Annotated in this window: 44 protein-coding genes (2 of these 44 cut by a window edge); 24 read left to right on the top strand and 20 right to left on the bottom strand. The window is 70.0% G+C overall.

Annotated elements, in window-relative coordinates:
* From ybeY to CW359_RS22470, 7 genes are all read left to right on the top strand, one after another.
* Nucleotides 1-255, top strand: the 3' portion of a protein-coding gene (gene ybeY, locus CW359_RS22500) for an rRNA maturation RNase YbeY (protein WP_105971870.1). 243 nt of this gene lie to the left of the window's left edge; the window shows 255 of its 498 coding nt (coding positions 244-498); its start codon lies beyond the left edge, outside the window; its stop codon occupies nucleotides 253-255.
* Nucleotides 252-1,574 carry a hemolysin family protein gene (locus tag CW359_RS22495; RefSeq protein ID WP_105971869.1) on the top strand — a complete coding sequence of 441 codons (1,323 nt, stop codon included), beginning with the start codon at nucleotides 252-254 and terminating at the stop codon, nucleotides 1,572-1,574. The genes ybeY and CW359_RS22495 overlap by 4 nt, the downstream gene beginning before the upstream one ends.
* On the top strand, nucleotides 1,571-1,930 hold the full coding sequence (locus CW359_RS22490; RefSeq protein ID WP_105971868.1) for an MmcQ/YjbR family DNA-binding protein: 360 nt from the start codon (nucleotides 1,571-1,573) through the stop codon (nucleotides 1,928-1,930). Before CW359_RS22495 ends, CW359_RS22490 begins: the two co-directional genes overlap by 4 nt.
* A gap of 253 nt (nucleotides 1,931-2,183) precedes the next feature.
* Nucleotides 2,184-2,543 (top strand): cytidine deaminase, encoded by a 360-nt coding sequence (locus tag CW359_RS22485; protein ID WP_105971867.1) that lies wholly within the window; start codon nucleotides 2,184-2,186, stop codon nucleotides 2,541-2,543.
* Between the two features lie 277 nt (nucleotides 2,544-2,820).
* Nucleotides 2,821-3,318: a hypothetical protein gene (locus CW359_RS22480; RefSeq protein ID WP_105971866.1), complete on the top strand. Its 498-nt coding sequence runs from the start codon at nucleotides 2,821-2,823 to the stop codon at nucleotides 3,316-3,318.
* Nucleotides 3,319-3,599: 281 nt separating this feature from the next.
* Nucleotides 3,600-4,928, top strand: coding sequence for a WxL domain-containing protein (locus CW359_RS22475; protein WP_105971898.1), 1,329 nt, complete (start codon nucleotides 3,600-3,602; stop codon nucleotides 4,926-4,928).
* Nucleotides 4,929-5,032: 104 nt separating this feature from the next.
* A complete protein-coding gene (locus CW359_RS22470; protein ID WP_198655335.1) occupies nucleotides 5,033-6,109 on the top strand; it encodes a WxL protein peptidoglycan domain-containing protein in 1,077 nt (358 codons plus the stop codon).
* A 26-nt stretch (nucleotides 6,110-6,135) separates the two neighbouring features.
* Here CW359_RS22470 and CW359_RS22465 read toward each other — a convergent pair whose 3' ends face one another.
* Nucleotides 6,136-6,474 carry a P-II family nitrogen regulator gene (locus CW359_RS22465; protein WP_105971864.1) on the bottom strand — a complete coding sequence of 113 codons (339 nt, stop codon included), beginning with the start codon at nucleotides 6,472-6,474 and terminating at the stop codon, nucleotides 6,136-6,138.
* Between the two features lie 201 nt (nucleotides 6,475-6,675).
* On the opposite strand from CW359_RS22465, the gene era reads away from it, so the two are divergent.
* Nucleotides 6,676-7,659: a GTPase Era gene (gene era / locus CW359_RS22460; RefSeq protein WP_198655334.1), complete on the top strand. Its 984-nt coding sequence runs from the start codon at nucleotides 6,676-6,678 to the stop codon at nucleotides 7,657-7,659.
* 474 nt (nucleotides 7,660-8,133) lie between these two features.
* On the opposite strand, the gene CW359_RS22450 is transcribed toward era, so the two are convergent.
* Nucleotides 8,134-9,051, bottom strand: coding sequence for a helix-turn-helix transcriptional regulator (locus tag CW359_RS22450; RefSeq protein WP_105971896.1), 918 nt, complete (start codon nucleotides 9,049-9,051; stop codon nucleotides 8,134-8,136).
* A gap of 141 nt (nucleotides 9,052-9,192) precedes the next feature.
* Here CW359_RS22450 and CW359_RS22445 point away from each other — a divergent pair, with 141 nt between their 5' ends.
* Nucleotides 9,193-10,059: an NAD-dependent epimerase/dehydratase family protein gene (locus CW359_RS22445; protein WP_105971895.1), complete on the top strand. Its 867-nt coding sequence runs from the start codon at nucleotides 9,193-9,195 to the stop codon at nucleotides 10,057-10,059.
* A 58-nt stretch (nucleotides 10,060-10,117) separates the two neighbouring features.
* On the opposite strand, the gene CW359_RS22440 is transcribed toward CW359_RS22445, so the two are convergent.
* The 4 genes from CW359_RS22440 to CW359_RS22425 form a co-directional block, all read right to left on the bottom strand.
* Nucleotides 10,118-11,428: an MFS transporter gene (locus tag CW359_RS22440; RefSeq protein WP_232838531.1), complete on the bottom strand. Its 1,311-nt coding sequence runs from the start codon at nucleotides 11,426-11,428 to the stop codon at nucleotides 10,118-10,120.
* The gene (locus tag CW359_RS22435) at nucleotides 11,425-12,762 is read right to left on the bottom strand and encodes a GH1 family beta-glucosidase (protein ID WP_408647507.1); all 1,338 of its coding nucleotides are present in this window, start codon (nucleotides 12,760-12,762) and stop codon (nucleotides 11,425-11,427) included. The genes CW359_RS22440 and CW359_RS22435 overlap by 4 nt, the downstream gene beginning before the upstream one ends.
* Before the next feature lie 88 nt (nucleotides 12,763-12,850).
* Nucleotides 12,851-13,117, bottom strand: a complete 267-nt coding sequence (locus CW359_RS22430) for a protealysin inhibitor emfourin (RefSeq protein ID WP_105971862.1) — start codon at nucleotides 13,115-13,117, stop codon at nucleotides 12,851-12,853.
* 33 nt (nucleotides 13,118-13,150) lie between these two features.
* Complete coding sequence (locus tag CW359_RS22425; RefSeq protein WP_105971861.1) at nucleotides 13,151-14,215, bottom strand: M4 family metallopeptidase; 1,065 nt, start codon at nucleotides 14,213-14,215, stop codon at nucleotides 13,151-13,153.
* Between the two features lie 337 nt (nucleotides 14,216-14,552).
* Here CW359_RS22425 and leuA point away from each other — a divergent pair, with 337 nt between their 5' ends.
* The gene (leuA, locus tag CW359_RS22420; protein WP_105971860.1) at nucleotides 14,553-16,292 is read left to right on the top strand and encodes a 2-isopropylmalate synthase; all 1,740 of its coding nucleotides are present in this window, start codon (nucleotides 14,553-14,555) and stop codon (nucleotides 16,290-16,292) included.
* A gap of 222 nt (nucleotides 16,293-16,514) precedes the next feature.
* A complete protein-coding gene (locus CW359_RS22415) occupies nucleotides 16,515-17,237 on the top strand; it encodes a tellurite resistance TerB family protein (protein ID WP_408647506.1) in 723 nt (240 codons plus the stop codon).
* A 37-nt stretch (nucleotides 17,238-17,274) separates the two neighbouring features.
* Here the strand turns inward: CW359_RS22415 and CW359_RS22410 are convergent, their stop codons facing one another.
* Nucleotides 17,275-17,451: a hypothetical protein gene (locus CW359_RS22410; RefSeq protein WP_105971858.1), complete on the bottom strand. Its 177-nt coding sequence runs from the start codon at nucleotides 17,449-17,451 to the stop codon at nucleotides 17,275-17,277.
* 227 nt (nucleotides 17,452-17,678) lie between these two features.
* Between CW359_RS22410 and CW359_RS22405 the strand changes: the two genes are divergently transcribed.
* From CW359_RS22405 to CW359_RS22390, 4 genes are all read left to right on the top strand, one after another.
* Nucleotides 17,679-19,769 (top strand): MMPL family transporter, encoded by a 2,091-nt coding sequence (locus CW359_RS22405; protein ID WP_105971857.1) that lies wholly within the window; start codon nucleotides 17,679-17,681, stop codon nucleotides 19,767-19,769.
* 68 nt (nucleotides 19,770-19,837) lie between these two features.
* On the top strand, nucleotides 19,838-21,127 hold the full coding sequence (locus CW359_RS22400) for a sensor histidine kinase (RefSeq protein ID WP_408647505.1): 1,290 nt from the start codon (nucleotides 19,838-19,840) through the stop codon (nucleotides 21,125-21,127).
* On the top strand, nucleotides 21,124-21,798 hold the full coding sequence (locus tag CW359_RS22395) for a response regulator (protein ID WP_105971855.1): 675 nt from the start codon (nucleotides 21,124-21,126) through the stop codon (nucleotides 21,796-21,798). The genes CW359_RS22400 and CW359_RS22395 overlap by 4 nt, the downstream gene beginning before the upstream one ends.
* Nucleotides 21,799-21,963: 165 nt before the next feature.
* Nucleotides 21,964-23,193, top strand: coding sequence for a sialidase family protein (locus tag CW359_RS22390; protein WP_105971854.1), 1,230 nt, complete (start codon nucleotides 21,964-21,966; stop codon nucleotides 23,191-23,193).
* A gap of 41 nt (nucleotides 23,194-23,234) precedes the next feature.
* Here CW359_RS22390 and CW359_RS22385 read toward each other — a convergent pair whose 3' ends face one another.
* On the bottom strand, nucleotides 23,235-24,665 hold the full coding sequence (locus CW359_RS22385; protein WP_157968617.1) for an outer membrane protein assembly factor BamB family protein: 1,431 nt from the start codon (nucleotides 24,663-24,665) through the stop codon (nucleotides 23,235-23,237).
* 153 nt (nucleotides 24,666-24,818) lie between these two features.
* A complete protein-coding gene (locus CW359_RS22380) occupies nucleotides 24,819-28,385 on the bottom strand; it encodes an FG-GAP-like repeat-containing protein (RefSeq protein WP_105971852.1) in 3,567 nt (1,188 codons plus the stop codon).
* A gap of 348 nt (nucleotides 28,386-28,733) precedes the next feature.
* On the opposite strand from CW359_RS22380, the gene CW359_RS22375 reads away from it, so the two are divergent.
* The 3 genes from CW359_RS22375 to CW359_RS45385 all read left to right on the top strand — a co-directional run bounded on the left by CW359_RS22375 (nucleotide 28,734) and on the right by CW359_RS45385 (nucleotide 39,914).
* Nucleotides 28,734-36,974, top strand: a complete 8,241-nt coding sequence (locus CW359_RS22375) for a ricin-type beta-trefoil lectin domain protein (protein ID WP_157968616.1) — start codon at nucleotides 28,734-28,736, stop codon at nucleotides 36,972-36,974.
* Between the two features lie 1,089 nt (nucleotides 36,975-38,063).
* The gene (locus tag CW359_RS22365) at nucleotides 38,064-38,471 is read left to right on the top strand and encodes a DUF6896 domain-containing protein (RefSeq protein WP_105971849.1); all 408 of its coding nucleotides are present in this window, start codon (nucleotides 38,064-38,066) and stop codon (nucleotides 38,469-38,471) included.
* Nucleotides 38,472-39,452: 981 nt separating this feature from the next.
* The gene (locus CW359_RS45385; RefSeq protein ID WP_157968615.1) at nucleotides 39,453-39,914 is read left to right on the top strand and encodes a hypothetical protein; all 462 of its coding nucleotides are present in this window, start codon (nucleotides 39,453-39,455) and stop codon (nucleotides 39,912-39,914) included.
* A 59-nt stretch (nucleotides 39,915-39,973) separates the two neighbouring features.
* Here the strand turns inward: CW359_RS45385 and CW359_RS22350 are convergent, their stop codons facing one another.
* From CW359_RS22350 to CW359_RS22330, 5 genes are all read right to left on the bottom strand, one after another.
* Nucleotides 39,974-40,909 (bottom strand): dihydrodipicolinate synthase family protein, encoded by a 936-nt coding sequence (locus CW359_RS22350; RefSeq protein ID WP_105971847.1) that lies wholly within the window; start codon nucleotides 40,907-40,909, stop codon nucleotides 39,974-39,976.
* Nucleotides 40,909-42,027, bottom strand: a complete 1,119-nt coding sequence (locus tag CW359_RS22345) for an oligopeptide/dipeptide ABC transporter ATP-binding protein (RefSeq protein ID WP_198655333.1) — start codon at nucleotides 42,025-42,027, stop codon at nucleotides 40,909-40,911. The genes CW359_RS22350 and CW359_RS22345 overlap by 1 nt, the downstream gene beginning before the upstream one ends.
* Nucleotides 42,024-44,006 (bottom strand): dipeptide/oligopeptide/nickel ABC transporter permease/ATP-binding protein, encoded by a 1,983-nt coding sequence (locus tag CW359_RS22340; protein WP_105971892.1) that lies wholly within the window; start codon nucleotides 44,004-44,006, stop codon nucleotides 42,024-42,026. The genes CW359_RS22345 and CW359_RS22340 overlap by 4 nt, the downstream gene beginning before the upstream one ends.
* Nucleotides 44,007-44,070: 64 nt before the next feature.
* Nucleotides 44,071-45,030: an ABC transporter permease gene (locus CW359_RS22335; RefSeq protein ID WP_105971846.1), complete on the bottom strand. Its 960-nt coding sequence runs from the start codon at nucleotides 45,028-45,030 to the stop codon at nucleotides 44,071-44,073.
* Between the two features lie 50 nt (nucleotides 45,031-45,080).
* Complete coding sequence (locus CW359_RS22330) at nucleotides 45,081-46,739, bottom strand: ABC transporter substrate-binding protein (RefSeq protein ID WP_408647504.1); 1,659 nt, start codon at nucleotides 46,737-46,739, stop codon at nucleotides 45,081-45,083.
* Nucleotides 46,740-46,985: 246 nt separating this feature from the next.
* Here CW359_RS22330 and CW359_RS22325 point away from each other — a divergent pair, with 246 nt between their 5' ends.
* Nucleotides 46,986-47,717 carry a FadR/GntR family transcriptional regulator gene (locus CW359_RS22325; RefSeq protein WP_198655331.1) on the top strand — a complete coding sequence of 244 codons (732 nt, stop codon included), beginning with the start codon at nucleotides 46,986-46,988 and terminating at the stop codon, nucleotides 47,715-47,717.
* 105 nt (nucleotides 47,718-47,822) lie between these two features.
* Here CW359_RS22325 and CW359_RS22320 read toward each other — a convergent pair whose 3' ends face one another.
* Nucleotides 47,823-48,764, bottom strand: coding sequence for a hypothetical protein (locus CW359_RS22320; RefSeq protein WP_105971845.1), 942 nt, complete (start codon nucleotides 48,762-48,764; stop codon nucleotides 47,823-47,825).
* A gap of 47 nt (nucleotides 48,765-48,811) precedes the next feature.
* Nucleotides 48,812-49,387, bottom strand: a complete 576-nt coding sequence (locus tag CW359_RS22315) for a SigE family RNA polymerase sigma factor (RefSeq protein ID WP_232838529.1) — start codon at nucleotides 49,385-49,387, stop codon at nucleotides 48,812-48,814.
* Between the two features lie 79 nt (nucleotides 49,388-49,466).
* On the opposite strand from CW359_RS22315, the gene CW359_RS22310 reads away from it, so the two are divergent.
* On the top strand, nucleotides 49,467-49,934 hold the full coding sequence (locus CW359_RS22310; RefSeq protein WP_105971844.1) for a protein-tyrosine phosphatase family protein: 468 nt from the start codon (nucleotides 49,467-49,469) through the stop codon (nucleotides 49,932-49,934).
* Nucleotides 49,935-49,979: 45 nt separating this feature from the next.
* On the opposite strand, the gene CW359_RS22305 is transcribed toward CW359_RS22310, so the two are convergent.
* Nucleotides 49,980-50,504 carry a MarR family winged helix-turn-helix transcriptional regulator gene (locus tag CW359_RS22305; protein ID WP_105971889.1) on the bottom strand — a complete coding sequence of 175 codons (525 nt, stop codon included), beginning with the start codon at nucleotides 50,502-50,504 and terminating at the stop codon, nucleotides 49,980-49,982.
* 40 nt (nucleotides 50,505-50,544) lie between these two features.
* Between CW359_RS22305 and CW359_RS22300 the strand changes: the two genes are divergently transcribed.
* Nucleotides 50,545-51,495, top strand: a complete 951-nt coding sequence (locus tag CW359_RS22300; protein WP_232838528.1) for an EamA family transporter — start codon at nucleotides 50,545-50,547, stop codon at nucleotides 51,493-51,495.
* 51 nt (nucleotides 51,496-51,546) lie between these two features.
* On the top strand, nucleotides 51,547-52,551 hold the full coding sequence (locus CW359_RS22295; RefSeq protein WP_105971842.1) for an FAD-dependent oxidoreductase: 1,005 nt from the start codon (nucleotides 51,547-51,549) through the stop codon (nucleotides 52,549-52,551).
* On the opposite strand, the gene CW359_RS22290 is transcribed toward CW359_RS22295, so the two are convergent.
* The 3 genes from CW359_RS22290 to CW359_RS22275 all read right to left on the bottom strand — a co-directional run bounded on the left by CW359_RS22290 (nucleotide 52,541) and on the right by CW359_RS22275 (nucleotide 56,071).
* A complete protein-coding gene (locus CW359_RS22290; RefSeq protein ID WP_105971841.1) occupies nucleotides 52,541-53,764 on the bottom strand; it encodes a GNAT family N-acetyltransferase in 1,224 nt (407 codons plus the stop codon). The genes CW359_RS22295 and CW359_RS22290 overlap by 11 nt on opposite strands.
* 514 nt (nucleotides 53,765-54,278) lie before the next feature.
* Nucleotides 54,279-55,157: an ABC transporter permease subunit gene (locus tag CW359_RS22280; protein WP_232838527.1), complete on the bottom strand. Its 879-nt coding sequence runs from the start codon at nucleotides 55,155-55,157 to the stop codon at nucleotides 54,279-54,281.
* Nucleotides 55,154-56,071, bottom strand: coding sequence for an ABC transporter ATP-binding protein (locus tag CW359_RS22275; protein ID WP_105971839.1), 918 nt, complete (start codon nucleotides 56,069-56,071; stop codon nucleotides 55,154-55,156). Before CW359_RS22275 ends, CW359_RS22280 begins: the two co-directional genes overlap by 4 nt.
* 132 nt (nucleotides 56,072-56,203) lie before the next feature.
* On the opposite strand from CW359_RS22275, the gene CW359_RS22270 reads away from it, so the two are divergent.
* Together CW359_RS22270 and CW359_RS22265 are read left to right on the top strand one after the other, a co-directional pair.
* Nucleotides 56,204-57,427, top strand: a complete 1,224-nt coding sequence (locus CW359_RS22270) for a sensor histidine kinase (protein ID WP_198655330.1) — start codon at nucleotides 56,204-56,206, stop codon at nucleotides 57,425-57,427.
* Nucleotides 57,424-57,671: the 5' end (the start) of a response regulator gene (locus CW359_RS22265; RefSeq protein WP_269805608.1), read on the top strand. It continues 460 nt past the right edge of the window; 248 of the gene's 708 nt are visible here — the first part of the coding sequence; the start codon lies at nucleotides 57,424-57,426; its stop codon lies off the right edge, out of view. Before CW359_RS22270 ends, CW359_RS22265 begins: the two co-directional genes overlap by 4 nt.

The following is a 57,671-nucleotide window of genomic DNA, read 5'->3' as shown; positions in this document are numbered from 1 at the left end:
CCGCAGGGGCTGCTCGGTGACATCGTGCTCTGTCCCGAGGTCGCCGAGCGGCAGGGCAAGGAGGCCGAGACGCAGCACTCCATGGACGAGGAGCTCCAACTCCTCACCGTCCACGGCGTGCTGCACCTCCTCGGGTACGACCACGAGGAGGCGGACGAGAAGGCCGAGATGTTCGGCCTCCAGGCCGCCATCGTCGACGGCTGGCGCGGTGAGCGCGGGATGACCGGTCCGTCGCCCGCCCCGACCGTGTCATGAACCCCCAACTCGTCACCGGTGCCATAGCGCTGGTCGTCGTCGCCTGGCTCGCCGCCTGCGCGGAGGCGGGCCTCGCGCGCGTCTCCAGCTTCCGTGCCGAGGAGGCCGTACGGAGCGGTCGGCGCGGCAGTGCCAAGTTGGCCCAGGTCGCCGCCGATCCGACCCGCTATCTCAACGTGGCGCTCCTGGTGCGCGTGGCCTGCGAGATGGCCGCCGCCGCGCTCGTCACGTACGCCTGTCTGCGGGAGTTCGACAAGACCTGGCAGGCCCTCGCCGTCGCCATCGGTGTGATGGTGCTCGTGTCTTATGTCGCCGTCGGGGTCTCGCCGCGGACCATCGGGCGGCAGCATCCGCTCAACACGGCCACCGCGGCTGCGTACGTGCTCCTGCCGCTCGCCCGGATCATGGGGCCGATCCCTTCTCTCCTCATCCTCATCGGTAACGCCCTCACGCCCGGCAAGGGCTTCCGGCGTGGCCCGTTCGCCTCCGAGGCCGAGCTGCGCGCGCTGGTCGACCTCGCCGAGGCCGAGTCCCTCATCGAGGACGACGAGCGCCGCATGGTGCACTCCGTGTTCGAGCTGGGCGACACCCTCGTACGCGAGGTCATGGTCCCGCGGACCGACCTGGTCGTCATCGAGCGGTACAAGACCATCCGGCAGGCCCTCACCCTCGCCCTGCGCTCCGGGTTCTCGCGCATCCCGGTCACCGGGGAGAACGAGGACGACGTCGTCGGGATCGTGTATCTCAAGGACCTGGTCCGCAAGACGCACATCAGCCGGGACGCCGAGAGCGAGCTGGTGTCGACCGCGATGCGGCCCGCCGCCTTCGTGCCCGACACGAAGAACGCCGGTGATCTGCTCCGCGAGATGCAGCGCGACCGCAACCACGTCGCCGTCGTCATCGACGAGTACGGCGGCACGGCCGGGATCGTCACGATCGAGGACATCCTGGAGGAGATCGTCGGCGAGATCACCGACGAGTACGACCGCGAACTCCCGCCCGTGGAGCAGCTGGGCGACGAACGGCACCGCGTCACGGCCCGCCTCGACATCACCGACCTCGGCGAGCTGTACGGGCTTGAGGAGTACGACGACGAGGACGTGGAGACGGTCGGCGGGCTGCTCGCCAAGGCGCTCGGGCGGGTGCCCATCGCCGGTGCCTCGGCCGTTGTCGAACTGCCCGACGGGCGCGGGCTGCGGCTCACCGCGGAGGCCGCCGCCGGCCGTCGGAACAAGATCGTGACCGTGCTCGTCGAGCCCGCCGACCAGGCCGGGGCGCCGGAGGACGAGAAGGACGCGAAAGAGGGGGAGGGCGCGTGACTCCGCAGGAGCTGCGTGACTTCTGTCTGTCCTTCAACTCCGCCGTGGAGGACTTCCCGTTCAGTCCGGAGATCTCCGTCTTCAAGGTGCTGGGCAAGATGTTCGCCCTCTCCTGGATCGACAACCTGCCCCTGAAGGTGAACCTGAAGTGCGGGCCGGAGGACGCGATCCGGCTGCGGGCCGAGCACCCGGGGCTGATCATCCCCGGATATCACATGAACAAACGGCACTGGAACACCGTGACGGTCGACGGGGAGCTGGCCGATCGGCTCGTGCGCGAGCTGATCGAGGACTCGTACGACCTGGTGGTGGCCGGTCTGCCGCGCGCGGAGCGGTTGCGGCTCGACCGGCCCTGAAGCCTGCTCTGCTCCGGTCAGTACGGCAGGATGCGGCCCGAGGGGGTCCTGCGGTCGATGGGGAGGTCGCGGGGGGAAGGAGCGCTGGGCCGACGGGTGACGCGGATGCGGGTCTGGCGGTTCATTAACGCCTCCTCATGGCTCGCGGTTCCTGGGTCATGCCCTGATCGCCCGTGCCTGATACCTGTTCTTGTGTGACTTCCTTGTTGCATGAGCCCCCGGGACGGGACAAACCCCTAAGTATGCTCGTGGCATGACCGACAGCAACGCGCCCGGCCTCGACCCCGAGGACCGCAAGATCGTCACCCTCGCCCGCTCCGCCCGCGCCCGCAACGGCGTCCCCGAGGGGGCGGCCGTACGGGACGAGACCGGGCGTACGTATGTCGCGGGCACCGTCGCCCTCGACTCGCTGCGGCTGAGCGCGCTGCGGACCGCGGTGGCGATGGCGGTGGCGTCCGGGGCGCGGTCCCTGGAGGCGGCGGCGGTCGTGACGGACGCGGACGGTGTCCCGGCCGAGGACCTGGCGGCCGTACGGGACCTGGGCGGCCCGGCGACCCCCGTGCACGTGGCCGCGCCGGACGGAGTGGTGCGCTCGACGGTGGCCGCCGGCTGAGGCGAGCCGGGTGAAGTGAGCCGGGTGAAGTGAGCCGGGGTGGCCGAAAGAGGGTAGGTCTTCGGCCACTTTCGCTGTCCCGATGGAAGAACACGCAGAGCATCTCTTGCAATCGCGAGCAACCCACGCATCAATGGAACCCGTTCTTCCGACGGACCGTCAGATTCCACCGCGCGGCGCCCCGCACCCGCCCCGCGGCGACCGCACCCGCCCGTCGACCCCCCACATCGCAATTCCCCACATGGCAATTCCCGTACCAGGGAAGGGAATCCGATCGATGATCAGCAAGTCAGCACGCCCGTCTGCCCGCAGACGGTTCGGAATCGGTGCGGTACTGGTGGCGGGCTCGGTCGCCACCACCGGACTGGCGTTCGCGCCGGTCGCCGCGGCAGTAGCCCCCACCTCCGCGACGGTCACCTACAGTTGCGGTCTGTTCGGCGGCGGAGCGACCGTGCTCACCGCCACTCAGGACGGCACCTCGGCCACCATCACGGTCAGTTCGAGCATCACCGCGCCGCTCCCCCTCGCGGCCGACTCGATCGCCTCGACGCTGACCCTGGCGAACGCGAGCGGCGGGACCACCGCCTTCACCGGCACCAAGAACCCGGCCACGGCCACCGGTGCCACGGTCACCGTCGGCCCGCTGACCGGCACCGTCGCCTCCGGCGACAGCCTGGAAGCGGGCGGCGGCACTCTCAAGCTGGTGCTCTTCGGCATCACCGTGAACTGCACCCCGACCGGTAACCAGTCACCGGGACCGTTCGTCTACGAGTGACGGTCCGCCTCCCCGCACCGTTCCACCCGGCGGCCGGCGTCCTCCGCTTCGCGGCGGACGCCGGCCGTTCCCGACCGGGAACACACGGGCGCCCGACAGCGAACTGATTGGCCGTCACAGCGAACTGATGGACCGTCAGTTCACTTTCCACCGTTCGCCGTTATTTGGCGAGATTGCATTGACTTCTCGCTCAACCTGCTCATCAATGGCCCCCTGTCGGCGCAGACGAGCCGCTGCGCCCGCATCCCTCAGAGGGGGCAACCATGGCCAACATGGCAACCATGGGCACGACCGGCCGAAGACGACGCTGGGCCGCGCTGCTCGGGGCGACCGCACTCGCGGTCACCACGGGCGGTGCGCTGGCCGTCCCGGCCGGCGCGCTCAGCACGGCGTCCGCCGCCGTGGACTACGGCACGCACTGTGTGCCGCCGCCGATCGCGGGCATCCCGCCGATCGACGGCACCACCACCGGACAGATCACGGTGGACAACACCGCGCCCAAGGTCGGCGACACCGTCACCGTGACGTACACGGTGGTCAAGCCGGCCGCGAGCAACCCGACCGACCTGGCGCTGCCCGCCGACATCATGACGCCCACCGGAAAGGTCACCCTGGGCGGGGCACAGACCGGGGACATCACCGTCGCGGGGCCCAAGAAGAACGACCCCGTGCCCGGCAAGGGCGCGTTCCCGCCGTTCTCGATGACCGGCACCTTCACCGTCACCTCGCCCGGCGCGATCACCCTCTCGCCCGGCGACTACAACATCCACACCAGCTACATCCTTGAGCTGGACACCCCGTGCACACTCCTGACCCCGCCGGCGCCCGTCTCCGAGACGATCACGGCGACGGACGGGACCCAGACCAACACCCGTGCCATCACGCTGGGTTCGGCCTCCGGAGCACCCGGGGCCGGGGTCACCGTGAACGGCGCCAACTTCACCCCCGGCGCCACGGTCACCCTCGCGGGACGGTCCGGGGCCACCCAGACCGCCGACTCCGCGACGGTGACCGCCGACTCCGCGGGCGCCTTCAGCGGCACCCTCGCCGTCAACGACAAGACGACGACCGGGGTCGTGGCGTACGAGGGCAGTGCGTGGAGCGACACCAAGGGCTCCCCGCCCGCCGCCTACGTCGTCATCGACGACACGCCCATCCCCGACGGCAGCCAGAAGCTCACGACCACCGTCAAGGCGGGCACGCTGTCCATGACCCAGGCCGGGGACGCCGTCCAGCTGTCGGCGGTCGACTTCGGCAGCGGCGGGGCCTCCACCGGGGCTCTGCAGACGGTGACCGTCAAGGACTTCCGCGGCGGCCCCGCGGGCTGGTCTCTGACGGGCAAGGTCACCGACTTCACCGGTCCCGGCGCCAAGATCGAGGCGGGCAAGCTGAGTTGGACCCCGGCCTGCGCCACCAAGGCAGGCAGCCCCAGCACCTGCAAGGCCGGTTCCGCCGGTGCCGTGGGGACTTCGGGAGCCACCCTGGCCTCCGCACCCGACGGCACGCTCACCGGCGGTGAGTTCACCGTCGACGCCGGACTGTCGCTGAACGTACCGGCGTTCACCCCGCCGGGCACGTACTCGGGCGTACTCACTCTCACGCTCACCTGAACAACGTTCGCCTGAACGGCTGTTCGTCATCCGGTGGCCGGGCGCGCACCCGCCCGACCGTCCGGCCGTCCCGTCCGCGGGGGTCCGCACCCATGTCGCAAACGATGAGCCGTAGACCGTACGCCTTCCTCACCACCCTCGCACTCCTCCTGATGGCGGTGCTCGGCGCGTCACTCCTGACGCCCGTGCCCGCCCGCGCCGCCGACAACGGCAGCTGGTCGGTGTTCCCGACCGCCTCCGCGGTGGCGCAGCGCCCGTACTTCTACCTCTCCGCCGATCCCGGCACGGCAGTCGAGGACAAGGTCACCGTCGCCAACAAGACGGACCAGCCGCTCACCTTCCGGCTGTACGCCGCCGACGCCTACAACACCGCCCGCGACGGCGGGTTCGCGGTCCGCACCCTCGACGAGAAGCAGCGCGGGGTCGGCGCGTGGGCGCGGCCCGCGAAGTCCCGGGTCACCGTGCCGCCGCGCAAGTCGGTCACCGTACCCTTCACCCTCCGGGTCCCCGAAGGGGCCGAACCCGGCGACCACGTGGGCGCGTTGGTCGCCCTCGACGAACGGATCGCCGCGGGCGACGGCTCACTGGCCCTCGGGGTGCGGCGGGCGGTCGGCGCGCGGATCTACCTCCGGGTGAGCGGCCCGGCCGTCTCCGCCATCGCAGTCGAGAACGTCCGCATCACCCACGACCAGCCCCTCGTCCCGGGCCTCGGCGACAGCAGCGCGACGATCTCGTACACCCTCCACAACACCGGCAACGTCACCCTCGACCCCCGGGTGGAACTGCGCGCACAGGGCCTGTTCGGCCGTACGCTGCTGTCCCGCGACCTCACCGGCCTCCCCTCCGAACTGCTGCCGGGCCAACGGGTCAGCCTCACCGAGCCCTGGCACGGCGCCCCCCAACTCGACTGGGGCGACGTCACGTTGACGGCAACGGCCAAGGACACCCGGGAATCGGCGAGCGTGTCCTTCTTCGCCCTGCCGTGGCTGATGGCGGTGCTGCTGGGAGTGTTCGCCGCGGTGGGGACGGCACTCCTGATCAGGGCCCGCAGAAACGCGCCCCGAAAGGGGAGCGCCCCAAAGGGGCGCGGGGCGGTGTCCATAGGCGGCTCCGCCGCGGGGCGCGACCAGCCACAACGGCGCGAGAGCGAACCAATGACATCCAGTGGCACGTCCGGTTGAGCGCCAGGCTCAGAACGACGCGCGCTTCAGAGCGCGTCGGGCCCACGCTCACCCGTCCGCACCCGCACCACCGTGTCGACCGGCAGCGACCACACCTTGCCGTCGCCGATCTTGCCGGTGCGGGCCGCCCTGACGATCGCCTCGATCGCGGCCTCGGCCTCCCCGTCGTCCACGACGACCTCGATACGGACCTTGGGGACGAGGTCGACCTGGTACTCGGCGCCGCGGTACACCTCGGTGTGCCCGCGCTGACGGCCGTACCCACTGGCCTCGGTGACGGTCAGGCCGTGCACCCCGAGTTCCTGGAGCGCGGTCTTGACCTCGTCGAGGCGGTACGGCTTGACGATCGCGGTGATGAGCTTCATTCCTGGCTCTTGACCTTCTGCGCGGAGGGACGCTGTGCGGGAGGGGAAACGGCGGACGGGACCGGGGCTCCGTGGCCCGGGACGCCGTGATCGTATGCCCGTCCCGGCGTGTGCCGTAAGGCCGAGGCCGGGTGTGTTCCCGGGGCGTCCGGGGCCCGGTCGGGGGCTCGGCGTACGGCGGGTGTCCGTGGATCAGGGACAATGGGCCACATGAGCGTTCGTACCCCGTCATCCGAGCCGTCCGAGCCGTCCGTGCCGTCGAAGGCATCGGCCGCGCACCGCGCCGGCTTCGCCTGCTTCGTGGGCCGCCCGAATGCGGGCAAGTCCACCCTTACGAACGCTCTGGTCGGCCAGAAGGTGGCGATCACCGCCGACCAGCCGCAGACGACCCGGCACACGGTACGGGGGATCGTGCACCGCCCGGACGCGCAGCTGATCCTGGTGGACACCCCCGGCCTGCACAAGCCGCGCACGCTGCTGGGCGAACGCCTGAACGACGTGGTCCGCACGACCTGGGCCGAGGTCGACGTCATCGGTTTCTGCCTCCCGGCGAACGAGAAGCTCGGCCCCGGTGACCGTTTCATCGCGAAGGAACTGGCGGCGATCAAGAAGACGCCGAAGATCGCGATCGTGACGAAGACCGACCTGGTCGAGGGCAAGGCGCTGGCCGAGCAGCTCATCGCGATCGACCAGCTCGGGCGCGAGCTGGGCTTCGAGTGGGCGGAGATCGTGCCGGTGTCGGCGGTCGCCGACAAGCAGGTGGACCTGCTGGCCGACCTGCTTGTCCCGCTCCTCCCCGAGGGCCCGGCGCTCTACCCGGAGGGCGACCTCACGGACGAGCCCGAGCAGGTCATGATCGCGGAGCTGATCCGCGAGGCGGCCCTGGAGGGCGTACGCGACGAGCTGCCCCACTCGATCGCGGTCGTGGTCGAGGAGATGATCCCGCGCGAGGACCGCCCGGCGGACAAGCCCCTCCTCGACATCCACGCGTTCGTCTACATCGAGCGGCCCAGCCAGAAGGGCATCATCATCGGCCCGAAGGGGCAGCGGCTGAAGCAGGTCGGCATCAAGAGCAGGAAGCAGATCGAGGCGTTGCTCGGTACGCCGGTCTTCCTGGACCTGCATGTGAAGGTGGCGAAGGACTGGCAGCGGGACCCGAGGCAGCTGCGCAAGCTGGGCTTCTGAGCGGGCGTACGGCCCGCTGTCACAAACAGGGAGGCAGCCCTGTCCTTACTCCGGACAGTCCCTGTTTGGAGGAACGAACACATGACCACCGAGCACACGCACCTGCCCCCGGGCATCGAGATCATCACGACGCTGCCGGCGGCTGCCGCCCTGATCCCGGCGGGCGCCGAGGCGAGATCGGTCCGCATCACCCTGGCCCCGGGCGACCCCGGCGCACCACCTCACGGACGCGGAGTCCCAGCTGGTGGTGACGATGTTCGCGCCGCCCGGAGTTTGAGGACTTTCCTACCCACCCACCCGCCCGTTTACGGCATCTGTTCAGCACAGGTCCGGGTACCTCAACCTGCCCGGCGTTCGAGCACTTGAGGGCGTGCGCGTCCAGGTCTATTTTTCCCGCCCACCCGCCCGTTTACTGCCTCCTACCAGCCCGGGTCGGGGCCTCTCAGCCCGTCCGGCGTTTGAGGACGAGCGCGTTCAGCGCGATTGCGGGGGGTCTGGGGGCGCAGCCCCCAGAAGGATGGGAACGGGTAGGGGCGGCGGGGGCGAGGAAACCCCTGCAGTCACCCCCGCCACCCCCACCACCCCCAACAACCGCAGCCGCTCGTACGACCCCGTCCCCGGCCGGGCCGAGTGGACGATGAGCATGTGGTGGTCGTTCTGGTTCGTCAGGACCTCGCAGTCCAGTTCCAGGAGCCCGACCACCGGGTGCAGGAACCGCTTCGTCGCGCGGCGGCGCACCGCGACCTCATGGGCCGTCCACAGGGACGCGAACTCCTCGCTGGCGGACCGCAGTTCGGCCACCAGCGCCGCCGGTTCCGGGTCGTCGGGGCGGGCTGCCGTCACCGCCCGCAGGTTCGCCACGTGGGCGCGCGCGTGGTCGGGCACGTCCTCCGGGGGACAGATCTTCCGGGCCGCCGGGTCGAGGAAGAAGCGCCGGACCAGGTTGCGCTCGCGCGGTGGGCGGGCGGCGGCGTCGCCGGCCAGGGCGCTCGACATCGCGTTCTGGGCCAGAATCTCGCCGCAGTCGCTCACCACCATCGCCGGGGTGTCGTGCAGCCGGTCCAGGACCAGCAGCAGACCGGGGCTCACATGCCGGGAGGGGCTGCCGCGACGCGGCGGTTCCTCGCCCGCCAGGTGGAACAGGTGGTCCCGTTCGTCCTCCGTCAGGCGCAGTGAGCGGGCCAGTGCCGTCAGCATCTGGCGGGACGGGTGCGGGCCCCTGGCCTGTTCCAGGCGGGTGTAGTAGTCCACCGACATCCCCGTCAGCTGGGCCACCTCCTCGCGCCGCAGCCCCGGCGTACGGCGGCGCGCGCCCGCCACCAGGCCCACGTCGGACGGGCCGAGCCGGGCCCGGCCGCGGCGCAGGAAGTCGGCGAGTTCGGGACGGTTCACGTTCACCCCTCCAGGGTGCCGCCGTCCGCCCGGCTTATCCAGGGACCGCCGGTCCCCCGATCGACGGGTCTCTCCCGCACCCGGCGACCGCACCCGAGGGTGATGGCACCGAGCGACACCGGACCACCCGAGGAGAAGATCATGCTGACACTGGTGACAGGCACGACAGGACAGGTCGGCCGGCGCTTCCTGCCCAGGCTGCTCGCACAGAACCGCCCGGGGGAGCGGACCCGGATCCTGGTGCGCGACCAGGCCCGCGCCGAACCGTTCGCCGAGCTGGGCGCCGAGGTCGTCCTCGGGGACCTGCGGGACGCGGAGGCGCTCGGCAAGGCGGTCGCCGGAGTGGACGCGGTCGTGAACGTCGCCGCCTCCTTCCGCGGGGTCCCGGACGAGGACGCGTGGGCCGTCAACCGCGACGCGGCGGTGGAGCTGGGCCGGGCGGCGCTGGCGGCGGGCGTACGACGCTTCGTGCAGGTCAGCACGGGGCTGGTGTACGGCACCGGCCGGGGCCGCCCGCTGGTCGAGGAGGACGAGAGCCGGCCCGGCGGCGTGATGTGGGGCGCGTACACCGAGTCGAAGGCGGCGGCCGAACGCGAACTGCTCGCCCTGGGCGGCGAGGGCCAGGGCATGGACGTACGCGTCGCCCGTCTCCCCTTCGTCTACGGCGAGGGCGACCCGCACCTCGCCCAGTCCCTGATGTGGGCCGCGAACTGGGCGCCGGCCCAGCGGCTCCAGATGGCCCACCACGCGGACGTCGCCCAGGGCCTGCTGCGCCTCCTGCACGCGCCCGGAGTCGCGGGCCGCATGTACAACATCGCCGACGACGCCCCCGTCACGGCGCTCGAACTGCACCGCCTCAACGGGGTCGAGATGCCCGCCGAGGCCCACGACCGCACCGACCCCGACCCGTGGTTCGGGATCATGTCCACCGAACGGGTCCGCCGGGACCTGGGCTTCCGCCCGCTCCACCCCACGGTCTGGTCGGCCCGGGCCGCCGGAGCCCTGTGAGCGGGCCGCCCGGGCGACCCCTCTGATCAGTCCCGTCAGTTCCGTCAGTCCCGTCCGATCAGTCGACCCCCCTGATCCGCCGCACCAGCAACGCCCCCGCCAACCCGATCACCGCCGCCACCAGATACAGCATCCGGTAGCCGCCCAGGTAGGTGACGATCGGCGCGGCGAGGGCGGGTGCCGCGACCTGGGGCAGGGCGTTGGCCACGTTGATGACGCCCAGGTCCTTGCCCCGGTCCCCCGCCTTCGGCAGTACGTCCGTCATCAGGGCGAAGTCGACCGACGTGAACACCCCGAAGCCGATCCCGAGGAGCGCCGCCGCGACGATCGCCCCGGGCCAGGTCTGCCACCCGGCCAGCAGCGCCGTCGCCGCCGCCATCAGTACGCCCGACCAGATCACGAACGGTTTGCGCCGCCCCACCCGGTCCGACCAGGCCCCGCCGACGACGACCGTGGCGAGCAGCGTCACGCCGTTCACGGCGGTCAGGATCAGGACACCGCCCTCGGGGTCGGAGTAGTCCAGGCGGTCGCGCAGGTAGTAGAGCAGGTACAGCAGCACCAGCGCGTTGCTGAGATTGATCAGGAACCTGGTCAGCCAGGCCCACCCGAGGTCCGGATAGCGGCGCGGGCTCAGCCAGAACCCGGCGAGGAAGCTCCGCCACGACCACACCGGCCGGTCCGTGACCTCCAGTCGCAGATCCCGGTGCCGCAGCACGTACGGCAGCACACCCAGCAGCGTGAACGCCGCGCACGCCGCGTACCCGGCGCCCACACCTCCGGCCGCCGTCGCCAGCCCCGTACCGCCGACCACCCCCAGGATCTGCGCCGCGCCCAACCAGCCGCCCACGGCGCCGCGTTGGAGCCGTGGTACCCGGTCGGGCACGGCGGCCGTGATGGCGGCGAAGGCCGCGTTCAGCGTCAGCTGGACCAGGCACCATCCCGCCACCATCGTCCACAGCCCACCGGCCCCCGCGAGCAGCAGCAACGACACCGCCCCGCCCGCCGCCCCGGCCACGATCCACGGCGTACGGCGCCCCCACCGCGACGTCGTACGGTCCGACAGCGCGCCGAAGACCGGGTTCGCCGCCAGCGACACCAGGGCACCGGCCCCCGCCACCCATGCCAGCAGGGTCTCCTTCGACATTCCGGTGCCGGGCGCGAAGTCCTCGGCCTGGGAAGCGAGCAGGATCTGCAGCGGCCCGAACCACCCCACCCAGATAGCCCCGTTGGCGAGCGAGAGCGAGGCGGTCCACCCCCGCCCGACCCGCTCGACGGGCTCGGCGAGGGCGTGCGGGGAATCCGAAGAGCCCAGTGCGCCCGGGGAGTTCGGGGAATCCGGGGAGCCCGTCGAAGGGGAGGTCTCAGTCATCTCTGCGCTCGCAGCAGGTCCCGGAACCAGGCGTAGGACGCCTTGGGCGTCCGGGTGAGGGTCTCAGGGTTGTCGAAGTCCACGTGCACCAGCCCGAACCGCCGCGCATACCCCTCCGCCCACTCGAAGTTGTCCAGCAGCGACCACACGAAGTAGCCGCGTACGTCCACGCCCGCCTCCACCGCCCGGTGCAGCGCCCGGACATGGCCGTCCAGGTAGGCGATCCGCTCCTGGTCGTCGAGGCCCTCGTACGAGCAGCCGTTCTCGGTGATGACGACGGGCGGCAGCCGGTCGCCGTAACGGTCCCGGAAGGTGGTGAGCAGCTCCGTCAGACCCTCCGGTACGACGGGCCAGCCGAAGTCCGTCACCGGGACGCCCTCGATCTCCTGGACGGAGAAGGGGAGTTCGGCCGGGATCGTCAGTCCGCCGAACTCGATGTCGGCGCCCTGCGGCGCTCCCACCTTGGTCGGCGAGTAGTAGTTGACGCCGTAGAAGTCGAGCGGCTCCCCGATGATCTTGAGGTCCGACTCCACGTCACCAGGCATCAACTCGCCCAGGCCGTCCGGGTATTCGCCCAGCAGGATCGGGTCGGCGAACAGCCGGTTGAGGAGCAGGTCGTAGAACCCGGCCGCCTCCAGGTCCGCCGGTTCCTGTGTCGCCGGCCAGGTCGGACCGTGCGAGTTGGCGATCCCGATGTCCGTGGCACCGGCGGCGCGCAGGGCCCGTACCGCCAGGCCGTGGCCCAGGAGTTGGTGGTGGGCGGCGGGCAGGGCGTCGAACATCAGCTGCTTGCCCGGTGCGTGGGCGCCCAACGCGTGGCCGAACAGGGTGTGTTCGGCGGGCTCGTTGATCGTGATCCACTTCTTCACGCGGTCACCGAGGCGGTCCGCGACGACCGTGACGTACTCCGCGAAACGCGCGGCGGTGTCCCGCTCCAGCCAGCCGCCCTCCTCCTGAAAAGCGACCGGCAGATCCCAGTGGAAGAGGGTCGGGACGGGCCGTACGCCCGCCGCGAGCAGCTCGTCCACCAGCCGGTCGTAGAAGTCCAGGCCGCCGGGGGAGATCACCCGCGGCCAGGAGATCGAGAAGCGGTACGCGTCCACGCCGAGGCCGGCCAGCAGGGCCACGTCCTCGGGGTAGCGGTGGAAGTGGTCGCAGGCCACCGCCGCCGTGGAGCCGTCCTTCACGCGCCCGGGCTCGGCGGTGAAGGCGTCCCACACGGAGGCCTCGCGCTGGTCCACGGCCCCCTCGATCTGGTGCGCCGAGGTGGACACTCCCCACAGGAAGCCGGCCGGGAACTGGGGTATCGGGTTGGTCGCCATGCGCCGGATCATGGGTACCGGGGGTAAGGGGTGTCAACGGCCAAGAGTGAACAAGCGGTTTCACGCCATCCGACAGTGGCCCCGACACCCGTTACGCCCCTTACGCCCCCTCCTTCAACACCCTTGAGATCAGCTTGCGTTGCTCCTCGGTGAGCCGGGGGTCGGCGCAGTACACCGTCTTCCCGTCCACCGTGAGTTCGTAGCTGAAGCCGTCCGGCACCCCGGTCGGGCGGGCGCCCCGGCCGGCGGAGACCGCCCGCTCGGCCAGGGCGTGCCACTCGTGGGCGTCGGGGCGACCCGAGGTGTCCACCTGGGCACGCCGCTCGATGCCCGCGAACCCGCCTGTGCGTCGTACCTGAATACGCATGGCTCATTCCTAGTACGAAAGCGCCCGTGAGGCCTACCGGGTCGGGACCCCGACCTGCTCCCACGCCTTCAGTACGGCCTGGAGTTCCTCGCCGTCGTTGAAGCGGTCCCTGGCCGCCGCCACCGTCAGCCTGGCGAAGTCCGCGAAACTGGCCTGCGCGTACAGCTCGCCGCCGGTCAGCACGTCGTACCAGATCTGCCCGGCCTTCTCCCAGGCGCTGCCGCCGAGGGTGGTGGCCGCGAGGTAGAAGGCGTGGTTGGGGATGCCGCTGTTGATGTGGACGCCGCCGTTGTCGCGCCCGGTGCGGACATAGTCGTCCATCGTCGCGGGCTGCGGGTCCTTGCCGAGCACGTCGTCGTCGTACGCCGTGCCCGGGGCCTTCATCGAGCGCAGGGCGACGCCGGTGACGCGCGGAGCGAGCAGGCCCGCGCCGATCAGCCAGTCGGCCTGGTCGGCGGACTGGCCGAGGGAGTACTGCTTGATGAGCGAGCCGAAGACGTCCGACATGGACTCGTTGAGCGCGCCCGGCTGGCCGAAGTAGGTGAGGTTCGCGGTGTACTGCGTGACGCCGTGGGTCAGCTCGTGGCCGATGACGTCGATCGGGAGGGTGAAGTCGAGGAAGATCTCGCCGTCGCCGTCGCCGAACACCATCTGCTCGCCGTTCCAGAAGGCGTTGCCGTAGTCCTCGTCGAAGTGGACGGTCGCGTCCAGCGGCAGGCCCTCGCCGTTGATCGAGTTGCGGCCGTACACCTTCAGGAAGAGGTCGAAGGTGGCGCCGAGACCGGCGTAGGCGCGGTTCACGGTGGCGTCCTGGCCCGGGTCGGAGCCCTCGGAGCGGACGAGCGTGCCGGGCAGGCTCTGGCGGTGCTCGGCGTCGTAGATGGACCGCAGCGGTTTCTCGTCGGCCAGGGACGCGGCGACGGCGGGTGCGCCGAGGACGGTGGTCAGCCGGCGGTGGGTGCGCTGGTACGCGTCGTGCTCCAGGGTGCGGCGGGCGGGACCGGCGAGCACCGGGTCGTCGGCCTGGGCCACCTTGTCGAGGACGTGCGGCGGGATGATCGTGCAGAAGACGGGCTCAAAGCCCCCGTTGGTCGTCATGCCCGGCACCTTTGCACCGAGTCATACGGCTGTCACTACCCGCAACCATGATTGGTGAAATACCGGGATAAGGAGCCCATCGTTCAGCGACAGAGTGGTATGGCACACCTTTTTACCCCTTTTGTTCACCGGCTCCCGCATACTGGCAGTCCCGCATAGTGATACAGGCCCGCGCCCCCGGCGCGGCTCGGCTACAGTGCGGAGCACCATGCGTATCGGGCTGCTCCTCCTTAGCTGCCGCGGCGAGGGCCTGTAAGTCGAGGCCGACCCCCTCCCCGCGGAGTCTGGCGTTGCGCCGTCGGCCGTCCTTCAGGACACCACGAGGAGCCCACGCATCATGGCAACCAGCCACAGCCGCGCCAATCGCCAGCAGCCCAGTTCCATGCCGGTCCACAAGTACGGCGCGTACGAGCAGGTCGACATCCCCGACCGCACCTGGCCGGACAACCGGATCACCGTCGCCCCCCGCTGGCTCTCCACCGACCTGCGCGACGGCAACCAGTCCCTGATCGACCCGATGTCGCCCGAGCGCAAGCGCCGGATGTTCGACCAGCTGGTCAAGATGGGCTACAAGGAGATCGAGGTCGGCTTCCCGGCCTCGGGACAGACCGACTTCGACTTCGTGCGCTCCATCATCGAGGAGCCGGGGGTCATCCCCGACGACGTCACCATCTCCGTACTGACCCAGGCCCGCGAGGACCTGATCGAGCGGACCGTGGAGTCCCTGAAGGGCGCCAAGCGCGCCAACGTGCATCTGTACAACGCGACGGCGCCCGTCTTCCGCCGGGTCGTCTTCCGCGGCTCCAAGGACCAGATCAAGCAGATCGCCGTCGACGGCACGCGGCTGGTCATGGAGTACGCCGAGAAACTGCTGGGCCCGGAGACCGAGTTCGGGTACCAGTACTCGCCCGAGATCTTCACGGACACCGAGCTGGACTTCGCCCTGGAGGTCTGCGAGGCGGTCATGGACGTCTGGCAGCCCGCCCCGGGCCGCGAGATCATCCTCAACCTGCCCGCCACGGTGGAGCGTTCGACCCCGTCGACGCACGCGGACCGCTTCGAGTGGATGGGCCGCAACCTGACCCGCCGTGAGCACGTCGTCCTGTCCATCCACCCGCACAACGACCGCGGTACGGCCGTCGCCGCCGCCGAACTGGCCCTGATGGCGGGCGCCGACCGCGTCGAGGGCTGTCTGTTCGGCCAGGGCGAGCGCACCGGCAACGTCGACCTGGTCACCCTGGGCATGAACCTGTTCTCGCAGGGCGTCGACCCGCAGATCGACTTCTCCGACATCGACGAGATCCGCCGGGTCTGGGAGTACTGCAACCAGATGGAGGTCCACCCGCGCCACCCGTACGTGGGCGACCTGGTCTACACGTCCTTCTCCGGCTCCCACCAGGACGCCATCAAGAAGGGCTTCGACGCGATGGAGGCCGACGCCGCAGCCAAGGGCGTCACGGTCGACGACATCGAGTGGGCGGTCCCGTATCTGCCGATCGACCCGAAGGACGTCGGCCGCTCCTACGAGGCCGTCATCCGGGTCAACTCGCAGTCGGGCAAGGGCGGAATCGCGTACGTCCTGAAGAACGACCACAAGCTGGACCTGCCGCGCCGGATGCAGATCGAGTTCTCGAAGATCATCCAGGCGAAGACCGACGCCGAGGGCGGCGAGGTCACCGGGAAGGACATCTGGGCCGTCTTCCAGGACGAGTACCTGCCCAACCCCCAGAACCCCTGGGGCCGCATCCAGGTCAGCACCGGCCAGTCGACCACCGACAAGGACGGCGTGGACACCCTCACCGTCGAGGCCGAGGTGGACGGCGTCGAGACCACCCTGGTGGGCACGGGCAACGGCCCGATCTCGGCGTTCTTCCACGCGCTGCAGGGCCTGGACATCGACGCGCGGCTGCTGGACTACACCGAGCACACGATGAGCGAGGGCGCCTCCGCGCAGGCCGCCTCCTACATCGAGGTCGCCATCGGCGACAAGGTCCTGTGGGGCATCGGCATCGACGCCAACACGACCCGCGCCTCCCTGAAGGCGGTCGTCTCCGCCGTCAACCGCGCGGGCCGCTGACTCACCTGACCGGTTGGTTTACCGCCCCGTCCGCCCTTCGTGGCGGGCGGGGCGGCCGTCGTTTACCGGCCAAACCGGGGGCGGGCCCTGGGCAGGTCCGGTCCTGGGTACTGACTCCGCATCAACAATGTGGCTAACATCACGCCAGCGCGGCAGTGTTGCCGGTGGGGGTACCTCCCGCGCCCGCAACAGGCAGTGGGGGGTAGCTACCGGAGGTGCGACGTGCTCCCAGGACAGGGACGAGGCAGTCGAGACGGTCGTGGCGTACGCGTCGTGCGCAAGGGCCGGACAGCACGCGTCCTGGGCTCCCGCACGGTCTGGACCGGCGTCGGCGACGGCGAGTTCTTCTGCCCCGGCTGCGGCGGGGACCGCAACTACCAGCGCCTGACCGGCCGTCGCCGCTTCACCCTGCTCGGCGTACCGATCCTGCCGCGCGGCGAGACCGGCCCGGTCGTCGAATGCGCGGCCTGCCAGCGCCACTTCGGCACGGACGTTCTCGACCACCCCACCACGACCCGTTTCTCCGCGATGCTCCGCGACGCCGTCCACACGGTCGCCCTCGCGGTCCTCGCCGCCGGCGGCACGCACGCCAGGCACGCCCTGGAGACGGCGGTGACGGGCGTCCGCGCGGCCGGCTTCGACGACTGTACGGAGGACCAGCTGGCGGCCCTGGTGGAGGCCCTGGCCGCCGACACGGGCCGTCTCTTCGGCCCGCCGTGCGGCCCCGGCCTCGCCATAGAACTCCACGAGGCGCTGGACCCCCTGGCCCCGCACCTGGCCGCCCCCGGCCGCGAATCGATCCTGCTCCAGGGCGCCCGCATCGCCCTGGCCGACGGCCCCTACACCCCGGCCGAACGTGACGTGCTGGCCACGGTGGGGGCGGCGCTGACGATCTGCGGGGACGATGTGACACGGCTGCTGGCGGCGGCGCGTACGCCTTCCTGAGGGGCTGTAGGGGCTGTAGGGGCTGTAGGGGCTGACGTCAGCGCCTGCGGCTGCGGCCGGACCAGCCGCTCCCGACGCCCGCGACGTGCAGGGCCAGGACCAGCAGGCCGAGCAGCATGACGTTGGTCGAGGTGAAGACGTCGTTCGTCGACATCTCGGCGGCGTTGATCAGGAACGCGATGAAGAAAAGGACTGCGGCGCCTATGGCAAGCATGGAATTCGTTCCTCTCGAAGGGTGAACTCCGGGTGCCCCGCCTGCCCGTGCCTACTCCCCGGGGAGTAACACCGCCTCCGGGTCACCCCTGGTAGTACTCCCGAACTCGCCCTCCCGCGCGACGAATCGGCCCCCGGGCGACGGAATTCTGGTGAACGTCATCAAGAAGTGGCGTCAGCCAGAAGTCCGGACGAGGGGAGGGCCTCGACATGGGGGCCAAAGGGTCCATGGGGGCCGCAAGGACAGTGAAGGGTGCCGCCCGGCGCCGACGAGCCGTGCCCTGGCTCGTGCTCGGGCTGTGGGTCGGGGTGCTCGCGATCGTGGGGCCGTTCGCGGCGAAGCTCTCCGAGGTGCAGCACGACCGGATCACCGACTATCTGCCCGCCAACGCCGACTCGACCCAAGTCGCCCGGATCGAGGACCAGTTGCCCGGTGGCGAGACCACCCAGCTGGTCCTCGTCTACCACCGCGACGGCGGACTCACCCCCGCCGACCAGCGGACGGCCGCCGCACAGGTCGACCGGATCGCCGGCGAACACGTCCTGACGGCCGCCCCGCAGGGCGTACCGTCCGCCGACGGCACCACCCTGATGTACCCGGTGAGCAGCAACGAGCCCGGCACCGACGAGAAGAAGCGCGACGCCCTCGTCCACGACATACGCGAAGTCGTCGGCGCCGAGGGCGGGTTGACCGCCGAGGTCGGCGGCCCCGGAGCACTCGCCACCGACGCCTCCGAGGTCTACGACTCGCTCGGCGGACCCCTGCTCTACACCACCGTCGCGGTCGTCGCCGTCCTGTTGATCCTCATCTACCGCAGCCCGGTGCTGTGGCTGGTGCCGCTGATCGTCGCGGGCGTCGCCGACTTCCTGTCGATGGGCGTCGCCTACGGCCTCAACCAGGCCTTCGGGACCACGGTTTCGGGCCAGAGTTCGGGCATCATGACGATCCTCGTCTTCGGCGCGGGCACGGACTACGCCCTCCTCCTGGTCTCCCGCTACCGCGAGGAACTACGGAAGGTCGAGCGGCCGTACGACGCGATGCTCGCCGCCCTGCGCGGCTGCGGCCCCGCGGTCCTCGCCTCCTCCGGCACGGTCGCCGCCGGAGTGCTGTGCCTGCTCGCCGCCGACCTCAACTCCAGCCGCAGCATGGGCCCGTTGGGCACGGTCGGCGTGCTCTGCGCGCTGGTCGCGATGCTCACCCTGCTCCCCGCGATCCTCGTCCTCCTGGGCCGCCGGGTGTTCTGGCCGCTCGTCCCCGCGTACGGCAGCACGCCCAAGGTGCGCCGCCGCTCGCTGTTCGCCGCGATGGGGAGTTCGGCCGGGCGCAGGCCCCTGGTGGTCCTGGCGAGCGGGGCCGTACTGCTCGGCGGGCTCGCGCTGGGCGCGCTGAACCTGCCCGGACCGGTCAAGCAGGAGGACTCCTTCGTCGACCGGCCGGAGGCGGTGACCGCGATGCGGACCCTGGCCGAGGCCTACCCCGACCAGGGCACCCAGCCCATCAGCGTCATCACCCCGGCGGGCCGGGCGGACGCGACGCTCACCACGATCAGGGGCACGGACGGGATCGGCGACGCGCAGAAGGGACGTACGGGAGGCGGCTGGACCGAGATCACCGTCTTCGCGAAGGACGCGCCCCAGTCGGCCGCCGAGACCGCGACCATCGAGCGCCTGCGGGACGGGCTGACGGGCTCGTACGTCGGCGGGCCGAGCGCCCAGCAGCTCGACCTGGTCGACACCAACTCCCGTGACCAGTGGGTGGTCGTACCGCTCGTGCTGCTGTCCGTGCTGCTGATCCTCGTCGTGCTGCTGCGCTCGCTCGTCGCGCCGCTGATGCTGGTGGTCGCCGTGGTCGCGGTGTGGGGCGCCTCGCTCGGCCTCGGCGGACTGGTGTTCGGGCCGCTGTTCGGCTTCGCGGGCATCGATCCCGGGCTCGGGCTGCTGTCCTTCGTGTTCCTGGTCGCGCTGGGCGTCGACTACGGCATCTTCCTGATGCACCGGATGCGCGAGGAGGCGTTGAAGGGCGCCGAACCGGAGGCGGCGGCCCTCACCGCGCTGCGCACCACGGGCGGGGTCATCGCCTCCGCCGGGCTCGTCCTCGCGGCGACCTTCGCGGTGCTGACGAACATGGGGCTGGTGCCGATGGTCGAACTGGGGTTCGTGATCGCGGTCGGGGTGCTGCTGGACACCTTCCTCGTCCGTACGTATCTGGTGACGAGCGCGAGCGTGGCCCTGGGGAGGCGCGTGTGGTGGCCGGGGGCGCTGTCCCGGAAGCCGGACCCGGACGCCGCACGGCGGGAACGCCAGCCGGAACCCGTGTGAGAGCGGCAACAGGCAGACGTGGGCGCCCCTCCCTGCCGGAGGGGCGCCCGCTGTCGGAGGATGGGACCGTGCAGCCAACCACCGGAAGAGCCGCCCGTGTCGGGTGGGGCGAGCGGATCATGGCGGCGATCATCCGTGACCCGCGCACCGCCCCGCACGCGACCCGCAACGACGCGCTGCTGGCCCTGACGACCGCCGTCACCGGTACGGCCATGGCCCTGTTCATCGACGACGGCCGCCGCCCCGACGCGCTCGGCTGGGCGCTGCTGCTCGCCCTCCAGGTGCCGCTGGTGTGGCGCAGACGCCGCCCGATACCGGTCCTCGCGGCGGTGGTTGCGCTGGTCGTGCCGTACCACGCCCTGGACAACAACCACTCGGCGCCGATCCCGGCCACGTTCGTCGCCCTCTACACGGTCGCGGTCACCGGCCGGCCCCTGCGCACGCTGCTGACCGGCACGGCGGTCCTGGTCGTCTCCATGTCGGTGATGCTGCCCCTGGACACCGAACAGGCGATCGAAGTCCTGTACGTCTTCGGCTGGGTCGCCGCCGTCCTGTTCGTCGGCATCGACGTCCGCTTCTACCGCCAGTACGTGTCGGCCATCGTCGAGCGCGCCGAGCGGGCCGAACGCACGCGCGAGGAGGAGGCCCGCCGCCGGGTCGCCGAGGAACGCCTGCGGGTCGCCCGTGACCTGCACGACCTGCTGGCCCACACCATCACCCTCATCGGCGTCCAGACCTCGGTGGCCGCCCACGTCCTGGCCGCCGTCCCGGACCGTCTGGACCGGACGGCGGTCGCGAAGGCCCTGGACGACATCGCCGAGACCTGCCGCACGGCACGCGGCGAGCTGCGTACGACGCTGGAGGTGCTCCGGGAGGACCAGGGCGCGGGAGACGGCCGCGGCCCGCTGCCCGGCCTGGCCGGCCTGCCCGACCTCGCGGAGACCGCGCGGGCCTCGGGCGCCGAGGTGGAACTGACCGTCCGCGCCGACGAGGTCCCGCCCGCCGTGGGCGCGGCTGCCTACCGGATAGTCCAGGAGGCGCTCACGAACGCCGTACGGCACGGCGGACGGGATGATCTGACGGTACGGGTGCGGCTGGACGGGGGAGGGGGAGTGCTGCGGGTGGAGGTGGCCGACGACGGGGTGGGCGCGAGCGAGGGCACGGGCCACGGCTTCGGGCTGGTGGGGATGCGGGAACGGGCCCGGAGCGCGGGCGGCACGCTCGACGCCGGCCCGGGCGAGGACGGGGGATTCATGGTGAACGCGGTACTGCCGTTGCCGGTCGGCGGGCATGGGCATGGGCATGGGCATGGGGACGGAGACGGAGACGGAGACGGAGACGGGGAGGGCGCCCGATGAGCGCCGACATCCGGGTACTGCTCGCGGACGACCAGACGCTCGTACGGGCGGCGTTCGCGATGCTCGTGGAGTCGGCGCCGGGCATGGAGGTCGTAGGACAGGCGGGTACGGGCCGGCAGGCGGTGGAGCTGGCCCGCACCGCCCGCGCCGATCTGGTCGTCATGGACATCCGGATGCCCGACCTCGACGGCATCGAAGCGACCCGGCTGATCGCCGCCGACGAGGACCTGGCGGGCGTGAAGGTGCTGGTCCTGACGACGTACGACACCGACGAGCACGTCGTCGAGGCGCTGCGCGCGGGCGCGTCGGGCTTCCTGGTCAAGGACACCCGCCCGGCGGACCTCCTGGACGCGATCCGCACGGTGGCGGCAGGCGAGGCCCTGCTCTCGCCGGGCCCGACGGCGAGCCTGATAGCCCGCCTGCTGCGCACCGCCGAGGCCCCGGCCCCGACCGGCGGCCCCGAACACCTGTCGGAACGGGAGCGCGGGGTGCTGCGGCTGGTCGCCCGGGGCCTGAACAACACGGAGATCGCGGAGACCCTGGGCCTGAGCCCGCTGACCGCGAAGACCCACGTCAGCCGGATCATGGGGAAGCTGGGGGCACGGGACCGGGCGCAACTGGTGATCGTGGCGTACGAGTCGGGGCTGGTGACGCCGGGGGGAGCGGCGTAGCGGCCGGGCGGCAGGGGGAGTGGCCGGCGCGAAGGGGTGCGGTGGGCGGCCGGGTGAGTATGTTCCGTACGTGCTACGAGTGGTGACGATCCGTCAGCGGAGTTACTGTCGCATCGAGTTGCAAGGGCACACCCCCCACCCAGCCCCACTCCGCAAGGGAGAGCGATGACGCCCCTGAGCACCCTCGGCCGTACGCTGCTCGCCGCGACCACCGGCGCGGCCCTGATCACCGGCACCGGCCTCACCGCGACGCAGGCCCAGGCGGGCCCGCGTTCGTCCTGCACGTCGTCCGTCCCGTACGTGGCGGGCGAGGGCGGCTACGACACGTACCGCATCCCCGCCGCGGTCACGACCGGCAAGGGCACCCTGCTGGCCTTCGCCGAGGGCAGACACGACGGCGCGGGCGACACCGGTGACATCGATGTCGTCCTGCGCCGCTCCACGGACGGCGGCTGCACCTGGGGTCCGCTGTCGGTGGTGGCGGCCGGGGGCGGGGACACCCGGGGCAATCCGGCGCCGGTGGTGGACGCGCGGACGGGCCGGATCGTGCTGGTGACGTCGTACAACTCGGGCGCGGTGACGGAGGCGCAGATCATGCGGGGCGAGGCGACGGCGGAGCAGAGCCGCCGGGTCTTCGTCCAGACCAGCACGAGTGTGAGCGACGGCCGCCGCTTCACACCCCCGAGGGACATCACGGCCGAGACGAAACTCCCGGACTGGCGCTGGTACGCGACGGGCCCGGGCCACGCGGTGTACCTCACGAAGGGGCGGCACGCGGGCCGGATCGTCATCCCGGCCAACCACTCGACGGCCCCTCCGCCCGGCTCCTCGGACACCGGCCAGGAGTCCAAGTACTACGGCGGCCACGCGATCCACAGCGACGACGCGGGCCGCACCTGGCAACTGGGCTTCGTCGACGAGTCGTACGACGGCGTCGTGAACGCCAACGAGACGAGCGCGGCCCAACTCCCCGACGGGCGGCTGTACTTCTCCTCACGGGACCAGAACGGGACGGCGCCAGGGAACCGCCTGGACTCCTATTCGAGCGACGGCGGCGATTCCCTGGACCGCCCGTACACGGTCCAGCGGACCCTGAACGACGTCCCGGTCGTGCAGGGCAGTGTGCTGCAACTCCAGGGCGGATCGGGCGCGTTGCTGTTCTCGGGTCCCTCCGAGCCGACGGTGCGACGCTCGCTGGCGATCTGGCGGAGCGAGGACGCCGGGGAGACGTTCGGCAAGGTGCTGACGCTGTCGAACCGGCGGGCGGCGTACTCGGACCTGGTGCCGGTGGACCGGGACGTGGTGGGCGTGCTGTACGAGACGGGAGACGCGGGACCGTACGAGTCGATCGAGTTCAGGAGGCTGGAGGTCGGGGAGGTCGGGGAGGTCGGGTAGCCGGGCGTAGCCGGGGGGAGAGAAGGATGGGGCAGGCGGAGTCAGGAGTCCCCGCGCCGTAACGCGTAGAGCGTGGGCCCCTGTTGACTGCTCCGGCTGTCATCCTCCTTCTCTCCAGGGGGAGTCGGGAGCGCCGAGGCGGCGACGTAGAGGGTGCGGCCGTCGGGGCAGGCGATGGCGTTGCCGTTGGCGGGCAGGGGCTGCTGCCAGCGGGTGTCGCCGGAGGCGGGGTCCAGGAAGGTGAGGGTGCCCCGGTCGGTCTGCTTCGAGGCGCGGATGGGCACGCAGACCGTGCCGTCGGCGAGGACGGGCCCCTCCGAACTGACCCGGCTCCCCATGTCACGACTCCAGCGGCGGTCGCCGGTGGCGGCGTCGAAGACCTGGACGAGATACGAACCCGTCGTCTCCGGCGGCTCGTTGCCCCCGGCGAGGACCGTGTCGCCGGAGACACGGAAGGTTCGTACGATGTCGATGCCGGTGTCCGCCTGCCAGCGCACCCGGCCGGTCGCCACGTCGACGGCGAAGAGGGTGCTGCGGTACTTGTCGCCGTAACGCCGGACCGCCGCGTACACCGTGCCGCCCACCCGCCGGACGCTCAGCTCGGTGCCGACCGGCAACTTCCCCGCCCGCCGCAGGGAGTTGCCGGAGACGGCGTCGAGAGTGACGAACGCGTTGTGCTGTCGGTCGGCGCTGGCGCTGCTCGGCCCGGCGGTGAGATGGAGTTCGCGTCCGGCCAGGACGGGGGCGCCGAGGAAGCCCTCGGAAGGGGACTTCCAGCGCAGCGCGCCGGTGGCGAGGTCGAGCGCCCAGGCCATCGACCCCTCGGAGAACACCCCGCTGGTCAGATACACCAGGCCGTTGCCGGTCACGGCCGCCGACGGCCCCACGGTCCTCGCGGGCAACCGCGCACTCCACCTGATCCGCCCGGACCGGGTGTCGAGCGCGTGGATGACGGTGTCCGAGGCCACGACGGGGTCCCCGATCACCACGAGCATGACGTCCCCGGCAGGAGTCGGCGCGTACTCGGTCAGCCCGTCGACCTCGCGCTCCCAGAGGACGCGCCCCGAGCCCGCGTCGACACCGCTCACGACGGTCCGGCCACCGGTACGCACCCCGGTGACACAGACGACGCCGACGCCGAACGCCGGTCCGGTCTGGACGTCGAGGTCACCCAGCGCCTGCCACCGCTTGCCACCACGGCCCTGCTCCACGGCGGCCACACCACCGAAGCCGGCCAGATAGAGAACTCCGGCGCGCGAGGCGAGCACGGACGGCCGTACGTCGTCCAACGGCTCGGCCCAGACCTCCCGCCAGGGCCACTGCTCCGCACCACCGCCGAGGACCCGCCAGACCCCGACCCCACCGGCCACGGCGACAAGCCCCCCGGCCCCCAGCACGAGGAACCGCCGCCGCCCCCCGAACCCCCCGGCCGCCGCCACGTCACTCGCTGCCGCCCCGCCCGTCCCCGTCATCCCGCCAGCCGCCCCCGCCCTGCCCCGCCGCGCATGACCCGTTCCGGGGCAGCATTCTCGCGCGGCGGGGGGCTCCGGAAGAAGGACTTGGGCCAACCTGCTTGTCCTGCCGTCAGCCCAACTGCACGCCCGTCAGCCGAACTTAACGACACGTCAGCCCAACTGCACGACCGTGCTGTAGCCACTGACCCGGAGGGTGGTGGCACTGCCGAGGGCGGTGGCACCGCCGTGGTAGAGCAGCAGTGCACCGGCGGAGTTGGTGGCCCAGATGTCGGGGTTGCCGTCGCCGGTGTTGTCGGGGCTGCCGTAGAGCTGGGGGAAGAGCGCGGGAGTCATGCCGGTGGCGTACACGTCGTCCCCGTCCAGGCTGGCACCGGACGTACCCAGGCTGGTGAGGACGGTGCCGCCGTTGCCGTCGCCGATGCCCTTGCGGAGGTAGAGGGTGCCGTTTGCGATGCGGTAGACCAGGTCGGCGGCGCCGTCGTCGTTGTAGTCGGCGATCGTGACGAGGTCCCGGGTGTCCCAGTTGGCGGTGGTCATCTGGGTGGCGGTGGTGAAGTAGCCGCCGGTGTAGCCGGAGAAGACCCACAGCTCGGAGCCGTTGGCACCACCGGCGACGAAGAGTTCGGGCTGGCCGTCGCCGGTGATGTCGCCCGCCGACTTGATCTCGGAGAAGGTGCTGGGGGAGGGGGCGTCGGCCGGGAGGCGTACCTCGATGCGCCGACTGACGTCGAGGCCGCCGTAGCCGTCGCCGGGGTAGATGAAGAGTCCGCCGTCGGGGGTGCGCATCACCCAGTCGGTGGCGCCGTCGGCGGGGGCGAAGTCGCCGTTGTGGGTGATCAGGGAGTACTGGGGGTCGGTGGAGGCGGCGTCCCAGAGGTGGGGGGCGGTGTCCTCGTCCATCTGCAGCTTCCAGCGCTTGTGGATGCCCCAGGAGCCGGAGATCCACGTACCGCTTCTGGAGACCGAGGTGATCAGGAGGTTGCCCGCCGCGGAGAGGGAGGCGAAGTCGGGGGCGCCGTCGCCGCTGAGGTCGCCGGCGGCGTCGGCCATGGTGCGTGGGGTGACGTAGAAGCTGTATTTGCGCTCTGGGGAGATGTTGCCGGCCGCGTCCACGGCCTTGACGTGAAGGGTGTTGGGGCCGGCGGACGGGGGCTGGATGCCCGTGACGGTGAGCGAGGTGACGGGAGTGCTGGTGGCGCTGCAGGACTTCGTCAGGCCGTCCGAGGTGCCGCTCGTGCCGTTGGCGCAGATCCAACTGGCGGTGTTCGTCGAGTTGATGGAGTAGACGAACTTCACGATGTCGGTGTCCTTGGTGTCACCGACCTTGAAGGTGAAGGCGCCGGTGTTGCCGAACGGCTTGTCCGACCAGACCTCGCTGTCGCCGTTGATGTCGGTGTCCTCGGGGAACTCCGCCGAGCTGGCCTTGGGTGAGGAGGGGAGGGTCGTGTCGTACGTGAACCGGCACCACTTGGTGCCGCCGCTGGGTCCCCAGCTGCTGCTGGACCGGTCGTCCCAGGCACGGACCCGCCACTGGTAGGTGACGCCGTTGACCAGGTTGGTGAGTTCCGCAGAGCCCGTCTCACCGTTGCCGATCGTGCTGTTGATGCTCCTCTTGGTGTTGTTGTAGTTGTCGGCGTCGTCGGTGCCGTCGCGCCCGATCTCGAACTCCAGCTTGGTGAGGACCCCGTCGGGGTCGGTCGCCTTGGCGCTGATGTACGGCGTGGTCTTGCCGAGACGGAGGTAGGGCCTGGCGCTGGTGTCGCAGGAGCCGGGCTGCATGTCGATCGCGGTCGGGGTGTTAGGCCTGCGGTTGTAGTCGACGGACACCTCGGGGGCGCCGGCCTCCTCGGCCTTGAACTTCTTCCAGGAGTAGGAGTCCGTCTCCAGGCTGGTCGCGTTGGCGGTGGGTGCGGCCGATGAATTGGAGGCCACCAGGCCTATGTTGAGGGTGGACCAACCGTTGTCGGCGGCGTCCTGGGCCAGCGAGGTGACGGTGAGGTTGACGTGCGCGTCGGGGCAGGAGCTGTTGGACTTCCAGCCGTACGCGAACGACTTCGAGGTGATCTTCCGGCTCCAGGTGGGCTGCTTGTTCCAGGTGGTACCGGAGGAGAACGGTCCGGTGTGCCACACCTGCATCGTGCGCTTGCTGCACGACCACGAGTGTGTTTCCAGTACCTTCATGGTGGCGCTGGTGACGGTCGCGTTCTTGATCGACTTCTGGAACCGGAACCTGAAGAGGGACCGGGCGGTGCCCCAGGTGTCCCGCTCGAACCCGACCCGGGCTTCCTTCGTGTCCTCGTTGTAGTTGGCGCCGTCGTAGAAGCTGGAGTTGGGGTACTTCTTGTAGACGGTCGTCCAGTTGGATTTGACACCGACGGTGGAGGGGTCGAGGAAGACCGGGTACACCGGGGCCTCGGCGGCCGTGAGGTAGGCGCTGGGCGGGGTGATGGTCAGGACTCCGTCGCCGTCCACCGAGGCGCCCGCGGTGGTGGCGTGCGCGCCGTCACCCGGCCCGTGTACGGCGGGCAGCGCGAGTGTGTCGCTCGCGGCGGCCGGGAGGGCGTACGCGGCGGGGTCGGCGTCGGATTCGACGGGGCTGTTGTTCCAGGGGGCCATCGGGTCGTCCGTGCCGTTGTCCTCCGAGGCGTCACCGTCCGAGGAGCCGCCGTTGCCGGACCACTCCTCGACGACTTCCGGGTTCTCGTTGGTGCCGGTGGCGGCGTCCGGATCGGCCGCCGGGGTGTCCGTGTCTTGCGTGCCCGCCGAGTCCCACAGGAACGGGGTGGGCGAGACGGTGACCTCGTCGCCTTCCTTGTCCTTGCCGCGCAGCACATCGGTGGCGGAGTCGAGGGAGAAGGCGAGGGTGGGCGAGGTGAAGCGGTAGCGGGGCGGGTCGGCGGACAGTGCGGCGGCGGCCTCGGGGGTGTGGATGACCAGGACGTGGGTGTAGCCGGTGTCGCGTGCGGTGAGCATCAGGTCGACGTCCGGGAACACCCCCTCGTACAGCGCCTTGTTGTCCTCGACGACCGGTTCGGGGAGCGGGCCGGGCCACTCGACCTGGACCTCGTGCCCCTCTGCGGTCATCGTCAGGAGCGGGGTCCAGGCGGCGTCGGCGGTCTGATCGGCGGCCTGCACCGCGCGCTTGCCGGTAGTGCCGGTCGTCGTGCGGTACACGGCCGTACGGACAGTGGTGGCGCCGGAACTCCCGCCGCTCGCGCGGGCCTTGGTGGCGGGGGCGCGGTCGGGATCGCCCGTTGCGAAAGTGACCGGGTAAAGACTGTTCACGGTGGACCAGCCGGCGTCACCCCGCCGCAGCGAGGTGTCGATCGGCGCCCACACCCCCTCGGCGTTCTTCGCCCGCTGCGCCTGCGCGGAAGCCGTGTAGGTGAAGGTGCCGTCCGGGTTGGCGTACGTGGTGGAGAACTCGTCGGTCAGCGAGGCGACTTGGACCTTCTTGCCGGTCTTACGGGCCTGCCGCTGGGCGGTGTCCTCGTCGATCGGTTCGCTTTCGCGTCCGGTCCGGGCGTCCGTCTCCGACGATGTCCCGGACGAACTGTCGTCGCTCAGGGCGAGGACGGTCGCGCCGCCCGCCAGCAGCGCCAGTGCGAGTACGGCGGCGAGAGTGGCCCGCCTGTGCCGTCTGCCGGTCGCCGCTTGCGGAGTTGTCGTTTCGGGGGCCGCCTCGCTCGGTTCGGCGGCGCTGTCGAGGTCGCTCAAGGGGCCCTTCTCCAACACTGATTCGGGGTTGCCCTGCGGGTCCGGTGACAGACCGTGCGATCGCGCGACGCGCTGTGCTCGGGCGGTTGGAGTATGGGCAGCCGACCGCTACGGGATCAACACCCTTGTGGAGAGGGAAAAGTGGCGGACCGCAGGGATCGCGGACCGGACACGTTTTTTTGCCGTTCTTTGTTCAGATTTGATAAGTGACATAGCTAACACAACTTTATCTCGCCTTGACGTGGATCTTCACAAACCCGCAGGTTCGTCCTCATCGTTGATCGCCGTGTGCCAACGGCCGAAACGTTGCTGCCAGTTGTGGATCGAGCGGGGGAAGGTCGGTTGGCCGTGGGTGGGGGTTCGTCGTGGTGCGGCAGAGGCGTTCTGTCGCGCAGGTCGTCTCGTGAGCGGTCGCTGCGCCGAAGGGCGCGGCTCGGTGTCGTCGCCGCCGTCTTCCTCGCCCTCAACATCGCCGTCCTGCCGGGCGCGGTGGCCCTGGGCCCCGACAACAACAACCCCCGTACGACCGAGGTCGAGCTGGATGACCTCCAGGAGACGGACGTCCTCGTCGTCGACGAGACGGCGAGCGACAAGCTCGAGAAACTCGACGGCGTCCCCTCGACGGAGCCTGCCGAGCCGTACGACCCGGCGGCGGTAGTGCCGGTGCCGGCCGCCACCGGCACCGATGTGCCGGTCACCGGTCTGGCCGCGGGCACCACCAAGGAGGTCGCCGCCTCCACCGACGGCACGGTGACCGTCGGCGTCGGTGCGCCCGAGGACGCCACGGCCGCCGAGGCCGACGCCCTTGAGGGCGAGTGGACCGTCGAGGTCAAGCCCGAGGTCGAGGCGGTGGCCGCAGGCGCGCAGGGGCTCCTGCTGGAGGTCGACCCGCCGGATACGGCCACCGGCGACGCGGTCGTCCGGATCGACGCGACCCGTTTCGCCGAGACGTACAGCGCGCAGTGGCTGGACCGGCTGTCCTTCGCCCTGATGCCCGCCTGCTACCTCACCACCCCCGACGAGGAGGGGTGTTCGACGGGCACCCCGCTGACCACCGAGGTCGAGCGCACCGCCGACGAGGTGACCGTGCCGGTCGGCGAGACGGGCGACGACACGGGCTCGGAGACGGACCCGGGAGAGGACCCCGCGACCGACGAGCCCGCCGAGGGCGCCGAGACCGAGGAGCAGGTACAGGAGACGTTCCTCAACCTGACCGTGGACACGGCCACCCTGAACTCGGTGTCGGCCACCACGGGCGCTTCCGCGGCCGCGAGCACCGACGAGGGTTCGGTCGACTCGGCGGTGTGGCGCGGCGACAACCGGGCGGGGAACGTCCGGCAGGTCGCCTCCGCCGGCGGCGGCGCGGTGGTGATGGGCACCTCGTACGGCGCGGGCGCGGGCGGCGACTTCGCGGCCACCCCGCTGGCCTCGGCGGGCGCCTGGTCGCAGGGCGGCTCCTCCGGCGCCTTCACCTACGCGTACACGATGGCGGGCCCGCAGGTCCCCTCCGGCCCTTCCCCGAACGTGACGCTGAGCTACAACTCGCAGTCCTCGGACGGCCGTACGTCCGCCACGAACAACCAGGTCTCGTGGATCGGCGAGGGCTGGGACTACAACCCGGGCGCGATCACGCGCACGTTCGTGGGCTGCGCGGCGGACACCGCGAACGCGAACAACGAGGACCACTTCACCGGCGACCAGTGCTGGGGCTCGAACAACGCGGTCCTGACCCTGAACGGCACGACGACCGAGCTGGTGCTCGACGACGACACCGGCGAATGGATGAGCGCCCGTGGTGACAACACCCGCGTGGAGCTGCTGACTTCGGCCGACTACACCCGTATTACCGGCATCGCCGCCTCCAACAACGGTGACAACAACGGGGAGTTCTGGCGGGTCGCCACCAGCGACGGCACCCAGTACTACTTCGGCCTGAACCGTCTGCCGGGCTGGACTTCCGGCAAGGAGGAGACGAAGTCCGTCCTGAACGTGCCGGTCGCGGGCAACCACAGCGCCGACCCGTGCCACGCCGCCAAGTTCGAGGACTCCTTCTGCGACCAGGGCTGGCGCTTCCAACTCGACTACGTCGTCGACCTCAACGGCAATGCCATGTCCCTGTGGTGGGACAAGGAGACCAACGCCTACGCCAAGAACAACAAGGTCTCCAAGGCGGTCGCCTACGACCGGGCCGGCTACCTCACGCGCATCGACTACGGCCAGCGCGCGAACACCCTGTTCACCGCCGAGCCCCTGGGCCGGATGAACTTCACCGACCAACAGCGCTGCTTCAAGGACGCCGGTGCCGGCACACCGGACTGCAGCGACGACAACTTCGACTCCAAGCAGTCCGACCGCACCCGGCCCTGGTACGACACCCCCGCCGACCTCGCCTGCGCGGCGGGGGCCAAGTGCTCGACGTACGCGCCGACTTTCTGGTCGCGCAAGCGACTGGCGACGGTCACGGCGTGTGCCCAGCGCGTACAGGGCGTGAGACTGACCGAGTACAACTCGGCGGACGACTCGGGTGCCCGGAACGCCTGCGGCATCGACGACACGACGTACGGCACAACCCTGCTGTCGAAGGTGGACTCCTGGAGCCTCGCCCAGTCGTTCCCCTGGGGCCTGACAGGTGAGTACACCGCACTCTGGCTGGAGTCGATCACCCGCACCGGTTACGGCGTGGACGGCGACACCAGCCACCTCAACCCGGTCCGCTTCGGCCACAACGACTCCCCGCTGCCCAACCGTGTCAAGCAGGGATCCGGTGACACGGCCCCGCTGTTCGGCCGGTTGCGCATCCAGACCGTGGTCTCCGAGTACGGCGGCAGTACCCGCGTCAAGTACAAGGCGCCCGAAGGCGGTTGTGCCACCGGCACGAACCTCCCCACGGAGCCCTTCGACAAGAACACTCTGCGCTGCTACCCGGCCTACTGGCACGCGGACGGTGAACTGACAGACAAGCGCATCTCCTGGTTCCACAAGTACGTGGTGGGAGAGATCACCGAGGACGCGCAGCTGGCGGACGCGGTGAACGACGTGACGACGACGTACGAGTACGAGACGAACACGTCGGACAAGACGGTCGGCGCCCTCTGGGCCAAGAGCCAGGGGGAGTTCTCCCGCCCGAAGACCCGGACGTGGGACGACTGGCGAGGCTACCCGGTCACCATCACGGTCACCGGCGACCGGGGCAACCCCGTGGGCAGCGTCGCCTCCAAGTCGGTCACCCGCTACCTCCGGGGCATGAGCGACGACGTCCTCGCGGACGGCACCAAGCGGAACTTCAAGGTCCTGGACGTCACCGGGGCGGAGATCGCGACCGACGTCAAGGCCTACGCGGGCATGGTCGCCGAGTCCCTGACCTACCCCGACTACAACGCGGACACCACATCAGGCTGGATATCCCGCACGGTCAACTACCCTGACGCCCCAGTGCGGTTGGCGACCCGTGACCGCACGGACGGCCCGGACGTGGTGTCGGAGCGGGTGACGCTGGGTTCGGTCAAGACGGTGACGAAGTCCTCGGGCACCCGCCCGGGCGACAGCGAGCAACTGCGCACGGTCCTGACGGAGACCGACTACGACGCGACGTACGGTCTGCCTACCGAGGTCCGCGAGTACGGCGACGAGGAGAAGCCCAACGACGAGTCGTGCACCCGCACTTCGTACGTGCACAACGACTCGACCGCCGTGGACGGCGTCTACCTGATCGGCCTGGTCAGCCAGACGATCACGACGACGGGTACGTCGACCTGCTCCACCGCGCTGTCGGCGGCGACGGGTTCCACCCTGGTCACCGGCTCGCGCGTCTTCTACGACGACGCCACCTCGCTGACCGCCACCCCCACCAAGGGACAGGCGACCCGCACGGTGGTGCCTGCGGAGGGGGGCACCAGCTGGAACTCCTCCTTCCCCGAATCGCGGACGACGTACGACGGCTTCGGCCGGGTCACGAAGGTCACCGGCCCCACCGGGCTGGCCAACACCACGGCCTACGAGCCGTCCTCCGGCCAGGTCTACAAGATCACGACAGTCCAGGGCACGAATGTCGTGGAGAGCGTGGAGACCGGACTGACCTCGGTCACCACGATGGAACCCGGCCGCGGCGCGACCCTGGTCTCGACCGACCCCAACGGCCGTGCCTCGTCGTACGAGTACGACCCACTGGGCCGTACGACGGCCGCCTGGGACCCCACCCAGCCCGCGACGGACGACCCCACGGCGCGTTACACGTACAACACCCCGGTGAACGAGCCGGTGTCCGTCGTCACCGAGTCACTGGAGCGGAACCCCACCTCGGCGCCCGACGGCACCAAGGCCGTCTACACGACCTCCACCGCGATCTACGACGGGCTGGGCCGCGAACGCCAGTCCCAGACCCCGGCGGTGGACGGCGGCAGGCTGGTCACCGACACCTTCCACAACTCCTCCGGCCAGGTCAGCAGGACCAACAACGCCTACTACATGTCGGAGGAACCCGGCACCGAGCTGGTCGTCCCCGACTCCGACTCGCTTATTCCCAACGCGACTTACTACACGTACGACGGCCTGGGCCGCGTACTGACGGTCACGCCTTACCACAACTCGTACGCACAGGACGGCACGACGCACTACAACGGCACAACACCCGTGCCCAGCACGGACCGCACCACCCGCTACGAGTACGGCCTCGACTACACGATCGTGCGCCAGCCGAAGGGCACGCCCGGCTCCCGGGTATGGACGGACGCCCTCGGCCGAACGGTTCAGCAGGACACGTACAGCGACACGGTGCTGACCGAGGCCGGCGCGATCTCTACGACGTACGACTACGACCTGCGCGGCGACATGGTCACGTCCACGGACGAGGTGGGCCACAGCCGCACGTGGACGTACGACGCCCTCGGGCGGGTGATCGGCACCATCGACCCGGACGCCGGCGACACGAGCACCGACTACGACGCGGCGGGCCGCGTGGCCTCCGCGACCGACGCCCTCGACGGGACGCTGGCCTACAGCTACGAGCGCTACCTCCGGGTGTCGGAGGTCAACTACACACCGGCAGGCGGGACTTCGCGGGCGGTCCAGTCGTACGCGTACGACTCCGCCCCCGGCGGCAAGGGCCAGCTCGCCTCGGCCAAGCGCTACACGGACGGCGTGGGATACACGACGTCGATCGCCGGGTACACGGCGGACTACCAGCCGACGTCGATGACACTGACGATGCCGGACGGTACGACGTCCGGGACGACGGCGGACGGCTTCAAGACCAACTACACCTACAACTACACGTACAACGAAGACGGCCAGCTGGAGAAGTACACCACCCCCGAAGTGGGCGGCCTGACCGCCGAGTCCGTCATCACCCGCTACAACGAGGCCGGGCTCCCGGTCACGGTCTCCGGCGACGACTGGTACGTCACGGAGACCGACTACTCGCCCTACGGCCAGGTGCTGCGCTCCACGGTCGGCGAGATCGGCCACCGCCTGTGGCAGGACAACTCGTTCAACGAGTCCACGGGCGAACTGCTCACCAGCGTGCTGGTGAGGGAGAAGGCGACGGACACGTCCGTGGTGTCCGAGCACAAGGTGAGCCAACGCGCCTATTCCTACGACCCGTCGGGCAACATCCTGTCGGTCGCGGACCGGGTCGGTACGAACGCCGTCGACCGCCAGTGCTTCACGTACGACGCCCTCGGCCAGCTGAAGACGGCCTGGACGACGCCGAGCGGCGGGTCCTGCACGGCCACCGGCAAGACCACGGCCGAGCCGGTGTACGCGGACGGCAAGGTCAACGTCTCCTCGAACAACGACGGTTACTGGCAGTCGTACGAGTACGACGTGCTGGGCAACCGGAAGTCGAAGACGGTCCACAAGGCGGACCCGACGGTCACGTCCGGGACGGTGGCCACGAACAACGACGTGACCACCGACTACGCCTACGGCGAGAACGAAGACACCGCGGTCAAGAACGACCAGCCGCACACGCTGACTTCGTACACGACGAAGTCGAGGACGGCGGCGGGGGCAGAGGTCAAGACCCTCTCCGCACAGACGTACGACGACGCCGGCAACCTGACAAACCGAACCACGGGCGGTGACACGTCCCAGGGTCTGACCTGGACGTGGGACGGCCAGGTGGAGTCGGTGACGGGCTTCGGCCCGGAGGGTTCCGGGGCGTGGGTGGGCGCGTCGGAGATGTGCCTGGACCTGACCGACGCCGGTACGACGGCGGGCACGGCCCTCCAGCTGTACGTGTGCAACGGAACGAAGGCGCAGAACTTCCGCCTCGACGCGCTGGACACCGACAACAACGGCACGGTCGAGAGCGCGGCCATCGGCCAGTTCGTGGTCGGCGGACGCTGCGCCCAGCCGACGAGCGCGGCGGCGGGCGCGGCGGTGCAGATCCAGGTGTGCAACAAGGCCACGACGGCCCAGCACTGGGAGGTCCTGGGCACGGGTCTGATCAAGCTCGTGGGCACGAGCCTGTGCATGAACGCCGCGTCGCTCACGAACGGCGTCGACCTGGTCCTGGCGACCTGCTCGGCGTCGGCGACGGGCCAGGTGTTCAAGCCGGCCTCGAAGACGACGTACGTGTACGACGCGATGGGCAACCGCGTCCTGGAGCGTTCGGCCGCGGGTGCGGTCCTGCACCTCCCGGACACGACGGTCTCCCTGACCCCGACGGGCAAGCTGCGCGCGGCGGAGCGTTCCTACGGTCACGGCGGCGCCCCGGTGGTGACGCGCTACCGCGAGGCGTCCTCGACGTCCGGCGCGACCGAGCAGGTGTTCGCGAACGCGGTCGACCACAACGGCACCCCGCTGGCCGAGGTGCAGTTGGACGGCGACCAGTCGGTACGGGTGACGAAGAAGGACCCGTGGGGCGAGGACCGCACGTCGAGTGTGGCGACGCGCTCGCGCACGGCGTACGCGACGGGGGATGACGACGCGGGTTCTGGCCTGGTGCACCTGGGGGCCAGGGAGTACGACCCTGCCACCGGGCGGTTCATCTCGGTGGACCCGGTCCTGGACCAGAGCGACCCGCTCCAGGCGAACGGCTACTCGTACGCGAACAACAACCCGGTGACGCACTCGGACCCGAGCGGCCTCACCTCGACGGCATCGAGCTTCGACGCGTCGATGGCGGCGCTGGACGCGAAGATCGCGGAGTACCAGCGGACGCTGTCGGTGTCGATCGGCGATGTGATCCTGTCGGTCGGCTGGGCGGTGTTCAAGGAGTTCGTGGGCTGGGACGACATCGTCGGCTGCTTCTCGCAGGGCGACCTGTGGGCGTGCGGCAGCCTCCTCATGGACGCGATCCCGTGGACGAGCATCTTCTCCAAGGGCAAGAAGATGTGGAAGGCCTTCGAGGCGACGCTGAGCGCGGTGAAGGCCTGGCGGGTGGCGAAGGCGGTCGCCGAGGCGGGCCTGAAGGCGGCGAAGGCGGCCAAGGCGGCGCTGATCAAGGCGAAGAAGGCGGCGGAGGCTGCGGCTGCGGAGGCGAAACGGAAGGCGAGAGCGGCGGCGAAGGCTGCGGCGGAGGCTGCGAAGAAGAAGGCGCATACGGGGTCGAAGGGTGCGCGGGGGAACGCTCCGCAGGTTCAGGCTCGGAAGACTGCTCAGTCCAAGGGGTCGGACGGCGGGGGCAAGGCGGAGTCCAAGTCGGGTGGGTCGCGCGGAGGTTCCGGCCGTGACGACTCCGACTCGGGCGGCGGGTCCGACGGAGGCTCCGGGTCGGGCGGCAGCTGCCCAACCGGGGGAGAGGCAACCAACAGCTTCACTCCTGACACCCGGGTCGTGATGGCCGACGGTTCCACCAAGGCGATCAAGGATGTCAAGGTCGGCGACGAGGTCATGGCCACCGACCCGGAAACGGGCGAGACCAAGGCCGAGACAGTCACCGCCGAGATCAAGGGCGAGGGCATCAAGCACCTGGTCGACGTCACCATCGACACCGATGGCACGAAGGGTTCGAAGACCGCAGAGGTCACCGCGACTGACGGGCACCCCTTCTGGGTCCCCGAACTCCGGGAATGGATCGACGCCACCGACCTCCAGCCCGGCCAATGGCTCCAGACTGGCGCCAGCACCGACGTCCAGATCACCGCCATCAGATTGTGGACGGCACAGGCCGCGACCGTCCACAATCTGACCGTCAGCAACTTTCACACGTACTACGTGCTGGCGGGCGCTGCGCCGGTCTTGGTCCATAATTCCAATGGATGCGGTCCAGATAACCAAACCTTTGCAACACGCTCTGAAGCGAAGTCGGCGGCATATGCGCGAGCTGGAATCTCCTCTGACGCGGTTCCGGATGCAGTATGGACGGTTGGCGACGATGTAAACCGGCGAGGGATGCCTGGATACAGATTTGATTCAAATCCGGGTGCGCACGGTACTTACGAACAATTTGAAACGGGGAATGGCTCACGCTTGATCGCAGAGCATACGAATGATCCAAATGCGCCATTCTCCCACTTCCATGCGGGGCAGCCGAAGGTTGACCCGACCCGAGAAGGCGTAAACTTTGGCTGGGATATGACCTCAGAGTTTGAGCGATATTCCCCAGTAGGAGGCTCGCATCACATGTACTACGAATCGGGCGGGTGAGCACGGTGGATCTTCAGGAGCGCAGGGCGTCGCTAGAATCAGCCGGTCTTACTGTCGTGGATGAGGCATGGCGTGGCGAAGCCCCGGTACCTATGAAGGCGTGGCGTCTGATCGTCAGTGGAGAGGCTGCTCCAGCTGTTAGAGTCTGCATTCTGGAGGCGAATAGACACCTTTCCGAAGTGCAGGATCAGTGGGAAAGGATTTCTGAGGGGGTGGGACTCTTCGGAGATAGGGGTGAATTCCTTATTAGCTTGGCTGGGATAGGTGCTGCGAGTGCCCCTTGGGCTTGCGTCCGGCGTGTCCGTCCAATGAGCTTGGCTCAGCGACTCGGCCCTCTGGAAGGGGAACCGGAGTTTGTGGCCATGTCCCTCGATGGCCGCGTTGTGTGCGGAGTTACGACTGAGGAATACGAGGTCTGGATTGTGGCGGCGCTGATCGAGTAGCGGGCATGGGTCGAATTCCCGGAGGCCCACCGGAGCCGACATCTACGTGAATCATCCCGTGCTCGGAGGGGACTCACCAAATTGAGTCTCTTCGCACAACCCCAAGCGCTGGAGGTCGAAGGTCACGACCGTGATTTCACCACAGTCTTTGACGGCCCCCTCCTGCTGCCTGACGGTCGTACCACAGTCGGCGATTTTGGGTAACTGACCCGCTTCGTGCATCAAGTGGGTGACCGTGGTGAGTTCCACGTGCGTGTCGCAGTGGACTCGCCGGGGCCAGATGTAGGTGCCATCGACATCGCCATTGCTCGCCCTAGCAAGTGATCTGCGGGACGACCACATCGGCGTGCCGATGAGAGGCTCGGAGACCCAGCAGGCCGAGTAGCTCTACGGGGCCGGAGTCCTGTGAACTCCGGCCCCGTAGAATATTTCCTCAGTATCGGGCGTGAAGTTGCGGGCGGCGCGGTCACGAGTGAGATCGCAGATGCTGTCCGACAGGTCCCGAAGTATGGATCGACGTTAACTATCGGGTTCTCACCCTCGATGAGATCAAGGCCTGCGGCTATACGGACGCCGCTCAGGTTGTCTGGGCCGCTGTCGAAGTTGGTGGGGAATTTTCCGAGGAGCGAAGAGGGCGGAGGCGCGGGTGAGTCAGTCGAACGCGGCTGACTGTATTTATTCCTTCCTGTGTCATCGCACGCTCATCATGACTGCACTGACGGTCAGCTACCCGCAATTCGACTCGCTGGACCACGTGCTGAAGGCCGTCCGCGCCGGGGAGCTGGAACGAAGGGCTCACTCGGATGCTGGCTTCTCGTACTCGATCCATGGACGCGGGTGTCGGATGACCGGACCCGATGGGTCGGCGATCGACATGGACCTTCTCCTGGACGGGTCGGAGGCGTTTGACGCTTGGCGCCTGGAGGTTTTTGCGCGAAGCGTCGGCATGAGTCCGGTTCCGTCCAGAGACGACCTTGTTCAGGAGTGCCGTGGCATGGCACGAGCGGGAATCCTCGCTGAGCCGGAACCAGGATGGTTCGGCCCCATCGAATGACGCGTAGGCATGCTGCCTGGACCCAGTTGAAGGACCCCTCAACCGTCGCCCGGCAAGTAGGGGCGGGATCGTCCCCAGTGGGGTCCGGCGCCAGGCCGTCGGTTGTAATGCCGTGGTGGTGACATGGTGGTGGGATGCGTTGCCGGCATCGGTACGTGAGCAGGTCGACGGTCTCGTACTGCGTGACCGTCGCCTGGAGGCGATCCGAGTGACGATGGAAGCGGTTCGGGTCCTACGGAAGGGAACCCAGGTGCCCCACCCTGGTCTCCACGACTGTCGGCACGTGGTGATGGCCCGCTATCAGGCTCTGGCCGACCGAATCGTCCGGCAGCCCGATCCGCCGAGGGACGCAGAGGCGCTGGCGGCTCGCATCCGCGAACTGCCCGATCTGTCATGGCTCGGATCTCCGCGTCTTCAACGGGCGGGTACCGCCCTGGCCAGAAGCGCAGGAAGCCGAGAGAACAGGCACCGCTCTGGCCGGAACCTTCAGCGTGCCCTTCCACTTCACAAGCCCGGACGAGCCCGATAACGAGGCACCCCGCTGGCGGGCCGGCTTGTAGCTGCCGTTCTCAAAGGAAAGATTGGTCAAGACGGGAGGAGATCTCGATCAGAACAAGGTGCTTCATCTTATGGAGAACTATCGGTATTCCGTCTCGTATGCGGGACAAGCAAAGACCGGGCGGCTCGCGATTTCTTCGCGACCGTCCGCCTGCCCGTCGATTCTCTCGTTGAATGTGAGACCGGGGTCGTACGGCGACAGCGAGGTATTGGTGATCGCATGACCAGGCAGGCTGCCGCCGCAACAGCGCCACGCGTGACGAAGGACTGGGCTGCGGAGTTCCCCGGGTTCGTCGTCTGGCGCCCCCTGCGCCTTTTGCGAAGGATCGGTCCGGTCGTGCAGGGGATCTGTCTCGACCGGACCACGTCCGGGGACGGATATCTTCCTACAGCGCACGTGCATGCGCTGACCAGGGATTTCCCGTGGTTTCCCTGACTTTGGGACGGCGCCTGGAGCGTCCCTCCGGGCAGCCGGAAACCGTACTCTTCACTCGCCATGAAGGAGAGTTCCAACGTGCGGCCGACGCTTTGAAAGCACAGAGTGTGCTTTCCCTCGACGAATCGCCGTCGCTGGAAGCGATCGTGAAGGAGTATCACTCGTCCTCCTCTGCCCGTCAGGAAAAGGGACTTCCCCCGGCCGTGGTGGAGATGGAGGACAGCATCCTCATCGCAGCGGCGGTCGGCAGGCATGACCTTGTCGAGGACGGTCTTGGCATCGCCGCTGACCTCGCAGGCAGGTGGCCGAGGGCCGGATTGCCGCTCACCTGGGTTTCCCCGGAAGCCTGGCTCGAAGACATGCGGAAGAAGGCGGACGCCCCGGAGGCACTGGCGGAGACGGTCAGCAGCCAGGTCGCTGCGCACAAGCTCGACAAACTCAAGGGCTGATCGGAACTCCTTGAGCAATGACGCGTGTGGAGGGGCTCTTGAAACCGTCCCTCCGCCTCCTACAACAACCCCGCCCCCGCCAAGAACTTCCCCACCCGCTCCACCTCGTCCTCCGACAACGGAATCTGCGGATCAGCGGTAACCGGACAATCGATAACCCCCCGCAGATAGAGCGCCGCCTTGAACGCCCCCAACCCCGCCGAACTCCCCCCCATCCGCACCGGATCCCCCGCCCCCACCATCCCGAACAGCACGCACAACCGTTCCTGCTCCGCCCGCGCCCGCTCCCAGTCACCCGCCCGGCAGAACCGGTCCATGCGCACGTACCCGTGCGGGTCGACATTCGCGAGCCCCGGAACCGCCCCGTCCGCCCCCATCGCCAGCGCCGAGTCGACCAGCAGCTCGCTCCCCGTCAGGACGCTGAACCCGCTGATCCCCGGGTGTTCCCGCGCCCCCGTCACCACCGCCCGGAACGATGCCAGGTCGCCGCTCGAATCCTTCAGGCCTGCCAGGACACCGTCGGCCGCCAGCTCCAACACCAACCCCGGGGGCAGCTTGCTGTGGACCGATGCCGGGAGGTCGTACGCCACCACCGGGACCGGGCTGCCCGACGCGACCAGGCGGAAGTGGCGGGCGATCTCCGACGGGTGGGTGCGCGTGTAGAAGGGGGCCGTCACCACCACCGCGTCCGCGCCCGCCGCCGAGACCGACCGTACGTGGTCCAGGACCCGGGGCGTCGTCATGTCGATCGCGCCCGCCAGGACCGGGAGCGCCCCGGCGACATGGCCCACCACCGTCTCCACCACCAGCCGGCGCTGGTCGTCCGTCAGATACGCCGCCTCCGACGACGAACCGAGCACGAACAGGCCGTCCACGCCCGCTTCCATCAGGTGGTCGACCAGCCTGACGAGGGAGCGTACGTCCACCCCGCGGTCCGGTGTCAGGGGAGTGCAGACGGGAGGGACGACACCGGTCAGGGGGGTGGGGAAGGTCATCAGGGCTCCCTGGGATCTTTCGGGGTGTTCGGTGGTGCTACTGGTGCTACGGGGGTTTTCTGCACGTCAGAGGCCGCGTCGGGCACGGCGGCCACCGCCTGGGCGACCAGTTCCCTGGTCGCCCGGCCTTCCTCCACAGGGTGATGGCAACGGAAACGGTGTCCCGGGATTGACGCGGCCGTGAACTCCGGCATCCCCTCCGCGCACACCTCCGTCGCCTTCCAGCAGCGCGTGCGGAACGGGCAGCCGGACGGGGGACGGGTCGCCGACGGGACTGGGCCGACCAGGGGAATCGGGTCGATCGGGTCCAGCAGTCCCGGCGTCGCCGAGAACAGCGCTCGGGTGTACGGGTGCCGCGCCCGGTCCGTCACCTCGTCCGCCGGGGACTCCTCCACGATCCGGCCGAGGTACATCGTGATCACCCGGTCGCTCATCCGCCGTACCGTCTGGATGTCGTGCGAAACGAAGACCAGCGCCAGGCCCAGCCGCTCCTTCAGATCCAGGAGGAGGTTCAGGATCTGGGCCCGGACCGATACGTCCAGCGCGCTTGTCGGCTCGTCCGCCACCACCAGGTCGGGGGACAGGGCCAACGCCCGTGCGATCGCCACTCGTTGGCGCTGACCGCCTGACAGCTGGCCCGGCAAGCCGTCCGCCAGCGCTCGCGGGAGGCCTACGAGCCCCATCAACTCCCTTACCCTCTCCTCCCGTTCCTTCGTCGTGCCCCTTCTGTGTACGTCCAGCGGGTCACGGAGAATCTGGCGGATCGTCAGACGGCGGTTCAGGGCCGTCGACGGGTCCTGGAAGATCATGCCCGTGCCCGTACCGATGGCCGAGCGGCGTTCCGCCGGCTTCATCGTCCACAAGTCGGCTCCACGGAAGGAGACTTGGCCGTACGTCGGTGGCTGCACACCCACCAGTACCTTCGCCAGCGTCGACTTCCCGCACCCCGACTCGCCGACCACGCCCACCGTCTCGCCGGGCGCGACCCTGAAGTCGGCTCCCGTCAGGGCGTACACGCGGTCCCGGGTGAACAGGCCGCCGCTGCGGGCCTTGTGGACCACATGTGTGTCCGACAGCTCGACCAGTGGGCCCGCCGACGGAGTTGCAGTACCGCTCACTTCACGCTCTCGCTTCCCGTCGGCTCCGGCGACGTCAGGTCGATCGCCGGGTGGTGGCAGGCCGCCAAGTGGGTCCGGGCGCCGAGGAGATCGGGGGCCGTCGTACGGCACACCTCCGTCGCCATCGGGCAACGGTCCGCGAAACGGCAGCCCTTGGGGAAGTCGGCGGGGGAGGGGACCGTTCCCTTGATCTGGGTCATGCGGTCAGCCGCCGACTCCAGCGACAGCACGCTGCCCAGCAGGCCCCGGGTGTAGTGGTGGGAAGGGGAGCCCACCAGGTCCGCCGTGACTCCCGTCTCGACGATCTGGCCGCCGTACATCACGACCACCCGGTCCGTCACGTCCGCCACCAGGGCCAGGTCGTGCGAGACCAGGATCAGGGCGAAGTCCAACTCCGCGCGCAGGCGCAGCAGCAGCTCGATGATCTGGGCCTGCACCGTCACGTCCAGCGCCGTCGTCGGCTCGTCCGCGACGATCAGCTTCGGGTCCCGGGACAGGGCCATCGCGATCAGCACTCGTTGGCGCTGGCCGCCCGACAGCTCGTGCGGGTAGCTGCGCAGGGTGCGGTCCGGGTCCAGGCCCACCAACCCCAGCAGCTCTTCCGGGGTGCGGTGGCCTCCCCGTCGTACGACCTGCTTCAACTGCGAGCGGATCGTCATCGCCGGGTTCAGGGACGACAGGGCGTCCTGGTAGATCATCGCCATCTCGTGGCCGAGCAGCTTGCGGCGTACGCGCATCGGTTCCGTCAGCAAGTCCCGCTGGTTGAAGCGGACTTGGCCCGTCACCCGGGCGCCCTTCGGTTCCAGGCCCATCACCGTCAGCGCCGTCAGGGACTTTCCGCAGCCCGACTCGCCCACCAGGCCCAGGACTTCGCCCGGGTGCACCTCGAAGCTGATGCCGTCGACGATGTTCACGCCCGAGTGGCGGGCCGCGAAGCCGATCGTCAGGTTCTCGACCGCCAGTACCGGTTGGCCCGTCGGGACCGGGCGGGCTCGTGCGCGAAGCCTCTCCGCCGCCTGCGTCAGGCCCGGGAGGGCGAGGACCTTGCCCGTGCCCGGCTCGGGGGCCTCCAGGCGGTCCTCCTCCTCGCGTACCTCCACGTCCCGCGCCGCCGGTGCCGCCCACGCGTCCGACACGCCCTCGGACAGGACGTTCAGGGACAGGACCGTGATCAGCATCAGCAGGCCCGGGAACACCGTCGCCCACCAACCGCCCGTCAGGACCATGTTCTTGCCGTCGGCGATGACGCTTCCCCAGGACGGGTCCGGCGGCCGTACGCCCGCGCCGATGAACGACAGCGACGCCTCGAAGACGATCGCCTCCGCCACCTGGACGGTGCAGAACACCAGGACGGGGGCTGCGCAGTTGATCGCCACGTGGCGAAGAACGATGTGCGGTGTGCGTGCGCCGATCACCCGTTCCGCCGTCACGTAGTCCTCGCCGTACTGGTCAAGTACGTTCGCCCGCACCACCCTTGCCACCGGCGGGGTGAACAGGAACGCGATCGCGCAGATCAGGACCGTGATGCCGCCGCCGAAGACCGCGACGAGCACGGCGGCCAGCGCGATGCCCGGGAACGCCATCACGACGTCCAGGCAGCGCATCAGCGTCTCGTCGACCGCCTTGCGGGACGTCGCCGCGATCGCGCCGATCAACGCCCCTACCGTCAGGGCCAGTGCGGTCGCGCCGAGACCGATGGCGAGAGACCAGCGGGCGCCGTACATCAGTCGGCTCATGATGTCGCGGCCCAGGCTGTCCTGGCCCATCCAGTGCTCGGCGGAGGGGGCTCCCGTGCCGCCGATCAGGGGCTGTTGGTCCAGCGGATCGTCGGGGGAGATGTAGGGGGCGAAGACCGCCACGAACACCACCACCGCCAGGAAGCACACCGCGATCCGGGAGAGGACCGGGAGCCGGCGCCAGCCGCGCAGTCGGATGCCGGGGCGGGACAGGAGGGCGGCCAGGCGCCCCCGTTCGAACATCATGAACATCCGGCCGCACCCTTCGTTCGCGTGAGCGTGGACGTGGACGTGAACTGGAGGAACATCAGGTCGCATCCCTCAGACGCGGGTTGACCAGGAGGTAGAGGATGTCGATGACCAGGTTCACGACCACGAAGCCGGTCGCCGTCGTCAGGACCACTCCCTGGACGACGGCCGGGTCGCCGTTCTTCACGGCGTCGATCATCAGCTTGCCCATGCCGGGCAGCGAGAAGATCGTCTCGATGACGACGGCGCCGCCGAGGAGGTAGCCGACGCGCAGGCCCAGGACCGTAAGCGGGTTGATCAGCGCGTTGCGGAGGACGTTGCGGCCCACCACCACCCTCGGCGGCAGGCCGCTGCCGATCGCCGTGCGGACGTAGTCCTTGTCCAACTCCTCGACCACCGCCGTACGGACGATGCGGGTGAGCTGCGCCGCGACCGGCAGGGAGAGGGCGAAGGCCGGGAGGGTCATCGTCTTCAGCCAGCCGGTGAAGGAGTCGGCCGGGTTGATGTAGCCGCCGGTCGGGAACCAGCCGAGGTCGACGGCCAGGTACTGGATCATCAGCAGCGCCAGCCAGAAGCCGGGGGCCGCGACGCCGGTGAGGGACACGACGCGGATGATCTGGTCGGGCAGGCGGTCGCGGTAGATGGCCGCCGTGACGCCGCCCAGGAGGGACAGGACCACCGCGATACCCAGGCCCAGGAAGGTGAGTTGGAGGGTCAGGGGCAGCGCGGTGGTGACCTGGTCGAGCACCGGCGCGCGGGTCAGCGCACTGGTGCCCATGTCGCCCTGGAGGAGATCGCCGATGAAGTGGAAGTAGCGGACGGGGAACGGGTCCAACAGGCCGTTCTGTTCACGGAAGTCGTGCAGTTGCTGCGGGGTCGGGTTGGCGCCCTGGAAGAACGCGGAGGCCGGGTCGACGTCCGAGAACCGCATGACGAGGAACACGAACAGCACGATGCCGAGCATCAGCGGGACGAGCAGGACGATCCTGCGGGCCAGGATTCTGGCGACAGCGACCACGTACGAACTCCCGTACAGCTAGCGGTGTTTGGTGGCAGCCCGAACAGGCTCTAGACCCACTTGGCCTGGAGGAGGTTGATGCCCGGGTACGGCTGTGCCCTTATGCCGACGAGCTTCTTCGGGTCCCAGGCGGTCATCAGCTCGTTGTGGACGACCGGATAGAGCACGGCCTCCTCGGCGACGACGTCGATGTAGTCCTGGATCATCGCCTTCTTCTTCTCCGGGTCCGGCTCCTGTGTCGCCCGGTCCATGTCCTTGAAGAGCTGCTTGGCCACGGAGTTGTCGGCCCAACGGGCGTAGCCCATCCAGAGGTTCTGCGGGCCGTAGTTGTAGTGCATGATCAGGTCCGCGTCGAGGCCGAACTGGTTGGGGTTCGAGGCCGCGGACACCACCTGGTAGTCCTGCTTCTGGTCCATCTTCGTGAACACCGCAGTCGTCTCCTGCGGGTTGAGGGTCGTCTCGACGCCGATCGCGTCCCAGGACGCCTTGATGGTGGGCAGGCAGTCGACGATCCAGCTGACGTTCACGGACAGGATCTCGATCTTCAGCCCGCTGACCCCGGCGGCCTTCAGCAGCGCCTTCGCCTTGTCCGGGTCGTAGTCGTAGACGACCTTCGCCGCCCGGTAGCTGGGGTTGGCCTCGTTGAGGAAGGACGAGGACGGCTTGCCGTGGCCCTTGAGGGCGACCTCGACCATCTTCCCGGTGTCGATGGCGTAGTGGAGCGCCTGGCGGACCCGTACGTCGTCGAAGGGCTTGCGCTTGGTGTTGAACATCAGGAACAGGTTGTTCATGCCCGCCCCGCCCTGGACGTCCATGCCCCCGCTCTTGAGCTGCTGGATGTTGGCGTACGGGATGTTGTCGGCGATCTGCGCGCCGGCACTGGACCCCGAGATCTTGGCGACGCGGGGCGCGGCATCCACTATCGTCATCCAGTTCATCTTCTTGAACGCGGCTTTGCGCGGACCGTTGTAGGCCGCGAACGCCTCGAAGGTCGTGTTCGACTTCGGGTGGTGCGCGGTCTGCCGGTACGGCCCCGAGCCGATCGCCTTGCCCTTGATCGCGTCTTCCCAGCCGCCCGGCTGGGAGAAGACGTGCTTGGGCATGATCTTCGCGAGCGTGAGCCGGGAAACCCCTTCGGGGAAGGGGAACTTCAACACCAGTTCGACATTCTGCGCGTCGACCTTTTTCACTTCTTTCAGCCAACTGGCGAAAAACCCCTTGGCGAGTGTCTGGGTGTTCGGATCGAGGATTCGATCGAATACGAAGACGACGTCGTCGGCGGTGACCGGCTTTCCGTCGTGGAAGGTCGCCCCGGCCCGCAGCGTGAACTTCCAGGAGGTGCTGGAGAGGTCGCCGGGCACCGCTGTGGCGAGCGCGGCGTACGGCTCGCGGGAGATGGGATCGGTGTCGAGGAGGCCCTCGTAGATGTGGTTGTTGGCCGCCATCGAGAAGGCGGACGCCGTCTGCGTGGGGTCCCAGCTGCCGTCGTTGCCGTAGCCGATCACGGCCGTGAGCGTGCTGTTCGCGCCCCCGGCGCCGCCCCCGGTGTCATTGGTGGACTCCGGGCCGGACGAACACGCCGACAGCGAGGAGGAGATGGCGGCGGCGGCACCCAGCGCGCCGGTGTACTTCAGGAACGACCGGCGGTGCGGGGCGGCCGACACGTAGTGGGTCACGTCGTGGGTTGCGTCGCGGGTCACGTCGCGCACGATTCCTCCAGCGGGGTGGGGTCCGAAAAGGTGAGGAGATACGACGTCCTACGTCATAGGGGGCAGCGTGACCATAAGAGGGGCCGTGGGGCCGGTCAAGAGATCGCACACGAATGGCGTATCTGCCAGAGGTGCGACCAATGGCGATATGAAATACGACCAAGGACAATGTGAATTAAGGGTAGTTGGCTTTCTCTGCGCCCAGAGGTGGGACGTGGGATGTCCGGCGAGCGTACGATGCGCCGCATGTCTCAGGAGTCCGGGAAGCGGCGCCGGCCCGAGCGGCGGGTGAGCGGCCAGGTGCAGCGCGAGGTCATGCAGCTGATTCTCGACCGCAAACTCCGGGCGGGCGCACCGCTGCCCACCGAGGTCGAGCTGATGGCGGCCCTCGGCGTCAGCCGCAACTCCGTCCGCGAGGCCCTCAAGGCCCTCCAGGCCCTCGACATCGTCGAGATCCGGCACGGCTACGGGACGTACGTCGGCCAGGCCTCGTTGACTCCGCTGGTTGACGGACTGACGTTCCGTACGCTCGCCCGGCCGGACGGCGACGGTGCCGCGCTCGCCGAGATACTCCAGGTCAGAGAGGTGCTGGAGGACGGGATGATCCGGCGGGTCGCGGCCGTGCTGTCCGACGCCGAACTCGACCGGCTGGATTCCGTCGTCACCCGGATGGAGGAGGCGGGCCGCTCGGGCCGCCGCTTCCCCGAACTCGACCGCGAGTTCCACGAGGCGCTGTACGGCCCCCTCGGCAACGCCCTCGTACCGCAACTGCTCGGCGCCTTCTGGACGGTGTTCCGCCGAGTCTCCGGCGCCCGCGGCTGGCACGACGACCCGGCACCGGAACTGACCGCCCGCAGACACCGGGACATCGTCACGGCCCTCCGCGCCCACGACGTGGAGGGCGCGCAACGGGCCCTGGCGGTCCACTTCCGGGGCATCGAGGCGCGGGCGGCACAGGAGTCCCGGGGTGTGGGCTGAGGGCGGGCAGACGGGCCAAGCGGGTACGGGCACCTGCGCGGGTACGCGAAAGGGGGCGCCGTCCCCTGTGCGGCGCCCCCCGTCACCATCCCGTCGCGCTCCCGCCTACGGCAGCGTCTTCTCGTACATCGTGTCGTCGTCCGAGTCGTAGACGACCTTGCCGGTGTCGTCGTACCCCTTGACGTGCGGAGCCAGGGTGACCTGCTCGTTCAGGGTGCCGGAGGCCACGAACCAGCCGTCGTCCAGGGCGGCTTCGCTGGTGGCGTCGCCGTACGAGACGGTCACCTTGGCCACCGAGGGCTCGACCTGGCCGATGACGCTCCAGCGGAAAGGCAGCTTCCAGTTGCCCTTGTCGATGATCGACTGCTGGTAGAGCTTGCCGCCGTTCATGTCGGGCATGACCGGGCCGCCGTTGTCCAACTCCAGGCCGCCACCACTGGTGTTGAGGCCCTGTGCCTGACCGTCCTTGATGCTGCAGATCAGCCGGGTCACTTGCGGTTGTTCCGTCTGCGTCTTGACTGCGACGACGTAGATGCCGTCACCGGGCGCGTTGGAGTCGCCGGTGCTGTTCTGCGCCAGGATGATCCGGTAGCCGGCGGCGTCGCCCAGATCGGTCCGCGTCGCGGGCGTCCGCTGCTTCTGGTTCTCGCGGTCGTACGCGAGGCACTTCTCCAGCCCGTCCGACGCCTGCGCCAGCGTGATCCCGTCGAGCAGCTGCCCCGGCGTCGCCGGACCGGTCGCTCCAACGCGCCTCGACTGTACGGGATTCGGTGTCGACTCCTGCGAGGCGCTGACCGACGGCACCGGTGCCGCCGTGTCGGAGCCGTTTCCGCCGCCGCCGTTGCCGCTCACCGCGTACGCCCCCACGGGCGCCGCCGCCAGTGCGACCAGGATCGCCCCGGTCGCCGCCACCCGTCGCCGGCGCTCCCGCACGCCCCGGTGACGGATCGTCGGATACGGCGCCGCCGAGGGCCGGATCGTGTAGGCGTCCTCCGCCATCAACTCGCGCACCTGTGCCTCGAAGTCCTTCCCGTGTTCGTTTCCCATGTGCTGCTGCCCTGCTGCTTGTGCCTGCTCCGGCCGCTCTTCCGCGCTCACCGGACACCTTCCCGAACCTGCGAAGTACCGCTGCCGCTACGGCTGTTGCCGTCGCCGCCGGGCTCGGGCCGCCCCACGACGCCCGCCAGCCCCGGATACGCGCGCAACTTCGCCAGCCCCTTGGACGCCTGGCTCTTGACCGTGCCCTGGGAGCAGCCGAGCGTGTCGGCGACCTCGCCCTCGGACAGGTCCTCCCAGTAGCGCAGGACCACCACCGCCCGTTGCTTGGGCGGGAGTTGGGCGAGTGCGCCGAGCAGCGCGCTGCGTTCGTCGGCCCAGGAGACGGCCTCGTCGCGGCCCGCCCGTTCGGGCGGCGCGTCGGTGAGCGCCTCCCGCACCCGCCGCTTGCGGAACCGGTCACTGTTGCAATTGACCAGCATCCGGCGGACGTACGCCTCCGGATTGTCGCTGCGCGAGACCCGCCGCCAGGAGCGGTACGCCTTCGCCAGCGCCGTCTGCGTCAGATCCTCGGCGTGATGGGCGTCGCCGGTCAGGAGATACGCGGTACGCACCAGATGGGACCACCGCGCTCTGACGAAATCGTGGAACTGGGCCTCTAGTTCGGCCTGCATCAAGTACCCCCTCGCCCACCAGACCACCGTTTCCCGGGAATCGGTTGCCCGGGGTTCGAGGCCGGGTTCGAATGTACGGATGGGCGAGCAAGGGGATGTTCCGGCGGGCGACCGGGCCGACGGGCGCTGGCACGAGGGTGACCCGGGCGTGCTGCGGCTGCCCTCCGGACGCCTGGTCCGGGGCCGAGGCCTGCGCCGGCCGCTCGACCCGGCGGCGCCCGTACCCTCGTACGCCGTCTATCTCCTCGGGCACCAACCCCCGCCCGTCTCCTGGGAGTTCCGCTGGCTGGAGTGGCCCGACTTCCGCCTCCCGAAGGACCGCGCGGACGCTCGTGCCGCCCTGGTCGAGGTGTGGGAGCGGGCGGCGGACGAGCGGGTGGAGGTCGCCTGCGGGGGTGGGCGGGGGCGTACGGGGACGGCGCTGGCGTGTCTTGCGGTGCTGGACGGGGTGCCTGCGGGGGAGGCCGTCGCCTTCGTGCGGGCGGGGTACGACCGGCGGGCGGTGGAGACGCCCTGGCAGGCGCGGTATGTGCGGCGGTTCTCGTGAGGCCGCCGGAGGGGCGCCGTCGTGCCCGGCCAGTGGGTGTGCCGGTCAGTGCGTGTCGGGCGGGGGCGGACTCTCCACGTGCGTGAGCCAGGTGGTGAGCAGCCCTTCCAGTGACGCGCTCTCGGCGGGCGTCAGCAGGTCCAGCAGGCGGCGTTCGTTGCGCATGTGGTCGGCGAACGCCTGGTCGATCAGTTCGCGTCCGGGCCGGGTGAGGGCGACGATCCGGCCGCGCTGGTCGTCGTCGGAGCGGCGGCGGGTGACCAGTCCGGCCCGCTCCAGCCGGTCGATCCTCTTCGTCATCGCGCCGGTGGTGACCATGGTGTGGGCGGCCAGTTCGCCGGGTGCGCGTTCGAAGGGCGTACCGGCGCGGCGGAGCGCGCAGAGGACGTCGAACTCCCCCTCGCTCAGGCCGTAGCGGCCGTAGACGAGGCACAGCTCCTCGGTGAGGCGGTCGGCCAGGCGGTGCAGTCGGCCGATCACGCCCTGTGGCGCGATGTCGACGTCGGGCCGCTCGCGGCGCCAGTCGGCCTGGATGCGGGCCACGCGGTCCAGCGGTTGCGGATCGTCCATGCACACCATGATAGCTTCCCGGGAAGCTATAGTACCTTCCATGGAAGGTAATGTGCGGTGGGTGGCGCTGACCGCGGTCGCGCCGGTGGCCTGGGGCGCCAATTACTACGTCACGCACGAGTTCCTGCCTGCGGACAGCCCGCTGTACGGGGCCGCTCTGCGAGCGCTGCCCGCGGGCCTCGTCCTGCTGGGCCTGTGCAGGCGGCGACCGCGCGGCGTGTGGTGGGGACGGTCCGCGGTGCTCGGACTGCTCAACGTGAGCGTGTTCTTCGTGCTCGTCTACGCCGCCTCCCAGCTGCTCCCGACGAGCATCGCCTCGACCGTCATGGCGATGTCCCCGCCGGCGATGATGCTCATCGCCTGGGCCCTCGTGTCCGAGCGGCCCGGCCGTACGCACCTGGCCGGCGCCGCGATCGGGCTCGCGGGGGTCTGCCTCATGCTGCTCACGGGCGCGGGCGGAGTGAGCGTGCCGGGGGTCCTCGCCTCGGCCGCGGCCATGCTGGTGTCGGCTTTCGGCCACATCCTGACCAAACGGTGGAACGACACCGGTACGGACGTGCTCGCCTCGACCGCCTGGCAGCTCACCGCCGGCGGACTGTTCCTGCTGCCGGTCGCCGCGGCCGTGGAGGGCCCGCCGCCCGCACTCTCCGTATCGGCGCTCCTCGCGTTCGGCTACGTCACCCTGGTCGCCACCGCGCTGGCCTTCGCCGCCTGGTTCACCGGGCTGCGGCACCTCCCGGCCGGAACCGTCGGCCTGATCGGACTGCTCAACCCCGTCACCGGCGTGCTGCTCGGCACGGCGGTCGCCGGGGAGTCGCTGACCGGCCGGCAAGTGTGCGGGCTGGCCCTCGTCCTGGCCGGTGTCGTCCTGGGCAGGCCCACGCGCGCGGGCCGGCGCGGCGACAGCTCGACCCCGCCGCCCGACTCCGCAGTCCGGCCGGACCGCGACCGGCGTACGCACGTGGGTTCGGATAGCCTCGAAAGTCCCTGACGGCGGCGTCGGGGAGCCGGGGGCTGAGGGTTTCGGACGACGGAGGCGGGCGTGTCGGCCAGTGTGCTGGTGATCGGTGCCGGAGTGTCGGGGCTCACCACGGCGGTGTGCCTGGCGGAGTCCGGGATGGACGTCCGGGTGGACACCGACCGGCTTCCCGGTGAGACGACCTCGGCGGCTGCCGGTGCGATGTGGGATCCCTATCTGGCCGAGCCCCGCCATCTGGTCGCCCGCTGGAGCCGGGAGACCCTGTCGGTGCTCACCGGACTGAGCACCGACGCGGATGCCGGAATCCGGCTGGTGGAGGGCACCCAGGAGTCCAGGGTGCCCTGTGAACTGCCGGTCTGGGGCGCCCTGGTGGGCGCGCGCAGGTGCGAACCGGACGAACTGCGAGAGGGGTTCGTGACCGGGTGGCACTACTCCGCGCCCCTCGTCGACATGCCCCGATACCTCGACTACCTCGTACGACGGCTCGCGCGGGCCGGCGGCTCGATCCGCCGCCACCACTACGACACCCTCGAAGAGGCGACCCGGGAAGCGCCGGTCGTCGTCAACTGCTCGGGCGCCGGGGCCCGTTCGCTGGCGGCCGACGACTCGGTCGAGGCGGTGCGCGGCCAGCTGGTCGTGGTGGAGAACCCCGGGATCCGGACCTTCTTCTGCGACGACACCCCCGGGGCCGAGGACCTCACCTACATCTACCCGCACGCCGACGTGCTGGTCCTGGGCGGAACGGCGGACCGGGGCAACTGGGAACTCAGGCCCGACGAGGCGGCGGCCCAGGAGATCATCCGCCGCTGCGCGGCCGTCGAGCCGTCGATCGCCGGGGCCCGGGTGATCGAACAGCGGGTGGGACTACGGCCGGTACGGGAACGGGTCCGGCTCGAACAGGAGCGGCGCGACAGCACGTCGACGGGAGCGGGTGCGGGGATGGCGACGGGTGCGGGCTCGCTGCTGCTGCACAACTACGGCCACGGCGGAGCCGGGTTGACGCTTTCGTGGGGGTGCGCCCGTGAGATCGCGGAGCGGGTCCGTACGGCGGTGGGACCTACCCCCTGAGCTGCCACTGCCGACGCTCCTCGATGTCGGCCTCCGTGCCCCGGCGAAAGAGGTAGAGCCATGTCCGGGCCGCGAGCGTGACGGTCAGGACGGTGGTCCACGGCCAGCTGACGGCATCCGCCACCACCAGCGCCGCACCGGCCGCCGGCGAGACCGCCGTGAGCAACGTCAGGACGAACTCGGGCCGGGAGCGCCGGAATCGGTGGGCTATCGAGAACTCGGAGCGCTCGTACCAGCCGATGGCGGCGCTCAGTACGACAGCCAGGATCATGGTGGACCACGGCTCGCCGCTGGCCTGTGCGTAGGTGACGGGCAGGGAGATCAGGAAGGGGAACACGCCGCCGTACTCGGACAGTACGTTCCCCCATTTCATGATCCTGCCGAACGAGTTCGAGCGGATCCGCGCCAACTCGCCCGAGGCGCTGGCGTAGATGATCAGGGAGAGCACGGTGCTGAACGTCGCTCCGATGAGCAGCAGACGTACGTCGTCGGGGAACCGGGACGACGAGAAGGCGAAACCCAGGAGGAAGGTGATGGCCGCGAGGATGGAACCGGAGAATGCGATGCCGGCCGCGGCCTCTCCGGACTGGAGGGTCGCGGGGTCGTCCTGCTCGAACCGCGCGATCTCGAAGGCGGGTTCACCGCCCAGGACCACCAGCGCCGTCACCGCCTGATCGGACGGCGCCAGCGACTCCGTGAGCTGCTCCCGCGCGTGGGCGGGCACCAGATGCCGCGAGTCCGGATCCACGTACTCGACGCGCGCCTTGTGCTGATAGTGGATGTGGAGAGCGTCGCTGGTGCCGTCGCCCGTGCCGCCGGTGCCGTCGACCCGCAGAACGCGGGTGCCGATGAAACCGGACGCCAACAGCAGCTGGGCCACCGCCAGTTGATCCGTCCTCGCCACGGCGGAGATCAGCGGCGCCTCGCTCGACCTCCGGGGGAACTCCCGCACCATCTCGGCCAGGAGCCGCGAGGCCACGCCCTGCCTGCGCACACCGGCCCGGACCGCGATCACCGACAGCCGCGCATGCCCAGGTGACGGCATCTCGGCGGCGACGCACCCCACCAACTCGCCCTCGGACTCGGCCACTCGGACCAGATCACCTTCAACGGCGTCGACGAGGAGCGCCGTCGGCCCCAACGACTCGGCCAACAGGGCGCGAATCCCGGGCAGATCAGCGGGGCAGGCCGCCCGGGTGGACCATGCAGCCATGTACGTCCGTTCGTTCAGCTCAAGGTGCAGTAGACGGACATGATGCATCACAACTGGGCGAGTCGGTGGGCAGGTTGCGGCCCGGCCCGGCCCGGCGCAGCACATTCGCCGAAGAGTGGCTCCGCACGGACGCGTACGGCCGCTACGACGGCCTGCGCGCCAGGAAGCGCAGGCCTCGGGTCTCGTCGTGCAGTTCGACCCGTACGTCCGTGAAGCCGGCCTTCTCCAGCCGCGTCGGGAAGGTCGCCGGGTCCTCGGCGGTACTTTCCGGTGCGGGGTCCAGGCATTTGACTCGCCCCCGCCGCCCCTACCCGTCCCATCCTCGGGGGCTCCGCCCCCGAACCCCCGCCTATCGCGCTGAACGCGCTCGTCCTCAAACGCCGGACGGGCTGGGTATGTCAGCCCGTCCGGCGTTTGAGGACAAAGCGGGGGTCCGGGGGCGGCAGCCCCCAGGGATGGGAACGGGTAGGGGCGGCGGGGGCGAGGAAACCGCCCCTACCCCCGGGAGGGCCCCTCACACATCCCGCCGTCGCACCACCTCCACCACGACACCCACCGCAACCACCCACCACACGCCGTACACCCACCACGCCTCCGCGACCGTCACCGGATACCTGCCCAGGTCGTAGTCCCGCCCCGGGTTGACGATCAGCCGGTAGAAGGCGTTCAGAGGCATGGCGTTGCCGGTCTCCGCGACCCAGCGGTACTGCTCCCCGGCGAAGAACTGCGGCACCAGGATCAGCAGGGCGATGACCGACACGACCGCGCCCGCCGCGTGCCGGATCAGCGCACCCACCGCCATACCGATGACCGCGCACAGCGGCAGCAACAGCGCGGACGCGACCACCGCGCGCAACGCCCCCGGATCGGCGAGGGACATGCCGTCGTGGTCGCGCAGGATCGCCTGCGTCACACCGAATGAGCCGCCCGAGACGGCCGCGCCGAGTACAAGCGTCACCGCCCCGACGACGGTGACCTTGGCGGCGACGACCGCGCGGCGGGCGGGGACGGCCGCGAAGGTCGTCCGGATCAGTCCGCTGGTGTACTCGCCGAAGACCACGCTCGCCCCGAGCGCCGCCACGACGACCATCAACAGGGCCCACGCCGGGGCCACATACGCGGTGATCAGCGGGTCGAAGACCATCTGCGGCAGGTCCGGCTTACCGCCGGGCGGCACCGGTGGAAGGTCCGGCTGGTCGGCGAGGCGGTCGGCGTTGACCCGTGCGGCGTTCACGCAGATGCCCAGTGTCGTCAGCGCGCCCGACGCCAGCACCAGCGCGCTGGACCGCAGTGACCAGAACTTGATCCACTCGGCCGTGAGCAGATCGCGGAAGCGGGGCGCCCCCGGATCCGCCGTAGCCTCACGCACACCCGTGTACATGCTCATGCTCATCGGGTCGCCCCCGCCGAACTCGTGAACTCCACGCTCTCCGCGGTGAGTTCGATGAACGCCTCCTCCAGGGAAGCCACCTTCGGGCTCAGCTCGTGCAGCCGCACACCATGGGCGAACGCCAGCTCGCCGATGCGCTCGGCGGGCAGACCGGTCACGGTGTACGAGCCGTCCGGTTCCTCCCCCACCACCGCACCCTCCTCCGCCAGCAGGGTCGCAAGCGCGCCCGCGTCGGGCGTACGGACCGACACCCGCTGCCCGGTCGCGCGGGCCGCGAAGTCGCCGAGGCTCTCCGCCGCGATCAGCCGGCCCCGGCCGATGACGACGAGATCCTCGGCGGTCTGTTCCATCTCCCGCATCAGGTGGCTGGACACCAGTACCGTCCGGCCCTCGTCCGCCAGTCGGCGGAACAGGCCGCGTACCCACAACACCCCTTCCGGGTCGAGGCCGTTGAGCGGCTCGTCGAAGAGCAGTACCGGGGGATCGCCGAGCAGTGCCGCCGCGATGCCCAGGCGCTGCTTCATGCCCAGGGAGAAGCCGCCGATCCGGCGGGCCGTCGCCTCCGCCAGGCCCACCTCGGCCAGGACCTCGGTCACCCGCCGCCGGGGCAGGCCGTTGCTCGCGGCCAGCATCGACAGGTGCGCGCGGGCGGTACGGCCGCCGTGGACGTCGTGGGCGTCCAGCAGGGCGCCGATGTGCCGCAGGCCCCGGGCGCGTTCGGCGAAGGGGCGGCCGTCGACGGTGACGGTGCCCGCAGTGGGGGTGTTCAGGCCGAGCACCAGCCGCAGGGTGGTGGACTTCCCGGCGCCGTTCGGGCCCAGGAAGCCCGTGACGCGCCCCGGGCGGACGGTGAAGGAGAGATGGTCGACGGCGGTCGTCGTCCCGTAACGCTTCGTCAGTTCTTCGGCTTCGATCACGACAACACCGTCCCGCCGAAACGTCGGTTTGCGCATCGGTCCCTGGCCGACACCCCAACTCGCCCGCTGTCGACCCAGGTTGTACGTCCCTGGTCCGATGGCCGCCGCCAACGCCCGCCCTACGATCGGCACATGCCCGTCACCCCGCCGCTGCCCCTCCTCAAGCGTGTCCCGCCGGGTGCCTGGACGGCGTTCGCCTGGTTCGCGGGCACGGTGTTCACGTACCTCACACGGGTCCGGCTGCCCGGCGAGCACCGGCCCAGCCACCTGCCGGCCACCCAGCTCTACCGCTGGGACGGGCTGACGTACCTCGTCGTGGCCACCGCACTGGCGTTCACCGCCGCCCGCCTCCTGTCCCGCCGCCCGCTGACGGCCATGGGCCTGCTGCTGACGGCCGCCGTCATCGAGACGAGCACCCTGGCCGCGGTGGAGATCCCGCTGGCCCAGTTCCTGGCCGTGCAGACCGCCGTGTACTTCATCGCCGCCGACCGCCCCCGCCGCACCGGCGCCATCGCGGTCTCCCTCGCGCTCGCGTTGCTCGCGGGCTATCTGGCCGTACGGATCCTGATGGGCTGGACCGTCGGCACCTCGGCCGAACTCGCCGTCGCCCTGATCACGTTGATCGCCTGGCTGCTCGGCGACGCCGCCCACCGGGGCCGGGCGCACGCCGAACAGCTCGCCGCCCGTACCGCCGAGCAGGCCGTCACCGCCGAACGCCTGCGGATAGCGAGGGAGATGCACGACACGGTCGCCCACAGCATCGGCATCATCGCCCTCCAGGCGGGTGCGGCGGCCCGGGTGGCGGCGACCCGTCCCGAGGCCGCGCGGGAGGCGATGTCGGCGGTCGAGCACGAGGGCCGGGAGACCCTGGCGGGCCTGCGCCGCATGCTGGTCGCCCTGCGGCACGCGGAGGTCCATGGAGTGACCGGTCAACAGGCGCCTGTCGCGGCCGGGTTGGCGGACGTCGAGCGGCTCGCCGCCGTGACGAGCGCCGCCGGGGTGCGCGTACACCTGCACTGGGCGGGCGAGCGCCGCGAACTGCCCCCGGACGTCGACCTGTCGGCGTTCCGGATCGTGCAGGAGTCGGTGACCAACGTCGTAAGGCACGCCGGTGCCCGGTCCTGCCGGGTCACCCTCGACTACCGGGCCGCCGACGCCCTCGCCATCGAGGTCACCGACGACGGACGGGGCCGGGGGAGCGCCACCGACACCGGGTTCGGGCTGGCCGGGATGCGGGAGCGAGTCGCCCTGCTGGACGGGGAGTTCGCGGCCGGACCACGTCCCGAGGGCGGCTTCCGGGTCGCCGCCCGGCTGCCGATCCCGCTCGCCTCCGGGCTCCCGGCGGTGGTCCGGTGACGACACCCGTCCCTGCTGTCGCTGCCGTGCCTGCCGTCCGGGTACTGCTCGCCGACGACCAGCAGCTGATCCGTACCGCACTCGGCATGGTCATCGCCGACCTCCCCGACATCGAGGTCGTGGGCGAGGCCGCCGACGGTGCGGAGGCGGTCGCCCTGGTCGCCCAACTCGCCCCGGACGTCGTCGTGATGGACCTGCGCATGCCGGGCATGGACGGCATCGAGGCGACCCGCCGCATCACCCA

The sequence above is a fragment of the Streptomyces geranii genome (assembly GCF_002954775.1).
Classification (GTDB): Bacteria; Actinomycetota; Actinomycetes; order Streptomycetales; family Streptomycetaceae; genus Streptomyces; species Streptomyces geranii.
Note: the sequence above shows the minus strand (reverse complement) of the source record. Positions and strands in the feature narration are given on the sequence as shown.

Excerpts from the sequence above, each read along its gene's own strand:
- CW359_RS22435 (WP_408647507.1), bottom strand. The coding sequence starts at position 12,762 with ATGATCCGGCGCATGGCGACCAACCCGATACCCCAGTTCCCGGCCGGC.
- CW359_RS22325 (WP_198655331.1), top strand. The coding sequence starts at position 46,986 with ATGTCTCAGGAGTCCGGGAAGCGGCGCCGGCCCGAGCGGCGGGTGAGC.
- CW359_RS22465 (WP_105971864.1), bottom strand. The coding sequence starts at position 6,474 with ATGAAGCTCATCACCGCGATCGTCAAGCCGTACCGCCTCGACGAGGTC.
- CW359_RS22475 (WP_105971898.1), top strand. The coding sequence starts at position 3,600 with ATGGGCACGACCGGCCGAAGACGACGCTGGGCCGCGCTGCTCGGGGCG.
- CW359_RS22425 (WP_105971861.1), bottom strand. The coding sequence starts at position 14,215 with ATGACGACCAACGGGGGCTTTGAGCCCGTCTTCTGCACGATCATCCCG.
- CW359_RS22405 (WP_105971857.1), top strand. The coding sequence starts at position 17,679 with ATGGGGGCCGCAAGGACAGTGAAGGGTGCCGCCCGGCGCCGACGAGCC.
- CW359_RS22430 (WP_105971862.1), bottom strand. The coding sequence starts at position 13,117 with ATGCGTATTCAGGTACGACGCACAGGCGGGTTCGCGGGCATCGAGCGG.
- CW359_RS22340 (WP_105971892.1), bottom strand. The coding sequence starts at position 44,006 with ATGTTCGAACGGGGGCGCCTGGCCGCCCTCCTGTCCCGCCCCGGCATC.
- CW359_RS22395 (WP_105971855.1), top strand. The coding sequence starts at position 21,124 with ATGAGCGCCGACATCCGGGTACTGCTCGCGGACGACCAGACGCTCGTA.
- CW359_RS22280 (WP_232838527.1), bottom strand. The coding sequence starts at position 55,157 with ATGAGCATGAGCATGTACACGGGTGTGCGTGAGGCTACGGCGGATCCG.
- CW359_RS22385 (WP_157968617.1), bottom strand. The coding sequence starts at position 24,665 with ATGACGGGGACGGGCGGGGCGGCAGCGAGTGACGTGGCGGCGGCCGGG.
- era (WP_198655334.1), top strand. The coding sequence starts at position 6,676 with ATGGGCCACATGAGCGTTCGTACCCCGTCATCCGAGCCGTCCGAGCCG.
- CW359_RS22300 (WP_232838528.1), top strand. The coding sequence starts at position 50,545 with ATGGAAGGTAATGTGCGGTGGGTGGCGCTGACCGCGGTCGCGCCGGTG.
- CW359_RS22350 (WP_105971847.1), bottom strand. The coding sequence starts at position 40,909 with ATGACCTTCCCCACCCCCCTGACCGGTGTCGTCCCTCCCGTCTGCACT.
- leuA (WP_105971860.1), top strand. The coding sequence starts at position 14,553 with ATGGCAACCAGCCACAGCCGCGCCAATCGCCAGCAGCCCAGTTCCATG.
- CW359_RS22440 (WP_232838531.1), bottom strand. The coding sequence starts at position 11,428 with ATGACTGAGACCTCCCCTTCGACGGGCTCCCCGGATTCCCCGAACTCC.
- CW359_RS22310 (WP_105971844.1), top strand. The coding sequence starts at position 49,467 with ATGGGCGAGCAAGGGGATGTTCCGGCGGGCGACCGGGCCGACGGGCGC.
- CW359_RS22495 (WP_105971869.1), top strand. The coding sequence starts at position 252 with ATGAACCCCCAACTCGTCACCGGTGCCATAGCGCTGGTCGTCGTCGCC.
- CW359_RS22410 (WP_105971858.1), bottom strand. The coding sequence starts at position 17,451 with ATGCTTGCCATAGGCGCCGCAGTCCTTTTCTTCATCGCGTTCCTGATC.
- CW359_RS22390 (WP_105971854.1), top strand. The coding sequence starts at position 21,964 with ATGACGCCCCTGAGCACCCTCGGCCGTACGCTGCTCGCCGCGACCACC.
- CW359_RS22305 (WP_105971889.1), bottom strand. The coding sequence starts at position 50,504 with ATGGACGATCCGCAACCGCTGGACCGCGTGGCCCGCATCCAGGCCGAC.
- CW359_RS22470 (WP_198655335.1), top strand. The coding sequence starts at position 5,033 with ATGAGCCGTAGACCGTACGCCTTCCTCACCACCCTCGCACTCCTCCTG.
- CW359_RS22480 (WP_105971866.1), top strand. The coding sequence starts at position 2,821 with ATGATCAGCAAGTCAGCACGCCCGTCTGCCCGCAGACGGTTCGGAATC.
- CW359_RS22290 (WP_105971841.1), bottom strand. The coding sequence starts at position 53,764 with ATGGCTGCATGGTCCACCCGGGCGGCCTGCCCCGCTGATCTGCCCGGG.
- CW359_RS22445 (WP_105971895.1), top strand. The coding sequence starts at position 9,193 with ATGCTGACACTGGTGACAGGCACGACAGGACAGGTCGGCCGGCGCTTC.
- CW359_RS22320 (WP_105971845.1), bottom strand. The coding sequence starts at position 48,764 with ATGGGAAACGAACACGGGAAGGACTTCGAGGCACAGGTGCGCGAGTTG.
- CW359_RS22315 (WP_232838529.1), bottom strand. The coding sequence starts at position 49,387 with ATGCAGGCCGAACTAGAGGCCCAGTTCCACGATTTCGTCAGAGCGCGG.
- CW359_RS22270 (WP_198655330.1), top strand. The coding sequence starts at position 56,204 with ATGCCCGTCACCCCGCCGCTGCCCCTCCTCAAGCGTGTCCCGCCGGGT.
- CW359_RS22485 (WP_105971867.1), top strand. The coding sequence starts at position 2,184 with ATGACCGACAGCAACGCGCCCGGCCTCGACCCCGAGGACCGCAAGATC.